This is a genomic window from Mucilaginibacter sp. P2_A5 (genome assembly GCF_056404995.1).
Genome location: NZ_JBFUCY010000014.1, coordinates 115344 through 173014, shown reverse-complemented (window position 1 = coordinate 173014; position 57671 = coordinate 115344). Strand labels below are relative to the sequence as shown.

General features: G+C 44.5%; 46 protein-coding genes (1 of these 46 only partly in view). 18 read left to right on the top strand and 28 right to left on the bottom strand.

Annotated features, from left to right (window positions below):
* A protein-coding gene (locus tag AC1DXF_RS14245; RefSeq protein WP_090470236.1) for a peroxiredoxin crosses the window boundary here: on the bottom strand, positions 1–325 show its 5' portion. The gene continues 221 nt to the left of window position 1, outside the view; 325 of the gene's 546 nt are visible here — the first part of the coding sequence; it begins with the start codon at positions 323–325; its stop codon lies beyond the left edge, outside the window.
* A gap of 641 nt (positions 326–966) precedes the next feature.
* On the opposite strand from AC1DXF_RS14245, the gene AC1DXF_RS14240 reads away from it, so the two are divergent.
* From AC1DXF_RS14240 to AC1DXF_RS14230, 3 genes are all read left to right on the top strand, one after another.
* The gene (locus AC1DXF_RS14240; RefSeq protein WP_477449406.1) at positions 967–2859 is read left to right on the top strand and encodes a hypothetical protein; all 1893 of its coding nucleotides are present in this window, start codon (positions 967–969) and stop codon (positions 2857–2859) included.
* Positions 2860–3330: 471 nt separating this feature from the next.
* Positions 3331–5262: a WG repeat-containing protein gene (locus AC1DXF_RS14235; protein WP_477449405.1), complete on the top strand. Its 1932-nt coding sequence runs from the start codon at positions 3331–3333 to the stop codon at positions 5260–5262.
* Positions 5259–5900, top strand: a complete 642-nt coding sequence (locus AC1DXF_RS14230) for a DUF2306 domain-containing protein (RefSeq protein WP_477449404.1) — start codon at positions 5259–5261, stop codon at positions 5898–5900. Before AC1DXF_RS14235 ends, AC1DXF_RS14230 begins: the two co-directional genes overlap by 4 nt.
* A gap of 210 nt (positions 5901–6110) precedes the next feature.
* Here the strand turns inward: AC1DXF_RS14230 and AC1DXF_RS14225 are convergent, their stop codons facing one another.
* The 6 genes from AC1DXF_RS14225 to AC1DXF_RS14200 all read right to left on the bottom strand — a co-directional run bounded on the left by AC1DXF_RS14225 (position 6111) and on the right by AC1DXF_RS14200 (position 11739).
* On the bottom strand, positions 6111–7736 hold the full coding sequence (locus tag AC1DXF_RS14225) for an NADP-dependent glyceraldehyde-3-phosphate dehydrogenase (RefSeq protein WP_477449403.1): 1626 nt from the start codon (positions 7734–7736) through the stop codon (positions 6111–6113).
* A 95-nt stretch (positions 7737–7831) separates the two neighbouring features.
* A complete protein-coding gene (locus tag AC1DXF_RS14220) occupies positions 7832–8110 on the bottom strand; it encodes an Atu4866 domain-containing protein (protein WP_477449402.1) in 279 nt (92 codons plus the stop codon).
* Positions 8077–8916, bottom strand: a complete 840-nt coding sequence (locus AC1DXF_RS14215) for an SDR family oxidoreductase (protein WP_477449401.1) — start codon at positions 8914–8916, stop codon at positions 8077–8079. Before AC1DXF_RS14215 ends, AC1DXF_RS14220 begins: the two co-directional genes overlap by 34 nt.
* Positions 8917–9016: 100 nt before the next feature.
* Complete coding sequence (locus AC1DXF_RS14210; protein WP_477449400.1) at positions 9017–9850, bottom strand: SDR family NAD(P)-dependent oxidoreductase; 834 nt, start codon at positions 9848–9850, stop codon at positions 9017–9019.
* A gap of 82 nt (positions 9851–9932) precedes the next feature.
* Positions 9933–10832 (bottom strand): helix-turn-helix domain-containing protein, encoded by a 900-nt coding sequence (locus AC1DXF_RS14205; protein ID WP_477449399.1) that lies wholly within the window; start codon positions 10830–10832, stop codon positions 9933–9935.
* A 157-nt stretch (positions 10833–10989) separates the two neighbouring features.
* Complete coding sequence (locus AC1DXF_RS14200; protein ID WP_477449398.1) at positions 10990–11739, bottom strand: carboxypeptidase-like regulatory domain-containing protein; 750 nt, start codon at positions 11737–11739, stop codon at positions 10990–10992.
* Between the two features lie 422 nt (positions 11740–12161).
* Here AC1DXF_RS14200 and AC1DXF_RS14195 point away from each other — a divergent pair, with 422 nt between their 5' ends.
* From AC1DXF_RS14195 to AC1DXF_RS14170, 6 genes are all read left to right on the top strand, one after another.
* Positions 12162–12803: a hypothetical protein gene (locus AC1DXF_RS14195; protein ID WP_477449397.1), complete on the top strand. Its 642-nt coding sequence runs from the start codon at positions 12162–12164 to the stop codon at positions 12801–12803.
* Positions 12800–13957, top strand: a complete 1158-nt coding sequence (locus AC1DXF_RS14190) for an AAA family ATPase (RefSeq protein ID WP_477449396.1) — start codon at positions 12800–12802, stop codon at positions 13955–13957. Before AC1DXF_RS14195 ends, AC1DXF_RS14190 begins: the two co-directional genes overlap by 4 nt.
* The gene (locus tag AC1DXF_RS14185; RefSeq protein ID WP_477449395.1) at positions 13954–14661 is read left to right on the top strand and encodes a hypothetical protein; all 708 of its coding nucleotides are present in this window, start codon (positions 13954–13956) and stop codon (positions 14659–14661) included. The genes AC1DXF_RS14190 and AC1DXF_RS14185 overlap by 4 nt, the downstream gene beginning before the upstream one ends.
* A gap of 25 nt (positions 14662–14686) precedes the next feature.
* The gene (locus AC1DXF_RS14180; protein WP_477449394.1) at positions 14687–17038 is read left to right on the top strand and encodes a hypothetical protein; all 2352 of its coding nucleotides are present in this window, start codon (positions 14687–14689) and stop codon (positions 17036–17038) included.
* A gap of 2 nt (positions 17039–17040) precedes the next feature.
* The gene (locus AC1DXF_RS14175; protein WP_477449393.1) at positions 17041–19758 is read left to right on the top strand and encodes a hypothetical protein; all 2718 of its coding nucleotides are present in this window, start codon (positions 17041–17043) and stop codon (positions 19756–19758) included.
* Positions 19759–20064: 306 nt separating this feature from the next.
* Positions 20065–20592: a DUF2911 domain-containing protein gene (locus AC1DXF_RS14170; protein ID WP_477449392.1), complete on the top strand. Its 528-nt coding sequence runs from the start codon at positions 20065–20067 to the stop codon at positions 20590–20592.
* Between the two features lie 203 nt (positions 20593–20795).
* On the opposite strand, the gene AC1DXF_RS14165 is transcribed toward AC1DXF_RS14170, so the two are convergent.
* The 4 genes from AC1DXF_RS14165 to rsmA form a co-directional block, all read right to left on the bottom strand.
* Positions 20796–21386 (bottom strand): hypothetical protein, encoded by a 591-nt coding sequence (locus tag AC1DXF_RS14165; RefSeq protein ID WP_477449391.1) that lies wholly within the window; start codon positions 21384–21386, stop codon positions 20796–20798.
* A gap of 377 nt (positions 21387–21763) precedes the next feature.
* Complete coding sequence (locus AC1DXF_RS14160; RefSeq protein WP_477449390.1) at positions 21764–22138, bottom strand: hypothetical protein; 375 nt, start codon at positions 22136–22138, stop codon at positions 21764–21766.
* A 69-nt stretch (positions 22139–22207) separates the two neighbouring features.
* Positions 22208–22894 carry a hypothetical protein gene (locus tag AC1DXF_RS14155; RefSeq protein ID WP_477449389.1) on the bottom strand — a complete coding sequence of 229 codons (687 nt, stop codon included), beginning with the start codon at positions 22892–22894 and terminating at the stop codon, positions 22208–22210.
* Between the two features lie 45 nt (positions 22895–22939).
* Positions 22940–23719 (bottom strand): 16S rRNA (adenine(1518)-N(6)/adenine(1519)-N(6))-dimethyltransferase RsmA, encoded by a 780-nt coding sequence (gene rsmA, locus AC1DXF_RS14150; protein WP_477449388.1) that lies wholly within the window; start codon positions 23717–23719, stop codon positions 22940–22942.
* A gap of 484 nt (positions 23720–24203) precedes the next feature.
* Here rsmA and pdxA point away from each other — a divergent pair, with 484 nt between their 5' ends.
* From pdxA to prfH, 5 genes are all read left to right on the top strand, one after another.
* Positions 24204–25259 (top strand): 4-hydroxythreonine-4-phosphate dehydrogenase PdxA, encoded by a 1056-nt coding sequence (gene pdxA, locus AC1DXF_RS14145; protein WP_477449387.1) that lies wholly within the window; start codon positions 24204–24206, stop codon positions 25257–25259.
* 83 nt (positions 25260–25342) lie between these two features.
* Entirely contained in the window at positions 25343–26527 is a 1185-nt protein-coding gene (locus AC1DXF_RS14140) for a DUF5009 domain-containing protein (protein WP_477449386.1), read from the top strand.
* 466 nt (positions 26528–26993) lie between these two features.
* Entirely contained in the window at positions 26994–27722 is a 729-nt protein-coding gene (locus AC1DXF_RS14135; RefSeq protein WP_477449385.1) for a hypothetical protein, read from the top strand.
* An 11-nt stretch (positions 27723–27733) separates the two neighbouring features.
* Entirely contained in the window at positions 27734–29134 is a 1401-nt protein-coding gene (locus AC1DXF_RS14130) for an RtcB family protein (RefSeq protein ID WP_477449384.1), read from the top strand.
* A gap of 4 nt (positions 29135–29138) precedes the next feature.
* The gene (prfH, locus tag AC1DXF_RS14125; protein ID WP_477449383.1) at positions 29139–29696 is read left to right on the top strand and encodes a peptide chain release factor H; all 558 of its coding nucleotides are present in this window, start codon (positions 29139–29141) and stop codon (positions 29694–29696) included.
* Positions 29697–29934: 238 nt separating this feature from the next.
* Here the strand turns inward: prfH and AC1DXF_RS14120 are convergent, their stop codons facing one another.
* From AC1DXF_RS14120 to AC1DXF_RS14085, 8 genes are all read right to left on the bottom strand, one after another.
* Positions 29935–31476 carry a carboxylesterase/lipase family protein gene (locus tag AC1DXF_RS14120; RefSeq protein WP_477449382.1) on the bottom strand — a complete coding sequence of 514 codons (1542 nt, stop codon included), beginning with the start codon at positions 31474–31476 and terminating at the stop codon, positions 29935–29937.
* A gap of 512 nt (positions 31477–31988) precedes the next feature.
* Positions 31989–34325 carry a glycoside hydrolase family 3 protein gene (locus tag AC1DXF_RS14115; protein ID WP_477449381.1) on the bottom strand — a complete coding sequence of 779 codons (2337 nt, stop codon included), beginning with the start codon at positions 34323–34325 and terminating at the stop codon, positions 31989–31991.
* Between the two features lie 147 nt (positions 34326–34472).
* Complete coding sequence (locus AC1DXF_RS14110) at positions 34473–36857, bottom strand: beta-glucosidase (protein ID WP_477449380.1); 2385 nt, start codon at positions 36855–36857, stop codon at positions 34473–34475.
* A 354-nt stretch (positions 36858–37211) separates the two neighbouring features.
* The gene (locus tag AC1DXF_RS14105; protein WP_477449379.1) at positions 37212–37952 is read right to left on the bottom strand and encodes a tyrosine-protein phosphatase; all 741 of its coding nucleotides are present in this window, start codon (positions 37950–37952) and stop codon (positions 37212–37214) included.
* Between the two features lie 2 nt (positions 37953–37954).
* Positions 37955–39007 carry a dTDP-glucose 4,6-dehydratase gene (gene rfbB, locus AC1DXF_RS14100; RefSeq protein ID WP_477449378.1) on the bottom strand — a complete coding sequence of 351 codons (1053 nt, stop codon included), beginning with the start codon at positions 39005–39007 and terminating at the stop codon, positions 37955–37957.
* A 15-nt stretch (positions 39008–39022) separates the two neighbouring features.
* The gene (gene galE / locus AC1DXF_RS14095) at positions 39023–40045 is read right to left on the bottom strand and encodes a UDP-glucose 4-epimerase GalE (protein ID WP_477449377.1); all 1023 of its coding nucleotides are present in this window, start codon (positions 40043–40045) and stop codon (positions 39023–39025) included.
* Between the two features lie 135 nt (positions 40046–40180).
* Positions 40181–41164 (bottom strand): UDP-glucuronic acid decarboxylase family protein, encoded by a 984-nt coding sequence (locus tag AC1DXF_RS14090; RefSeq protein WP_477449376.1) that lies wholly within the window; start codon positions 41162–41164, stop codon positions 40181–40183.
* Positions 41164–42477 carry a UDP-glucose dehydrogenase family protein gene (locus AC1DXF_RS14085; protein ID WP_477449375.1) on the bottom strand — a complete coding sequence of 438 codons (1314 nt, stop codon included), beginning with the start codon at positions 42475–42477 and terminating at the stop codon, positions 41164–41166. The genes AC1DXF_RS14090 and AC1DXF_RS14085 overlap by 1 nt, the downstream gene beginning before the upstream one ends.
* 145 nt (positions 42478–42622) lie before the next feature.
* Here AC1DXF_RS14085 and AC1DXF_RS14080 point away from each other — a divergent pair, with 145 nt between their 5' ends.
* Positions 42623–43933 (top strand): 3-deoxy-D-manno-octulosonic acid transferase, encoded by a 1311-nt coding sequence (locus AC1DXF_RS14080; protein WP_477449374.1) that lies wholly within the window; start codon positions 42623–42625, stop codon positions 43931–43933.
* 346 nt (positions 43934–44279) lie between these two features.
* On the opposite strand, the gene AC1DXF_RS14075 is transcribed toward AC1DXF_RS14080, so the two are convergent.
* A complete protein-coding gene (locus tag AC1DXF_RS14075) occupies positions 44280–46181 on the bottom strand; it encodes a beta-N-acetylhexosaminidase (protein ID WP_477449373.1) in 1902 nt (633 codons plus the stop codon).
* Positions 46182–46636: 455 nt separating this feature from the next.
* Here AC1DXF_RS14075 and AC1DXF_RS14070 point away from each other — a divergent pair, with 455 nt between their 5' ends.
* Entirely contained in the window at positions 46637–47467 is an 831-nt protein-coding gene (locus AC1DXF_RS14070) for a mechanosensitive ion channel family protein (RefSeq protein WP_477449372.1), read from the top strand.
* Positions 47468–47760: 293 nt separating this feature from the next.
* On the opposite strand, the gene AC1DXF_RS14065 is transcribed toward AC1DXF_RS14070, so the two are convergent.
* Entirely contained in the window at positions 47761–49713 is a 1953-nt protein-coding gene (locus tag AC1DXF_RS14065) for a vWA domain-containing protein (protein ID WP_477449371.1), read from the bottom strand.
* An 80-nt stretch (positions 49714–49793) separates the two neighbouring features.
* On the opposite strand from AC1DXF_RS14065, the gene AC1DXF_RS14060 reads away from it, so the two are divergent.
* A complete protein-coding gene (locus tag AC1DXF_RS14060; RefSeq protein ID WP_477449370.1) occupies positions 49794–50366 on the top strand; it encodes an RNA polymerase sigma factor in 573 nt (190 codons plus the stop codon).
* Entirely contained in the window at positions 50356–51699 is a 1344-nt protein-coding gene (locus tag AC1DXF_RS14055) for a carboxypeptidase-like regulatory domain-containing protein (RefSeq protein ID WP_477449369.1), read from the top strand. The genes AC1DXF_RS14060 and AC1DXF_RS14055 overlap by 11 nt, the downstream gene beginning before the upstream one ends.
* A gap of 51 nt (positions 51700–51750) precedes the next feature.
* Here AC1DXF_RS14055 and AC1DXF_RS14050 read toward each other — a convergent pair whose 3' ends face one another.
* From AC1DXF_RS14050 to aspS, 7 genes are all read right to left on the bottom strand, one after another.
* Positions 51751–52065 carry a low molecular weight protein tyrosine phosphatase family protein gene (locus AC1DXF_RS14050; RefSeq protein WP_477449368.1) on the bottom strand — a complete coding sequence of 105 codons (315 nt, stop codon included), beginning with the start codon at positions 52063–52065 and terminating at the stop codon, positions 51751–51753.
* 33 nt (positions 52066–52098) lie between these two features.
* A complete protein-coding gene (locus tag AC1DXF_RS14045) occupies positions 52099–52605 on the bottom strand; it encodes a nuclear transport factor 2 family protein (RefSeq protein ID WP_477449367.1) in 507 nt (168 codons plus the stop codon).
* A 102-nt stretch (positions 52606–52707) separates the two neighbouring features.
* On the bottom strand, positions 52708–54003 hold the full coding sequence (locus AC1DXF_RS14040) for an amidohydrolase (protein WP_477449366.1): 1296 nt from the start codon (positions 54001–54003) through the stop codon (positions 52708–52710).
* Positions 54004–54127: 124 nt separating this feature from the next.
* Complete coding sequence (locus tag AC1DXF_RS14035; protein ID WP_477449365.1) at positions 54128–54589, bottom strand: FKBP-type peptidyl-prolyl cis-trans isomerase; 462 nt, start codon at positions 54587–54589, stop codon at positions 54128–54130.
* A gap of 98 nt (positions 54590–54687) precedes the next feature.
* On the bottom strand, positions 54688–55167 hold the full coding sequence (locus AC1DXF_RS14030; RefSeq protein WP_477449364.1) for an FKBP-type peptidyl-prolyl cis-trans isomerase: 480 nt from the start codon (positions 55165–55167) through the stop codon (positions 54688–54690).
* A 184-nt stretch (positions 55168–55351) separates the two neighbouring features.
* Complete coding sequence (locus tag AC1DXF_RS14025; protein WP_477449363.1) at positions 55352–55828, bottom strand: FKBP-type peptidyl-prolyl cis-trans isomerase; 477 nt, start codon at positions 55826–55828, stop codon at positions 55352–55354.
* Positions 55829–55890: 62 nt separating this feature from the next.
* Positions 55891–57636: an aspartate--tRNA ligase gene (aspS, locus tag AC1DXF_RS14020; protein ID WP_477449362.1), complete on the bottom strand. Its 1746-nt coding sequence runs from the start codon at positions 57634–57636 to the stop codon at positions 55891–55893.
* Between the last annotated feature and the right edge of the window lie 35 nt (positions 57637–57671).

The following is a 57671-nucleotide window of genomic DNA, read 5'->3' as shown; positions in this document are numbered from 1 at the left end:
TTGAAGTGTCGGCAAGCATCGGGAATTTCAAATCGCGCAAATCGTCATGATCGCGTCTCCAGGCAGCGTGTACAAATTCCGAATCGGTAGAAGCGCCAATTAAACGGGTTTCGCGGTCGCGGAACTCGCCATAGTTTTTGTTGAACTCAGCAATTTCAGTTGGGCACACAAAAGTGAAATCTTTTGGCCACCAGAACATTACTGTCCAAACGTTATCATCATTCACCAGGTACTCAGATGTAAGTGTTTCAAACTCTTTACCTTTTTCAAGGCTAACTACGGCCGTTTTAGAAAACTGGGGGAATTTTTGTCCTATCGTTAACATAAGTGTCTTTTTATTATTATTTATGCAAATATACTGATTTAAAAGTCAGCCTTCCATTCTAAAAATCTATACTATATAGATTTTATTGATAGTTTGATTTTTATGGAATACATTTTGTCTATACATGTCAATTTTGCATTTGCTAGGACTTTCAACATCAGCTGTTACCGTCTGCGCTGTCAATTTTTTCAGGGCGTTGCCTGCGGCCGGGCTTTTTGCTTATACTGCACGAGCATTAGCCACAGGCCGGTATCCGCGTCAATCCCTAACGCTTTTGTCTGAACCCGGATTAAACAGATTTATCTGATTCTTTGGATTTTTTTTCTCGTCTCGTCCTGAAAAAAGTCTCGTCCTGGAAAAGGTTTACACTTTTCTTTAACCCTATTAGTTGTTTACATTTTGATTTCCGCCCCGGCGAGGCCTCTGATGATCCTTGGGTTAAACTATCCGGCGTTTAGGCCACCCCAGCGGGGTGAAAGCTTTGTAGAAATAAAGAATTAGTTGTTTTGTGCTCCAGAGGAGCACTACCCCGCGTTTCGTTTTCCTATCCCTTAAAGACGGAAAATTTTTCATCTAACAAACTGACCACAATATACTTATACGATACTTCTAACGTTGATAAGAAAACCTGTCTCAATATCATGAAAATTAAACCTTTTCTCATTCTCGCAGCTTCTGCTATAATTCTGGCGGCGTGCTGTATCCTTTTTATCCGCAGTAAAAATCTCTCATCGTCCAAAAGCGACGAAATAGTGCAATATTTGACATCTTTTAAAAAAAGCTTTTCTAATGAGAGCGGGACTCAGCCGCTATTGGATTTTTTTAAGGATGGACGCGAAACCAAGGGCGTTTATGAAACATTGGGGGTGTTAACCGGGGCGCCGCAGGAAGATAACGCGTTACAAGAAGGGGGTTTTAAGGTTGATTTTAACGCGGATAAGGCTACCGTACGGTTTATCAATGCTGCGTTATCTGTGGCAACTGTGCCTGTTACGTTTAGCAAGGATGGTTTAGCTAAAAAATATTCGCAGGTTTACTTCACTGTTCAAAAAACAGGCCTGCATCAATATAAAATTTTAAAACTTGATGGCCGGGATTTTATAATAGCACATCAAAACTATTCCAATTATGTAGAAGAAAACCGGTACCCGGATAAGGAGGTGTATACCCCGGCAACCTTAAGCGCGTTTAAGGACGTTGCAGGTCTGCGCGCAAAATACGATAGTGTTATATGGTTTAGCCACCTAAACGGCAAAAATTGGTTTTATGTAATCAACGGAAAATGGGACTTTTACAAAGCGTTCAGGGAAGATAAGGACACTGCCAAAACTTACAAAATGGGCCTTGTGAACCCGCAGTTTAAAGAAATAATTCCCGTGGGTTTTGATGTGGTACATAATATAGGCGGAACCGTGCCCAACCTCGTTGAGGTAGAAAAAGATCACAAACGGGGGCTTTATGATCTATCGGGGAAGGTAATAGCACCGGTTGAATATGACCAGATCATGGCCGTTAAAAACGGCAGATACCTGGCTGCTTTAAAAAAGGACGACCACTTTTACTGGCTCAGAAAAGATTATACCATTTCCGATAAAGCCGACCTTCGGATAACAGATCTGTTAACCCAACTTAAACAGGCACCCCCTTTTACAGTAACCAAAAACCCGGGCAATGATGTAACCGAGTTTAATTCGCGGCGCATGCATGGGAGTATTTATATACCGCCATCATACCTTGTCGACCTGGGGTTAATACCTACCATAAAGGTGTTTGAAAACCCATTGAGGCGAAATGTTTTTGCATTTGGCGCAAGCCGCAGCTACAGGGTTGAAAGGGACGGTAAAGCTGCTGCGAAAGTTAACGGTGGCGGCAATTGGCTGCTGAGTTTATTTTACACCATAAAAAACCATTACATTGATGGCCGTTCGGGCTTATACACAGCCAAAAACCTGGTAATCATTGATAAAAAGCGGAATAAAGCTTACGGTTCGTCTGTAATTAATGCAGTGTCTGATAATGAGGGAGAGCCCGGAAGCTCGGCCGATTGTATGAAATATAAAGTAAAGGCATTGAATGATTCGTTATTTGAGGTAATGATGCCATCAAGGGTGCTTGTAAAATTACTTAATGGCACCACGCTTTACCAGATGCCATTTTACCATTACCTGGGCTTAAAAAAGAGTCGCTTGTTTGAACAAAACACCGGCAGGCAATTTGGCTTTACCAAAATAAGAAAGATGGCCGATAGTGACCTGAACGGATGTTACGTATACCTGGTAAAAGCCGATAAGGATAACTGGAAAAATGAGCAAGGCAGTATAAACCAATATGTTTTGCAGTATATGAAAAACGAGATCTATGCATCGTATAACTACGATTTTAAAGATGCCACATGGGCGGAGATATTTGGCGAAACCTTACCCGATTATAAAGCAAAAAATACAAACGTCGATGACTCGTTAACCGGCATCGATAAGTACAACATCAACTTTATAAACAGTAAATTAAAAGCAAACACACTGGCAGCCAAATAAGCGCCGGGAAATAAGGTTAAAATTTGGTTCTATGACGTTTTGTGTGGGTAACGCAGATGGGATGCTGATTAGCTTCTAAGGATATATTTTGTTGACACATCAAGGGCTTGTTCAACACGAATTAGAGGCGTAGCCTCGGCCAATCTTGTAACCACGGGTTTTAACCCGTGGAAAAAAACGAAGAAAACGATAGAGAGGAAGGTTCGATTCATATGAGCAATGCGTAAATATCGATTGAACAAATTAAAAATACTTGGATTTAGATCAAAATATGGGCCGTGCCGATAGCACTCTTTTCGTGTTTTGACCAATCATCCACGGGTTGAAACCCGCGGCTACAATATGTGTCGGGCCGATGGCCCTTAAAGAGAGTTATGTAGAAGCTAATTGAAATCGATCAACCCATACAAAGTGTCATAGAGCCTAAAATTTCTACTCATTGCTTTTCAAATAATTTAATATCTTGGTATCATGAAAACCAAACCTATCCTCATTATAACGGCCATTGTTTTGGTGGTTGCAGCAAGTTGTTTTGCATTCTTTAAATACAGGAGTCAAAATAAACCAGGCAAAAGCGAGATTGTACACTTTTTAAACGCTTTTAACAAACATATCCAGGCGGGCGATATTGATTCGGCCAAAACCTATTTTGAAGACCAGCAAAAGAGCAAAGCTGTTAAGGTATTGCTAAGCGTACTTACCAATAAAACCAATACCGGCGGCAAGGATAAGCCACTGTTTAAAACGAGCATGAATACCGAGGATGCAGTTGTAAACATCATTAACCAGGAGTTTGCAACGGCATTAGTTGTTACCCGGTTTAATCACGATGGCGTACTTGAAGATCGGTCGACCATTTTATTTACCATTCATAAACTGCAAGGGGGGCAATATAAAATTACCCAGGTGGATGCCAAGGGGTTTGTGAAAGACTATGTAGCTTTTCAAAACAAAATCTATATTAAAATTACCCCTGAGAAGGAAATCTACAGCGCTATTACCCTTGCCGCGTTTAAAGCAGCAGATCAGCTTAAAACACGTTATGATAGCGTTGTATGGTTCGATCATGTAAATCAAAAAACATTCTATTACGTAGTAAAGGGCAAATTTCCGGTTGATTTCTATAACCCTAATCCATATAAAACAAAACACGATGAGTTTAAAATGGGACTTGTAAATCCGGACCTTAAAGAGATAATCCCGGTTGAATATGATTTGATACACAATGTTGGAGGGACTGTAGATGGTTTAATTGAAGTTGAAAAAGGTGGTAAAAAAGGTCTTTATAACACTGGTGGTAAATTGATTGCTGATGCTGATTACGACGATATTTATCCGTTAAAAGCCGGTGAGAATTTAGCAGTATTGAAAAACGGCGGAGACTTTTTTTATCTGAAGGGGGATACTACGATATCTGATAAAATAACGGATTTTAAGATTGCCGACGCGATAACTCAAATTAAAACTTTTGGCGAATCCTATGTTTTATCAGAAAAGAGCTCAAAAAATATCATGGAATATAATTCGCGGGATTGGTCAACCTCGATTATTATATCGCCGTCGTATCTTGCCAACCTGCAGCTATTGCCCCGATTTATAGATTTTCCTAACCCGTTACGAAAATTATCAGGAACCGATTCAGAGGAAATGCAGGATGGCAGCGGGTCGATAGCCGTTTCATTTGATGGTGCAGGTAAAGAAGAAAGTGCTGATAATTGGTTCGAAAGCGTTTATTATACTATTGCCAATGATTACTTAGGCGGCCGCGGAGGGCTTTACCAAAGTAAAAATGTGCTTGTAGTTGATAAAAAGCGCAACCAGATATTAGGCTTTAATGCGGATTTAAGCTTAGGAGAAGAGGAAGATTTTGGAAACCTGACGGGTGATTGCCGCGAGAATTCAATCAAGGCGCTCAATGATTCGTTATTTGAGTTTAAAACCACATCGGATATTGGCGTTGTTTTACATGGCCAGGCTGAAGATATTGACGAGGGGCCTTTATACCATTACCTGCAAGTAAAGGATGGCAAATTTGTAGCATTGGAATCAAAAAGGGTATTCCCTACACAATATGTAAAGCTTGATGATTCATACTTGCAGGCTTGTTACACTTTAGGCATAGGGCCATATCCTAACAGAAAAACTAAAACGGTAGACCATTTGACTAAGGAAATGCTTCAATATATGAAAAATGAGATTTATGCTTCGTATAAATACAGGTTTAAAGCAAAAGAATGGAATGATGTTTTTGACTATCGCTTTAACTCATCTGATACCACAAAAAACGCGAATGTCGACGATTCATTAACCACTATTGATAAATATAATATTGCCTTTATTAACAACAAGCTAAACGAAAAACCATTAAATATTAAAAAGATCAATGCTTTAACTGCCAGATGAGTATTACCGCGAGGCTGTTAAGATACTTTGCTTTTATATGGATAGCCATTTTAAGCCTGGGTACCTTTTATGAGAGTTTTGCGCATAATCATGCTTTCTTTTTAGGGTTTAAACAGGCAGCCATTAAAACGGGCTGGTATATGCCGGCATTTTATTGCCATATTTTTGCCAGTAGCATTATATTGCTGGTTGGCTTTTTCCAGTTTTCCAAAACGGTATACAGCAACCGCAGGCTACACAAGGCGTTGGGGAAAATATATATCTGTGGAGTATTGTTTATAGCCGCGCCCGGGGCTTACGTCATGACGCTGTTTGTTGGCCGGGGTACTGGCGTTTTTATATCGTTCCTGGTGCAAAATACGCTTTGGGTATTATCAACTGTATTGGCATTTACATTTATCAAAAAAGGGAATATTGACGATCATGTTAAAATGATGCGCCGCAGCTACGGCCTGGCATTTGGGGCGGTAACCTTGCGCTTTTATATCCTGCTTTTCCACGTTTTTGGCAACGGGGTAAATTTTGATAATAATTATATCATTATCGCTTTTTTAAGCTGGGTGCCAAATTTAGTGTTGGTGGAGGTGATAAACTGGCGGAATAGAAAATATAACTTGGGTATATCTAAAGGGGAATGACATTCAAAAAAAGATTGTCATCCTGAGTTGTAAAATTTCGCGAAATTCTGAAGGTGGAATGACATACTAAAATAAAAGACTGTCATCCTGAGGTACGAAGGATCTATTCGCGAACTTTTCTATCGGTGAACTTTGCAATCGTTTTTGCATGGTGTAGAATAGATCCTTCGTACCTCAGGATGACAGGGAAATTGAATACGTCAAGGGCCTTTAAAGTATAAACTTCGTGCTCAAAAAATTGCTGTCATTATCATTCACAATATCGTTAAGCAACTGCTTATTGATTTCATTCATTTTAGTAGCAACGAGCGAGCGGATGGAGAATGCCCTTAATGCATCATGTACCGAAAGGGTACCCTCGGCACTATCTTTACGACCGGTGAAGGGGAACACGTCCGGCCCGCGCTGGCACTGGCAGTTAATATTTACCCGGCTTACCAGGTTCACAAACGGATCGATCAGCGATGAGATCTCCCTGGCGTCATTACTAAATAGACTCACCTGCATACCATGCGGCGAGTCTATCTGGTACTCAATAGGCTCTTCTATCGACTCAAAGGGAACAACCGGAATCACCGGACCAAACTGCTCTTCGCGGTATAGCTTCATTTTTTCATTAACCGGGTACACAATGGCCGGGTAAAAGAAGGATGCCACCGTTTCGCCGCCGTTTTCGTTAATTACTTTTGCGCCGTTGGCAATTGCATCTTCAACAATATCTGTAAGGTAGGCCGGCTTATGCGGTTCGGGCAAGGGGGTAAGCTTTACATCTTTGTCCCAGGGTAAGCCGAACGGGAGTTTAGCAACGGCCTCGCTCAATAATTTCAAAAATTCGTCGGCTACATCTTTTTGAACAAATATCATTTTTATGGCCGTACACCGCTGGCCATTGAACGATAGCGCACCCAAAATACACTCGTTAACAGCTAATTGCAAATCGGCATTTTTGGTTACGATAGCAGCATTTTTAGCATCCAAACTCAATACCGCGCGCAAGCGGTTTATTTTGGGGTGACGTTTTTTCAAGTCATTGGCTACCTTGCTTGATCCGATAAAGGCCAGCACATTTACTTTGCCGGAGGCCATCAACCCGGGCGTTACCACAGAACCGCGGCCATAAATGGTATTCACTACACCTTTAGGGAACGATTCCTGGAAAGCGCGTAATAATGGGTAATGTAAAAGCGTACCGTGCTTAGGTGGTTTAAAAAGTATAGTATTGCCCATAATAAGGGCGGGGATTAATGTGGTGAAAGTTTCATTCAAAGGATAATTGAACGGCCCCATACACAGCACTACCCCCAACGGAGAACGGCGGATTTGAGCGACCAGGCCCTCGGCCATTTCAAAACGTGACGATTGGCGGTCGATATCTTTCAGCGCATCGATGGTTGCATTGATGTATTCGATGGTACGGTCAAACTCTTTGGCCGAATCGCCATAGGATTTGCCTATCTCCCACATCAGCAGTTTTACTACCAGGCTGCGCTGCTCGCTCATCTTGTAAATAAAGCGCTCCATGCATTTAATGCGGTCGGCAATGCTCATGGTAGGCCACTCGCCACGGCCATTATCATAAGCTGCAATGGCTGCATCTAACGATTCAAATGCTTCCTTTTCGGTGCAAACCGGGTACGTTCCAATTAGCTTGCGGGCAAAATTCCCATCGGCATCAAAAAAGCCAATTGGCGAGTATACTTCGTTTACTTCGCCATCCCATGGTTTCATTTCGCCATCGCTCAGGTATTCACGCTGGTGTACTTCTTCGGTCTGAAATCCAAAGCCAATCTGGCTTTCGGGCACAAATATCGAAGTTATCTGATCTTTAAAACTCATATTTTATAGGTATTAGATTTTATAAAGGTAAAAAAAGCCTGCTTTTATAAGCAAGCTTTTTTATGGCCGATAAGCAGAATTGCGAAATTTGCAATTCAGGCACTCTCTTTATATAATACCATACCCGCGTGATAAAAAACGCCGTCTTTAAAATCACCTTCGGCTACAAAGCCGGTATCGTCCAGGTATTCAACGTGGTTACCTAACCTGTTATAGTAACCGGTGTAAGCGCTTTTTATATCGCCGCGCGCTTCATTGTAACGGCCGTTTGGTAAAAATTCATGGCGTATATAACCGTCTTTGGTTACCCAAACGCCTATGTGCTCATTATTTTTTGTGGTTAAAAACCAGTTGAGGTTGTTAATTCTTTCCATGTTTCCAAATCGTTTTGTACCGATGCTATTTTTTGGTGGGCCAGCTGATAGGCATCTGCACCTAAAAATAAATTCAGTGGGGCATCGGGTTGGTTTGCAATTTTAATCATCGCGGCAGCCGCTTTTTCAGGGTCGCCTGCTTGTTGCTGATCCATCTGGTTTTGATGCAGATTTTGCGAGTCGCGCACATTCTGATAAGCATCAATCGGGTTTTTAGGCGTGATTAATGATCCCTCGGAAAGGAAGTTGGTGCGGAAATAGCCCGGCTCAACAATTGTAACTTTTATACCAAACGGTTTTACCTCGGCATCCAGGGCTTCAGAAAAACCATTAACCGCAAATTTGGTGGCGCAGTAAATCCCAAAACCCGGATAACCACCAACAAAGCCGCCTATCGAAGAAATATTGATAATGTGTCCTGATTGTTGCGCACGCAGATAGGGCAATGCTTTGCGAATGATGTTTAGCGATCCAAATACATTTACATCAAAGTTGTCGCGGGTCTCCTGGTCGGTTGTTTCTTCCAGGCCGCCCAGCATGCCGTAACCGGCGTTGTTAACTACCACGTCTATTTTACCAAAAGTGCTGATGGTTTTCTCGATAGCTTGCTGTACGCTTTCTTCGCTTTTGATGTTAACGGCGAGTGGTAAAAACGCATCGCTGGTTACGCCTACTGCACTTTCCAGGTCGCTGATGTTTCTTGATGTGGCGGCTACTTTATAGCCTTGGCTTAATAGTTTTTTTACAAGGGTGAGTCCCAGGCCTTTCGAGGCGCCGGTTACAAACCATATATTTTGATTGCTCATGATTATACTTTTTTATGGCGAATTCATTGATTTTAAAATGATTTCACCGGGTGATTATTTGTGTTGATTATCGTGTGGTCTTTTTAGGAGCTATAAATACTTAAAAATCAGTGGCGCAGGTAGTGTTCTCCCATTCGTGAATCTCTTTGTACAGTCCGTCCAGTTTAGTTAGGGCGCGGTTATAGGCATCGCCACCTAATAGCAGGCGCAACGGCGGATTCTCTTCATAAACCACGTTGATGATACTTGCTGCGGCCTTTTCAGGATCGCCGGCCTGCTGGCCGTTCATGCTGAGGTATTTGCAATGCGAATGCCTCACATCTTCATATTCGGCAATAGGGTTTTGGGTAACTGTTAACGAATCGGCGGTAAGGAAACTGGTGCGGAACGCGCCCGGGGCTACTACGGTAACTTTGATACCCAGCGCTTTAACATCCAAAGCCAATACTTCCGACAGGCCAATTACAGCCGATTTGGCCGCCGCGTATACCGCCCATCCGGCACCGCCTGTAATACCTGCTATCGAAGCGATATTTATAACATGCCCCGAACGCTGTTTACGCAGGTAAGGCATCACAAACCTGATTACATTAAGGGTAGCAAATACATTTACATCAAAGGCTGCGCGGGTTTCGGTATCTGTAAGCTCCTCAATAGCACCGCCAATGCCGTAGCCGGCATTGTTGATAACCACATCCATCCGGCCAAATGTTTCATAGGTGTGCTGCAGGGCCAGGGATACGCTGCTCTCGTTAACCAGGTCGACCTGGAGGGGTAAAAAATCAGCACTGTTTGAACCAACGGCAGCTACAAGCTCCTGCTGGTTCCTGGAAGTGGCGGCAACAAGCTGGCCAGCATCCAGTAATTGTTTTACTAAACTGAGCCCGAAACCTTTGGAGGCGCCAGTGATAAACCATACTTTTTTGTTGTCCATAGTGTGTTTGTTTTTGATAAAACAAAGGTAATATGACAGCAAAAGGGAGTAATTACGCTATTCAAACCAATTATTACGAAATTCAAACATTTCTGAACCGGGAGGGCGTAACCTGGGTTTGTTTTTTAAAAAAGTTATTAAAATGCGTCGGCTCTTCAAAACCCAGGCAGTAGCCTATTTCCGAGATATTCCAATCAGTGTGGCGCAGGAGGGATTTGGCTTCGCTCAGCAGACGGTCGGCGATATGGTCGGTGGTGGTTTTGCCGGTGGTTTCGCGGATGGCGCGGTTAAGGTGGTTTACGTGTACCGATAACCGCTGCGCAAAATCGTTGGCCGACCGCAGTGCAAAGCGCTGCGAAGGCGTTTCTATCGGGAACTGCCTCTCCAGCAGCTCGGTAAATACCGATGTTATGCGCGATTTGGCATCGGCATGTTTATACACATTTTCGGACGGCTGGGTTTTAAGGGCGTAGTAGCACAATTCGGTAACGTAATTGCGGATCAGCTCATATTTGAAAGCATAATCGGTACTAATTTCGTCCGTCATTTTCTTAAATAAGCCCGTAACGTATTCGTCCTGAGCCCGGTCAAGCTGATATACCGGTTTGGCGTTAAGCCCGAACATGGGCAGTTCGCTCAAGCCATTGCGAAACCGCTCCACAAAAAACTCTTCGGTAAAAATGCAGAAAAAACCCGTGCGGTCGTCGCTCATGTGCTCAAACGTATAGGGCACAAGCGGACTAAAAAACATCAGCGAGGTGCCCGACAGCGTAATGCTCTTATCCGCATAATGGATAATATTTTCACCCCGCATCAGGCTTATTTTATAAAAGCTCCGGCGGCTGTAGGTAACCGGTTTGGCATTGGGGCCAATACAATCCTCAATTTTAAAAACATTAAAATGACCTATGTTTTGCTGCAGGTTATTGGGCAGCCAGTCAAATTTGTTTTTGTAAAAATCTTCAAGTGTTTCGGTAGTCATAATCAAAATTACAAAATTCAAACCACATGTCAAGTGGTGATTTTACTGTTCCGGCTTGGCAGCGACATTTTTCTTGTATTTTTTTACAATTTTCAGGTAATTTATAGTCACTTTTTGAACAATAATTTTCAAAAAAAATTAACTTTTATACAAAAAATTAAAACTCCACTTCTTTTACGTCGTCGCGGTGTGGTTTCCGAAATTTTGCAGCGCTTTTTTTGATGTAGGTAAAAATATCATAGTCGCTCATTTTGCGTACCTGGGCGGCGGCGGGCCGGTACTGGTTAATGAAGTGGTATAACGAATCGGCCTGCAGGCCCGTGAGCTGGGCCACCCGCTCGTCGCTAAAACGGCTATCCACATATTTGCCCTCTTCATCGCGGATGAGCGCCTGCTTAAACCTATAGGCATTGCTGTGTTTGTAAGTTAGCAGGGCGATCAGCTGGCTGGGCACAATGGAAACGCCAACCATAGGTATGGGGCCGACAGACGCGCCCGGCCTGATGATATCCGAAAACTTTGGCGGGTGGCTGTTAAAATCTTTGGCAAACTGAATGCGGGTGCTGATGGAATCTTTCACCCTATCGCGCCGGGCACTGATGTTTACCTGCTGCAGCTGAATAGTGGCCTGCTCCAATTGTACAATAATGTCAGTGGTTTTTGACGGGTCAACCGGTAATGCATACCGCTTGTAACCTTGCATCTTTACCCTTAAGGTATCCCCTGCCCTGGCTACGCTGATGCTAAAAATGCCCGCCATATCACTTATAGCGGCCGAACTGCCGGTGCTTATCAGCGCGCCGCTAATGCGCAGGCCGGTTGCCTTATCGGTTACTATGCCGTTTATTTTTTGCGCGTAACCCGCAAGGCTGGTGCAAATAAAAAATATGATAAGCAGGTGCCGCATAGGTGGTAGTGGTAAGTTCTAAGTCGTGAGCCCTAAGTCTTGAGTCGGAAGTTTTGAGTCAAAAGCCAGGCTTTTTGGGGCTTAAGGCTCGCCACCTGGGACTTCCAGCTTAAGGCTTTCGACTCAAGACTCAGAACTTCCGGCTTAGGACTATTAATGAGCGCCTTACAAATATAACCGGGCGGCAGCTTTCCTGTATTGCTTTTAACATCTTTTAACCAATTGGGGTACCGTCTTGCGCGGGTGTTTAAAAAATCAAACCAATCGTCTTTGGGTAACACCTTGTCAATGGCCCTGATGTTTTATGAATGTTAGGCCACTTCACCGGAAAAAATTACCGCTTAACCGTGTTATGCACACGTATATTTATTAAAGCGTGTTCCCGCTTTGTTTAATTCAATAAAATACGTTAATTTAAACACTTGAACCTGAACGAATTTTTAACCCGGCTGATGAATGATGGCGTAGTGTTACTACCACGCCAGATGACTGTTTTCCAGGAAGATGATGAACGCGCCGCGCTTGTATTACTAAATCAACTGCACGATACCGATAAACTGGAAATGCCTTATGCCGCGCCTGCATTTGAGCCCGGCGCTGCTTTATGGGCGGCTAAATTTCTTTTTTACGCTGCCCAATTGGTGCTGCTGCGCGATTTGGACGAAACCGTGATGGCCCAATACCTGCAACCATTTCCCGACGAACAATCTGCCGGTGCCGTTTACTCGGCCGACCTGGTACTGAGGCACCTGGGCAGCCTGTTTAAGCTGAGCAGCGGCATTGCACCCGATGATCCACTGGTTGTCTACTTAAAACAAACCGCAGCGGCCTGGCCATTCTCATCCGTTGGATTAAGCATCGAACCATCGGTTGATACCGGGGTGATAGTTGACCATCCATCGCTCAAATATACTTACCTGGACAGGATCATTGCACATCGCGATATTACACGTTTAAAAGGCATTGCCGAACAAAACACGTTGAAAGAAATTATGGGCATGCACCAGGCCCGGCTTTGGCCGGGTTTTGAATTGCTTGCCCTGCCCCATGATATTATTTTATGAACACAGCTATTACAACTAATCAATTCCCGATAGTAGATAAACTACTGGCGGTTTTAAACCATCTGAAGCAAACTTTTGTTGATAAGGACGAGATTATCGACCTGATGGGCATTTGCCTGGTTGGTCGCGAAAACCTTTTTTTATTAGGCCCGCCGGGTACCGCCAAAAGCGCCACCGTGCGCGAGCTATCCAAACTGCTTGATGGCAAAACCTTTGAATACCTGCTTACCCGTTTTACCGAGCCGAACGAGCTTTTTGGCCCGTTTGATATTCGTAAGCTGCGCGACGGCGAATTGGTTACCAATACCGAAGGCATGCTGCCCGAGGCTTCGCTGATTTTTTTGGACGAGCTGCTGAATGCCAACAGTGCTATCCTGAATAGCTTGCTGATGGTATTAAACGAAAAGATTTTTCGCCGTGGCCGCGAAACCCGGCAGCTGCCCGCGCTGATGGTAATTGGCGCCAGTAACCACCTGCCCGAGGACGAGGCCCTGCAAGCTCTTTTTGACCGGTTTTTGATCCGCGTGCGTTGTGATAACGTTGATCCGCAGCATTTGAATGCCCTGCTGAATGCCGGCTGGACACTGGAACAAAAAAAGGTGACCGAAAAGCCAGCCATCACCGCCGATGAGGTAAGGCAGCTACAGGATTTTACGGCCCTGGTTGACCTTGTTGAAATAAGGCCGCAGTACATCGAGCTCATCCAGAAGCTGCGCAATGCCGGGCTGCAGGTGTCCGACAGGCGGGCCGTAAAGCTACAGCGCCTGATTGCCGCCAGCGCTATCATCTGCAAAAGGCAAAAGGCCATACCATCTGATCTTTGGGTGTTGAGGCATATCTGGGATACCGAGGAACAGCGCGAGATCATCAGCAATATTGTGAACGAGGTGGTAAACATGGACGAGGATACACATGCACAGCACCCCCGCGCCTCGCTTAACGCCTTGCCCAATGCCGATGAATTGTATAGCGAAGTTCAAAAGCTAACGGAGCAATGGCAGGAGCCCGAAATTTCGATGGCCGACAAGTCGCTTATAAAAGACAGGCTCTCGCACATTAACAGCCGCTGCGAGTGGATAGGTAACGAAGAGCAGCGCAAATACGTGCAGCAGCCCATTGACGAGTTGTGGAAACAGATAATGCATACCGCATGAAAGAGTTGATACTGGTAATAGAAAACCGGTACCGGCATGCCTTGGGCACGATCCGGGGTATTCCGGGGCTTAAAGCGGCTATGGATGGCGATAACATCTGGCTCAGGGGAATTATGCCGGGTAATAAGCCGGATATTCAGCTTAACTCACTTCCTGTACTGCGATCTTACGAACTGGATACCGAAAACAGGCTGTTCCCGGCCGGCGGTTTAACCCCTACCGGGATCCTGAAAACGCTCGACTGGCAGCCCATCAAAATATTTATGCCGGTAACTATGCCGGTATCTGCCTTGCCCGGCCAGCTAAACAATAAAATGGAGCTGCGCCTGGAGCGATCGGGCGTATCGCACGAAGCCTTCGCCTTGCTAACCGACCTGGAGGATTGGAAAACATATGCAGATACAGCCCCGTTTACCCGGTTAAGGCAGCTGAGTTTCGCGGTATCATCATCGGGCAAAACATTAATTACCGGCCAGCCTTTGCCGGCCATCAAGGGGCAAACGTACTGGCGCAGCGGGCAAATGCTGCTACCGGCCGGTTATGATTTTAATCCGCCGGCAATTGCATCGCTCATAGCTACCCGGTTAACTGATGATAAGCAGGCGCTGGTATTATTTAACCACGACGGCAACTACCAGCAAGTGCCCTTAACAGATTTTGTACCTGCCAAACGTAGCGCGGTACGCTTAACGCGGGTGGGTTGATATGGATAATTTGACGTTGGATACAATGAAGTATTTTGCGGCCTCTCCTTATTATTTTTGGAAGTGGGCTGAAGGGGGAAAGGTAATTGAATTTAGTAATGGCCGTACGGTTTGCTACCGGGAAGACCTTGTTTTTATTTTAGAGTCGTTAAACTTATCCAGACCAATACCATTTGGCACTTTTATACTATTGTTTTGTGCTTGTAAGGACAACTTTGAAGCGATATATCCAATCGAGGAACTTATTCAGCAGATTTGCCAGCAAGCGCCATCCGACTATGATAAAATCAGGCTTGAAAACCTGGTTAGTTCTACACTATCTTTTTTGCGTGTAGTTAATTCACTGCCTTATCAATACCGGATGGGGTTAAAAAGAATCCCACTATATCAGGCTATTTTTGAGGATAACCATACCGGAGATATGGGAGAATTAAAAGCCCTGTTGCAAAAGTTTAAAAGCGGCGAGCTGGATGATATATTGTTTGCAACGGACACAAACCCAGATGCTGAAACCCTTGTAGGCGACCTTGAACCATTAAGGCAGGCACTTAAAGAATTCCCCACCAAAGAAGCTTTAGAACTCAAACTGCGCACCGGGCTAACCGCGTTACCCGGCAAGGCCGAAATAGAACTGCCTGCGCCGGTACCCGGTAACTTGTTTGATATTTTGGAGGCTGATGCAAAAACCGCGGGCATCAGTATGCTGGCCCGGCATATTATTGGCGCGCTTAGCATCCCTATGCATTTAAGCGGCAGCAGCGATCAATCTGTGGGCGGGGTTTCTGATATCAGCAATCGCGGGCATTATGATAAATTACTCCTGAGCGAACTTGCCCAGGACGATTTGCTGCTTACAGCCCGCCTGGCCAATAACGAGGCCTTGTTTCTGCAACGCGAAGAGCTGCCCGTAAACAATAGCCAGGAATGGCACATTCTGCTGGATACCACTTTAAAAATGTGGGGGCTGCCCCGTATATTCGGTTTGGCGGCCGGACTGGCTTTTAGCGAAGGCCGCAAAAAAAAGGAGGCCATGAATGCCTGGGCATTAGGCGGCAAACAAGCCACAGCAATAGATCTGCATAGCAAGGAAGGGATCATTCAAACATTAGAGCAGCTTGACCCGGCCCTGAATTGCGGCGCGCAGCTTGGTAAGTTTTTAAGTGATCAAAAAGGGCAAAAAGGCAAGTACATCATGATCACAGCGGCACATTATAAAGAGGATACTGCTTTCCTGGCCCATTTTTTACCGCTTAAAGATCAGCTGGATTACCTGGTTGTAGTAGGCCGCGATGGGCATATCGAGCTGTTTGAAACCCAGGGCGGCAGGCATAAGCTGCTTAACCAGGCTACTATCGACCTGGATAGCCTGCTGTTTGCCCGGCCCAAACGATTCTATAACAACACCAACAAATCGGCCTGGCCGGCCATGTTGCAGCACCGCGATTTCCCGCTGTATTTCCCGGCATCCAAAATAAAACTGAAGCCCGACGTGGTTAGGTTTAACCAGCAGCGGGCGGTAATTATTACCCAGGATAAACGCGTACTGCTTTGGCAAGCCAAAGACCGCGGCGCCATTGAGCTGGTTAACCATATAGAAACCGGCGAATATTTTTGGGGCGATGGCGGTGCCGAAACCCTGTTCTTACTGGTTAAAATACCGGCGAATGACTTTGTGCTTATCTACCAACTGGATATTATTCATTATACCTACAGCATGGTGCAATCTGTTCCGTTAAAAGCTAATGATGTGCGGTTTCTCGATAATCTATTCTACATTAAAACGAACGACGATATACCTACTATAAATCCGAAAACCGGGCAACGGGTTTTTATTAGTGATAACGAAAACAGGAGCATGATGGCATTTAGCCACATTAAAGTTACGCCACATATCAACCTCCTTAACCAGGCCAAAAAATTCATCAATAATGGTTATAGCGCAATCTGCTCGGCAACCAATGTTTATGTAAGCACCAATGGCAGGTTGTTTGTTGATCATCGCGATTTAAGGCTCGACCCTACAGGAAACCATTTGAGCTTTAAGGATAACGCCGGCCAGGCCGAATGGAGAAAGCCCTACAAGCAGGAAGCGGTACTGATTGAGCATTTGCCTAAAATAAAATTCAGTAAATTTATATGGGCAAACGGCAGCGAGGCCGTGGTTGATTCCAGGGGGCTGCTGCATTTAAAAAGTGCCGATGCATCCCTGCCCGAGGTAACTATTATATTAATTGTAGATAAAACTACCGCCTGCTGGGCATCTGATGGTATGGTTACCGGTTCTTCTTATTTTACCGATGCCCAACCAAATACCTATATAGCGGCGGGGGATTTTTATGACAACTATATTCAACCTTTTATTGATAAACTGGCCTAACCATGCAGCTGCAATTCAAATATAGCCAACATACCAACCTCCCTGTTCACGCGGCATTTGTGCCGGGTGAAAGGGCTGCAGATTGGTTTGCCCACATGGATACCTGGCAAACCGACCTGCAAACATTAAGCTGTTACCTGCTGCCGCACAGTATAGCCAACAACCAGGCGAGCGGTTTATTTGTGGTATTTAACGGGGCCGCACCTGCCGCCCAAATGATCAGGTATCCGTACGGTAAACTGGCCGACAAACTGTTTATACCAACAAACGCTGTTTTGTACCCGGTTACAGGAACCGACGAATTAAAAAAACTGCTGCTTTGGGATGTACAGGTTTTTCACCCACATATAGGCCTGGTGGGTTTTGAAGCAAAGGACAAAATTGAACTTGCAGATTTTATAGGCCTGCCCCAGCCGCATCATCAAAACTGGGACCTCGCCCATCCTGGTTTAAACCCATTGCCCGGCTTGCAGATGATTGGGCTGGAGCCTGATGAAAACGCCGACATGCTGGATACCCTGAAAGAGGATGTTGGCAGCGTACCGCTTAGCCAGATCCCTGATGTAACGGAAGAAGGCGAATCGCCGGCATCAAAAAATATAAAAAAAACAACCAATGCCATAGCCATGGTTGGCCTGTTTTTTTTGCTGGCCCTGGCGTTTATTGGTAAAGTTATTTTCACGGTGCTTGCCGCTATTTTTCCTATTTCGGCCAGCCCCTACCGCCGGCCGAAAAAAGGCCTTTTACAGGAATTGGAAGACTGGGTAAACCGCAAAATTACCGATTTGCAAAAACAGCGCGACAGCGAGCTGAACCGCCTCATGAATTTGTTTGATAAAGATGCCGACGAAGCCTTGAAATATGCAATTCCGTTAAACAGCCCTTACCTTGATCGTGGCGTTGCCCCGCCATCGGGAAAACTTAGCCGCCGAACGCTTGATTTTAACCTGCGCGGCCTGGGCGGCGGCGGCAGGGTTGATGGCTGGGATTTAGGCGAATACCGGCAGTTGTTGTATAAAAAGTACGAGCAATCGGCCAATGAGGCCATAGCCGCCGGCAATTTCAAAAAAGCAGCCTATATTTATGCGCACCTGCTGGGCAACTTTTATTTAGCCGCCAATGTGCTGCAGCAAGGCAAGCTTTACCGCGAGGCGGCAGCCATTTATAAAGACCATTTAAATAACAAGGCAATGGCCGCCGAATGCCTTGAAAAAGGCGGCCTGCTAACTGAAGCTATACCGCTTTATATTGAACTGGATAACCCCGAAAAAGTGGGCGATTTGTACAGCCGGCTTGGCCAGCGCGATAAAGCTTTAAAGTATTATGACGAGAAGGTAAACCGCCTTACCACTGCCAAAGATTACCGGCAGGCCGCCAAAATAACGCTTGATAAAATACAGCAAAAAGACGACGCGCTTAATTTATTGATGACCGGCTGGCAGGATACCAACAACCCGGAAGCCTGCCTGGCGGAGTATTTTAATTTGGTGCATGACCCCGAAAACAATACCCTGCCGCAGGAAGTAAGGCGCGTATATGCCAATCATGTTCCCCGCTTAAAAAAATCGGCCTTTTTGAATGTGCTGGCGGATACCAGTAAAAAATATAACAACCGGGAATTGGAAGCTACCACCCTGAATATAGCCTACGAAATTATAAGCGTACAAATAACCCAGGGCGAAATGAGCGGGCTAAAGCTGATGAACAAATTTGTGCCCGGCGACAGGTTGCTTACCGCGGATGCTAACCGGTTTATTGGCAGCCAGGTGCAATTGCCCAAGGTTAATAATAAGGCCACGTATCTTAATATCCGTAATGATAACAAATGCTTAGACCTTGCGGTATACCACGACCAGATAATTGCGATTGGCGAAAAAAACGGCGATCTGGGCCTGATGCGGGCTAACTGGGAGGGTAAAGTAAGGTACGAGTATCTTTTTAAAATAAAACCTCGTGCGCAGCCATGCTGGTTGTTGGCCGATGCCGGCCTATCAGATGTGGTAATGGTTGTCGGCAACGGGGTTCCCGTGCACATCAATAAGCAATTAAGCGATTCTTATTTTGAGCGATCATTAAAACTGCAAAGTTTAAACTGGCTGGATGAGCGGGCGCTGGCCTGCTGTTTTAATGGCAAGGGTATAACCATGTTACATTATGACACAGGCTTGTTACTTAGCCACTTTTCATCGGATGGCGAGAAAAAAAGCACCAACATGTGTGAGTTGAATGGCCAACAGATAGGTTCAGGCGACTCCGGATTCACCCCGTCGGCTATGTTTTTTCGCAAAGATCATTTTTATTTTTGTGCTAATGCGGATTTGATTAGGATTAGTGTGAGCGGCGAAGCAGAGCTGTTACATGTGGAAAGCAACATCATCAAATTTGATGTGAGCGGTCATCATACAGCCTTGAAGATAGCCCTGTTAACCAATGACGGCTGTGCAATAGTTACCCCAACTGTTAAAGGGTTAAACATGAGCACGGCGTTTTTTGCACAAGACACCGCCGCGCATGACCTCAAATTATTAACCGACAATAAACTGGTAATAGCCGGCGGCAAACAAGCCCAGGTTTACGACATTAGCGATGATGCACCCCGGCTAATAACTACGCTGGCTACCGAAAATGCAATAGAACGTATCATAGCCATACCTAAACGACATCATTGTGCATTTTTGGAGGCGGATAACAGGATCTCGGTTTATAATATTGAGGAGTAACGGATAGGGAGAGCAGCTATTTAGCTTATATCCGGTATTTTGTATTGTTAACGTATCGCGATCAAAAAATCTATTGCCGGCCAACCTTCAAGTTCAATCACGATAGTCGGGGACATTGGAACAGCGGTACACAACGAAACAGCCGGGCGGCAGCTTCCCTGTATTGCCCCCGCATCATACAGGTTGCAAAAAAATCAAACAAATCCACCTCACGTTTACTTATTTAATACAAGCTTTGTTTGATGATTTTTATTTCGTCAATAACTTGTAACTTGCTTCATATTAACCAATAAAACATTACCCACTATGAAAAGTATCACATTCAAAAAATCGTCTATGCTCGTGTTATTCAGCATCGTGATGTCGTTTGCAGCTATCGCCCAGGAAAAAGCAAGCCCGGCCGCTACCGCCACCGGCACTATAAATGGCGCTACGGTAACCATAGTTTACAGCAGCCCCGCGGTTAAAGGCCGCACCATATGGGGCGGGCTGGTACCTTACGATAAAGTATGGCGGGCAGGCGCCAACCAGGCAACCATTTTTACTACCGATAAGCCCTTAACCATACAAGGCAAAGCCATCCCCGCCGGCAAATACAGCCTTTACGCAGTACCGGGCGAAAAGGAATGGAAAATCATTTTCAATTCGCAAACCGGGCAATGGGGCATTAACCGCGATGGTACCACCACCCAGGACCCTGCAAAAGATGTAGCGGTGGTAACCGTTAAGCCCGAAAAATCTGTCGGCACCAGCGAACGGCTAACCTACACCATATCCGGAAAAGGGTTTCAGCTAAACTGGGAAAATTTAACCGTGCCTGTAGCGTTTGATTAGAAGCTAAAAGCAGAAGGCAGAAGGCAAAAAGCAGAAGGCAGAAAACATCAAACAAAAAGCATCAAACAGGTATAATCTTAAAGCCGAATGCAGAAAGCATCAAACTAATGCATGGGCTTCAAAAACATGTATAACAGGTTACAAAAAAGCCGCCCCAACTTTATTGACGGGGCGGCTTTTTAAATTCAGTTGTTAAAAATTACTTACTTGTCTTTTATAAACTTGCCAAGGGCTTTGCCAGCTGTGGCGTATGATTCAGACAGCCTTGAGCCGGTGTCATAGTCATAACCGCCGAAGGTGCGGCCGGGCGCCCTTTCAACCGATATGGTGGCAATTACTTTGCTCCTGTTAGCCGTTTCAACAATTACAGCGTCGCCGCTGATCTTGGCGTTTTCGCGGCTGATGTAAATATTGTAGCCGGGCTCGGTAAAATAAGTATTAAATATAATGGTGTATTTGGCGGTTTTGCTTTGGCTCATCATGGAATATTTTTCAAATAACTCCATAAATTTAGGCTCAAAGTTAGCTTGCCTGTCGCCCACCCATGATTTTACCCAAGTATCGCCCCTGCCATCTTCTTTTTTATTATAATCTGCTTTTTTGCGTTCCAGGTACTCGGCTTCGTCTTTGTATTTGCCAACGGCCATGTTGTTGTAAGTAAATTCGACATTGACGGTTGTTTCGCTTTTTAGCGGCGTAAAGTCGCCATCTTTCAACTTAACTTTCTGGGCCATAGAGGTTGCCGAGAACGATAGCAGCGCAATAAACGCCGCCCCTGTAATTAAAATTTTCATTTTGTGATTAGTTTTGATTTGGAAATAAAGCTATATAAATATTTTGATTAAACAATAGGGATTTTTGTGAGGGGTTGATTGGGTTGGATTGAGTTGATAGGTTTAACAGACGTTAAAAAAACCGTCGCTGCCGCAAGGCTCCAGCCTTGTGGCCCGCTGATAGGTAAACGCCATGCTAAGTAATGAATATGCCAATCCCGGGTGTTTGTTTATATCCGGGATTTTGTATTTTTAAACGGAGTAAAGAGCAATACAATAGCATTAAGGTTAACAACACACATTGTTGATTGTCCTAAAGGCATGGTGTATACTTAGCATACGGGCACACAAGCCACGAGGCTTGCGGGCAGCGGTGGGTTTTCAATCGCGTCGTGTTGTTAAGAAAAATAAGATGATAATAACGATAGTACAATTAATCCGCCATAGGCACACAAACCGTAGAGTGTCCATCTGCGCAATTCTTTAGATTTTCTGTAATATCCATCCGCATAAAAATTCCCCGAAAACAGGAGCATTAATAATCCGGGAAATAGTAACGCAAAAAATTTTGCGGCCGGTCCGAGCGGGGCATTTGACTTAGCTGTGTCAATTTCCTGTTTTTGATTGATCACTTCCTCAGCTATTAACAACTGCTCATCCGAAAGATTTCTCTTTTTAAATTCAATATCCGCTGCTTCAAGAGCTAATCGTTGGTAATGTCCGGGTTCGCTATTGATGATTTGCAGTAGTTCTGCATCCGTCCTTTTTGACATTACCTGTTCGAATTGGTTGCTCATCGTGTCGATTTAGGTTGGCTTAAATGATTTACTTTAAAATAATATTTACAATCCAAATCTAACAACTTTAGCCCTAACGGTTTTAAACTTTTTCAGTTTACTATAGGGCACAAACCAATCACGGTTTGGTTCCTGCGAACGTATGGCGTGCGGCAATATCGGGGGAGTTGAAAAAACGACACCCTTGGCTGTAAAAACATACATGCTGAACAAGGTGCGCCTCTGCAGGGTATCAACCGATGTTTTTAAATCATTAAAAGTGCTTTCATCCTCTTCGGGTATAGCTGATTTATCGGCTATGATACGCTGTTTAAGAATGTGTTTGTAATTTTCATACAACCAGGTGAGGCCGGCAGGGATCAATTCCTTTTCAATTGGGTATGCTTTACCGGTGTGTATATCAAGCGTATGCCACCGCCGGTAACTATCGGGATATGCACCCGTCGTCTCAAAAAAAAGTTTGATGGATATTATATCGGCCCCCAGGTATGCCACCTCATAATCTGACCAGGTTATTCCGCAGCCGCAATTTTTATAATTGGCAACGACAGTGTCCAGGTCATCGCCATCAAACAAGTTTTGATAGCTCAATGCTTTTTTTAAAGCAGGATAGCTGCTGTTTACAACAGGGAGCCGCAGCGTGTCGGTTTGGGATTGATATTTAAGCCGTACTATTTTTGTTGATATGATGGCCGGATGCCTTTGCTGTGCATAAACACGCGGAACCAGCATGTTTATACCAAGCAAAATTAACCATATGGCGTAGCGCAATTTCACCTATCTTGCTGCCATTACCTCATTCGTCAATCTTACGAAATCCTCCACGCTCAGGCGTTCGGCGCGTAGGTCGAGTGTTGGGTTGTCGGTCATTTTTTCTTTGTTAATGAGGGACGATATGGCGTTGCGCAAGGTTTTGCGGCGCTGGTTGAAACCGGCTTTTACAATTTGCCAAAATAGTTTTTCGTCGCAGTCGAGGTTTTCGGCCTGGTTGCGGGTAAGGCGGATAACTGCCGAGAGTACTTTGGGCGGCGGGTTAAATACACCGGCCTTTACGGTAAACAAATACTCTACTTTATAATAAGCCTGTAAAAACACGCTCAGGATGCCATACTCCTTGCTGCCCGGTTTGGCAGCGCAGCGTTCGGCAACTTCTTTTTGGAACATGCCAACTACCTCGATAACCTGGCTGCGGTTATCAAGCACTTTAAACAAAATTTGCGATGAGATATTATAGGGGAAATTACCGATGATGGCGAAGGGCTTATCAGTAACGGTTTTAAAATCCATCTCCAAAAAATCGGCATTCATGAGGCGGGTACCCAGCTGGGGATATTTCTTTTTAAGGTATTGCACCGATTCATCGTCGATATCAATCACCGAGGTTTCATAGTCGGTTTTCAGCAATAAAAAATCGGTGAGTACGCCCATGCCGGGGCCAACTTCCAGCACGTGGGTAAACCGGTCTTCGGGTTTCAGGCTATCCACAATTTTGGATGCAATATTTTTATCGGTTAAAAAGTGTTGCCCTAAATGTTTTTTTGCCCTTACCAATGTCATTATCTGTCAAATATTTGAGCAAATTACGTGATATTTGCGCATTGATTGGGAACAAATGTTTTATTTGCAGGGGGGAATAGTAGCAAGTTTTAGTATCAAGTATCAAGACAGGGGTAAAAAGGAAGTGGTGAGTGGTGAATGGTGAGTGGTTAGATGAATCAAAAATCCTGAAAAATCGCTTAATCCAATGAATCCCGGTTCAGATAAATGCGTTAGGGATTGAAGTGGATACCGGCCTGTGGCTAAGGCCTGTGCAGTATGAACGTAAAGCCCGGCCCGCAGGGAACGCCGGGGAAGAAGAATCAAGAGTTAAGAGTCAAGAATCAAGACGGGAGCGTTTTAGATTAGTAGATTAAAAATAAGAATAGAAATAGGCCTGAGCATAATTTTCGGGTAAACCAATATAAATTCAATCACGGATTAATCAGTGAAATCACCCCAAAAATCGGTGAAATCATAAAAAATCGGTGAAATCATAATAATCATGAGCGATAAAATAAAAGTAGGCATTAGCATAGGCGACATTAACGGAATAGGCCTGGAGATAATTATTAAAACCCTGGCCGATAGTAAAATTTATGATTATTGTACGCCTATTGTTTATGGCCATACCAAGGTGGCATCGTTTCACCGCAGGGCTACTAACGTTGCCGAGCTTAATTTTCAGGTAATTAACGACCCATCGCAAACGCAGCATAAAAAGCCCAACATGATCAATTGCTGGGAAGAAGACGTAAAAATTGAGCCCGGTATGGTTACCGAAGCCGGTGGCAAATACGCGTTTTTATCATTGGAGCGTGCTACTTACGATTTAAAGGAAGGTTACATTGATGCGCTGGTTACCGCGCCTATTAACAAGGATAACATCCAGAGTGATAAATTCAACTTCCCCGGCCATACCGAGTATTTGCAGGAGCGCGATGGCGCAGCCGAATCGTTAATGTTTTTGGTGAGCGATACTTTGCGGGTTGGCGTGGTTACCGGCCATATCCCGGTATCAAAAATATCTGAAAGTATTACAGTTGATAAAATTGTGGCCAAGCTTAAGCTGATGAACCACAGTTTACAAAACGATTTCTGGATACGTAAACCCAAAATTGCCGTACTGGGGCTAAACCCGCATGCCAGCGACAACGGTTTAATTGGCCACGAAGAAAAGGACACCATTATACCTGCTCTTGAACTTGCCCGCGATAACGATGTGCTGGCTTTTGGCCCGTACCCTGCCGATGGCTTTTTTGCCAACGGTACTTACCTGCAGTTTGATGCGGTGCTGGCCATGTACCACGACCAGGGGCTGATCCCCTTTAAACAAATTGCTTTTGAATCGGGCGTTAATTTTACCGCGGGATTGAAGTTTGTGCGCACATCGCCCGATCATGGTACGGCTTATGACATTGCCGGTAAAAACCTGGCGTCGGAAGTTTCGTTCCGCGAAGCTTTATTTACTGCTATTCACATAGTTAAGCACCGCCGCGAAACGCTGGAGCTGAACGAAAACCCGCTGGCATTTAGCAAGTTGAGTCGCGACAGGGACTAAAAAAACCCTTTAGTAACCATAATGTTTCAATTTAATTACCGTTTAGTTAAAACATTTGCTTTACTAATGCATTTACTTCCTTGATGAATACTTTTTCGGACCGGATACGATCCATAGATGCTTTTCGTGCCTTTACCATGCTGCTCATGATTTTTGTGAATGATCTTGACGGTATTCCGGGTACGCCGCAATGGCTCAAACACGTTGCCGAAAATGCCGATGGCCTGGGCCTTGCCGATACCATTTTTCCGGCGTTTTTATTCATCGTAGGTTTGTCTATCCCCTTCGCATTTCAAAACAGGTTAAAAAGCGGCAATTATAAATTGCTGGCGCGCATAGCCAGCCGGTCGCTGGCACTGGTGTTTATTGGTTTTTTTCACGCCAATATGGAAACCTATAATGACGCCGCCACCGCGCTGCCCAAGCCCGTATGGGAAAGCCTGGTTACGTTCAGTTTTTTCTTTATATTTTTAGATTACGGCAAAGAAACCAGCAACCTGAAGCGTTACCTGTGCCAGGGTTTTGGCGTAGCGCTGTTGATTGCCATGTCGGCCCTGTACCGCACCTCCGATCCGGGGCATACCTGGCTGCATTTTACATGGTGGGGTATCCTGGGTTTAATAGGCTGGAGTTACCTGGTGTGCGCGCTTATTTACTACTACTCGGGCGGGCATTTATGGATACAGGCTACAGCCTGGATATTTTTCATGATGTTTAACATGGATGTTCATTTTGGTTTCCTGAATTTTTTAGAGCCTATACAGCAATACGTTTGGATAGCCGGCAACGGCGCTATGCAGGCTTTTACCATGGCAGGGGTGTTTGTATCGGTACTGTACATGCGCCTGAAGGCCAACAACGAGCTTAAAATGTTATGGGCGGCACTAATACTCATCGCCATCATATTGTTTAACCTGGGCTTTATTGTGCGCTACTTTAGCGGCGGCATCAACAAAACAAGGGACACTCCTTCATGGGTTTTAATTTGTACCGGCATCAGCCTGATAGCCTATGCCATATTTATTTTTGTGGTTGATTTTAAACACAAATACAACTGGTTTAAAATTATTGAACCTGCGGGTACCAATACTTTTACCTGCTATATTGTACCTTTTATATTTTACCCCTTATACGAAATGAGCAACATTGGCTACCCCGAGTACCTAAGCCAGGGAACCGGAGGGCTTATCAAGTGCATTGTTTTTGCCTTTGTAATGGTATGGCTTACCGGGCTGCTGGATAAGATAAATGTAAGGCTGAAGATTTAGTGTTAAGTCAATAGTACTAAGTCGTAAGTCTAAAGTTGAGTTTTTTCTTTTTGACTTAGAACTTAAGACTTTGGGCTAAATACAATCCGTTAATTTATCATTGACGAGATATGATCTGCCCCCCGCCCGCTCATCGCGGTTGATTTAATTTCCTTCTTCTTTTAAAAAAATAATTGCACCTTTGCAGTAATTCCTTAATTGTTAACCCATAATAATCAGGAATCATGACGCAGAGTATCTCATCCATATCCCATTAGTGCGCTACCCGAAACAGGTGGACAGCAACCCTTTTTTACTGATTTAATTTTTTAGGAGCCGTTTTTTTAACGCCTCAAGGTTTTGCGTGTCGCCGGATTTTTTATGTTTCGTGGTTTGCCTGCACTTTCAAAATGGGTATATCCGCTACGGCGGATGAACTTTTGAAAATCATTAACAGATTGGCAAAAAAACTAAACGAACAAGTCCGATGGACATGCATGATTGGCCGTACATTAAAAAGTCGGCCCGGAGAAAGAAACGGCTCGTAAAAAAAGATTTCGATAAAAAGTTAATGCAGCTAAACAGGTGCATGCAGGCGTTGAGTGATCAGATCGGGAATCTGAAACCAGTTATATTGGAACACCCCTATCAGCGCGGCTGGATGCGCTCCTTTATTTTGCGCACGGATGTCGCCCGGAGCGATAAGGCCGAATTTTACCAGGCGCTTTTGGATAAGATCAACACTTATTGCTGGCATTACGACAGATCATTTAAGAGAAGAAAAATCCGCAAAGGGACATATCAGTATTATGATGTTAAGCTCCACCAACTGAGGGAGCTATCTCCCGAAGATTTCCATGGCGACAAATTGAAGCTATCTGACCACGAAAAGGACTGCTTTTATTTCAAAGAAACTTGGAATAACAAGTATAACCGCTGGGAGAACAAATACGTATTTGCCGAAGCCTGGCGATATGTTTTGACGATAAAGCCACACATAGTTTACGCCAAATGGCAAATTGACGAAGTGCTTGAACAAGAAATCAGCGAGATACAAAGCCATATTAAAAGCTACTACCTGCAACCGCGGATATGGAAACTGAAGGGCGGCAAGTATAAATATTGGAAAGGCGATTTCGAAGAGCAAGAAAAATACAAGAACGAATTAAAAAACAAACCCGTGTATACCTTAAAAGAGGAATACCTTGGCTATTAAACAGCTCCCTTATGGGCAATTTAAAAACAAAAGAATTAGATAAAATAGGCTATACCGGCGATGCATTAAAAAGCCTCGCCATCAATGCCGTAGCCAGGCACTATAAACACAGTAATAAAGCCGATGTAATGGCATTATTAACAGCTGTGCGGGATAACCCGGCTGCCTATACCGGCGATGATCAGTTACAAAAAATAGCAGAAGCATTTATTAAGGGTGAAGCAGAACCGGCATTAAAAACATTTAAGCTGATGGACGAGCCAGCCCCGATTAAAATTTATGGGGCAGATGAAATTGAGGATATCGCCAAAAAGCAAATGAACCTGGCACTGTCATTACCTATCAGTATCCGTGGGGCATTAATGCCCGATGCGCACAGTGGTTATGGCTTGCCTATTGGCGGCGTATTAGCTACCCGCAACGCGGTGATCCCCTACGGAGTAGGTATGGATATTGGCTGCCGCATGGCTTTAACTATTATTGATGCAGATGAAAAATTTATCAAACGGTATGAACATCAAATTAAACAGGCTATGGGCAAATGGATACATTTTGGCATGGAGGGCAGCCTGGCTGTACCCCAGGATGATGAGGTATTGGATAGCCCCCTGTTTAATAAAACGCCGCTGCTTAAAAAACTGCATGGTAAAGCTATGCAGCAATTAGGCACATCGGGCGGGGGCAACCATTTTGTGGAGTTGGGTGTGATAGAACTGGCCGAGAATAACGCCACGGGCTTACCGGCTAAAACCTATATGGCTTTGCTCTCCCATTCGGGTAGCCGCGGGCTGGGGGCAAATATAGCGCGCCATTATACCCAGGTGGCCATGAATACCTGCAAGCTCCCGCGTGAAGCTCAGCCCCTGGCCTGGCTTGATCTGGATACCGAAGCCGGGCAGGAATACTGGTTAAGCATGAACCTTGCCGGCGATTATGCCAAGGCTTGTCATGATAGGATACATAGCAACCTGTTAAAAGCCCTGGGGTTAAAAGCGCTCTGCAAGGTAGAAAACCACCATAATTTTGCATGGAAAGATCAACTGGCAGATGGCACCCAGGCAATTATCCACCGCAAGGGGGCAACGCCCGCACATGTTGGCGAGTTGGGCATCATCCCCGGCAGTATGGCTACTCCTGCTTATCTGATAATGGGTAAGGGCAATGCTGATGCCCTATACTCGGCATCACATGGTGCGGGCAGGGCCATGAGCAGGCAGGATGCTAAGGGCAGCACCACCAAATCGGCCATGAAAAAAATGCTGGCGGGGGCTAATGTAACACTCATTGACGGCAGCGTAGAAGAGAACCCGGCTGCCTATAAGGATATTGAATTGGTAATGAAAGCGCAAACCGAACTGGTTGCCATACAGGGCAAATTTTGGCCGCGCATAGTGCGCATGAATAAAGAATAGTAAAATGAAAAAATTAATAATACAAATAACAGCAGGCAAAGGCCCGCTGGAATGTTGCCTGGTTGTAGCCAAAGTGCAGGATTTGATGCTGAAACAGGCCTCCGGTGCCGGGCTCAATCTGTCGGTGATAGAAAACAAAAAAGCGGAGTTAAATGACACGTTGTTATCATCAACACTCCTGTTACAGGGCGATAATTTAGATGGATTTATAAACGAGTGGAACGGCACCATACAATGGACGGCGCAAAGCCCTTACCGCAAATTTCACAAACGTAAAAACTGGTTTGTCGGGGTTGGCATTTTTAGTGTCGGCGAGCAGGTGAAGTTTAATCCTGGTGATGTAAAGTTTGAAACTATGCGGGCATCGGGCCCCGGCGGTCAAAATGTAAACAAGGTAGAAACAGCAGTACGCGGGACACATACTCCTACGGGATTGCAGGTATTAGCTATGGACAGCCGCTCGCAATTACAAAATAAAAAACTTTGTATTGAGCGCCTGGAGGCAAAGCTAACGGCCATACAAGCCGAAAAACAAATAGCCCTGCGGAGAGCCAATGGATAGCGCACCATTCCTTAGAGCGAGGCAATGCGGCGAAAGTAATCAGGGCGGCATTGTAGATGTATCCGACTGCTAAACGCTAAACCCGGATCGCATCGCCCAGACTTCCGAAGTTTCAAAAACTTCGGAAGTCTTCTTTCCCCTAACTTACTTTCCCATTAACCCAACCACAAAATAAACCTCAATAGCCTCGCACAGATTTACGAAGTTTTGAAAACTTCGTAAATCTTCTTTTCGCGAATTACTTCCCTCCCATCAAACCAACCATAAAATCCAACGCGGTTTTATCGGGCAGTGGCTTGGCTGCCGGCGTTTCGCTCAATATCATGATCTGGTTATCCGTGGTATTATAGGCAAGCCATACAGGTAAACCCTTTCCATTGGGATTGCCGGTTTTGGCAAAGTTTGTCCAATAGGCCGACATTGTTGCGGCAAGTTGCTGGTCGACAGGCTCCCATGGGCGGTTCAGGAATTTGAGGTTGTTATAGGCGTATGCCACCTCGCCGGTATGGAATGCGCCGTATTTTACAAAATCGGGCGTGGCAGGCAAGCGGCGGGTAAATCGGTAAACATATACTGTAGCTTGCTTTTTATCGCTTTGCACATTTGCCCAGGTATAATTTTGGATACCAAAAATTTGATCCCGGCTGATGTTGATCTGCGATCTCGCGGCTTCAGCGTCTGTATTTCCGGGGTAATGTTGTAAAAAAGCGGCGGCTTTATCGCCGTACTGTTCGGTTATTTGCTGCTTATATTCTTCGGCGGTTTTTAGTTTGCCTACAAAGGCATCATCTTCGTTCCAGCCGGTAAGTAAGGGCACTGCGTTTTCTTTGTTATCTGCAAAAGTTTGCGCGACGGTTTGGGGCAATACATATCCATCTATAATTGGGCGCGCCTGCCATTTATTAAGCAAGCCGGCAGCCGGGATATTCCGCATATCGGCAATGGAATTTGCTTTCAAGTCTTGTGCCAGTTTTACGCCACTCTGTTCGGCTTGCTGCAGGGTTGAATTACCACGTGGGTTTAAAAAACTGGCGCCGCTCTCTGCAATAGCTTTCTGAAACAAGCCTTTCCCTAACGGAGACGCAACCAAACAGTTTACGCTCATGGAGCCGGCCGACTGCCCGGCTATGGTAACATTGCCGGGGTCGCCGCCAAAACTTCTAATGTTTTGTTTTACCCATTTTAGCGCCGCCACCTGGTCCATCAACCCATAATTTCCAGATGCGTTGTGGCCCGACTCCTTACTCAGCTCCGGGTGGGCAAAAAAACCAAAGATGCCAACGCGGTAATTGATCACCACAAAAACAACTCCGTTTTTGGCTGTTGCCTCACCGTCATAAATAGGACAGGCCGCACCGCCTGATCCGAAACCGCCTCCATAAATGTATACCAGCACCGGCTTTTTATCTGCGGATGATTTGGCATTAGTCCATACGTTCAGGTACAGGCAGTCTTCGCTGATGGGTTGGTAAGGGATTAAAAACTCGCGGGTATAAACACCAAACTCATCGGGCTTTGGCTGCATTGGGCTGGCCGAAAATGTAGTGCATTGTTTAACACCTTCCCAAGGCGCTACGGGCTGTGGCGCCTTCCAGCGCAAATCGCCAACCGGTGGGGCGGCAAAGGGGATACCTTTGAATATATGAACGCTACCGTCGCTGCTAACGGTACCGGATACCATTCCGGCGTTGGTTTTAACTGTATTAAAACCAACGCTTTGTGCGTAGCATATGGAGGAAGGTATCAATATCGACAAAAGCAATGCTAAATTCATTTTCATATAGATTTTATTTATATCACATTTCAAATGTCAAAAATCCGTCATTGCGAGGTACGAAGCAATCCCCTACATGCTAAGTCCCACATAGTTCGGGATTGCTTCGTACCTTATAATGACGTGTTTTTAAGTTGCTGATTGTTAGTATTATTAATTATGTCATTGCGAGGAACGAAGCAATCGCGAACTTTGTATGGCGGACTTGCACAGTTCGCGATTGCCACGCTGCGCTCGCAATGACATAGTTGTTGTGTGGCGCTAAAGCCAATACGTCATCCCCGTTTTTTTCAGGATCATCCTGATGGTTACTTATAATGACGTCCATGTAAGTTATTGATAATCAATAGCTGTTTTTTAAACGTCATAACGGTTTTTTTCAGGGATACCCCTGATGGGTACTCGCAATGACGGTAGTTTCAAGCATTCGTTTAACTATGTCCATTACACGTCATCACGATTTTTTCAAGCTTTACCTAATGAATACTCGCAATGATCGACGGAAGTGCAAAGCCCAACTACGGCTTTACACTCACTTTATATTTTGCAGTGCGGGCATCGCTAATAACACCTTTCCAGTTCAAACCGTATCCAAAATCATATACATGGCCCTGATCGTCGGTATAGCATTTCATATCATGGGGTACATCTTCAAACTGCTGCTCCACGGTTTTCATGTCTATTGGCATCTGCAATGGTAATAATGCCGATGGCTCGGCTTTGCCGGTCAATATATCTAATGTGGCCTGGCCCTGCACACCAAAATCTACCACGATAGCATTGGCATTTTTTTCAAATTCCGAAAACACCATTGGGTTGGCCATGTTTACCGATACAATAACAGGCTTGCCTTTCATTTTGGCATAAGTATCATTCACCATAGCCAGGTCGGTAATGTTAATAGCTGTTGCTGATTTATCCTTGTAGGTCCGGTTGGTAAATTTTTCTAACGGATCGCCACCGGCTATACTTGTGGCGCGCGCATCAACCGCTTTGTACTCGCCATATTGCAGGCTGATAGGCACATACCCCGTGCCGCCATTTTTGGCATCCTGGCTATTGTAGCCACCGCCGCTATTGGGGCTGTTGATGAATACGAGGGCGTAATCGGCCTCTTCGGGATTTTCGGTTACCTTGAAATATTTTTTCACAGTTTCCATATTAACCGGGTATTCCAGCTTTTCGGGAGTTTCCATTCCCAGGAAATTACGCCCGGCCGGCGTGAATTTTTTAGGTACATAAACGGTTTTGCCGGTTTGTAATGGTAAAACGTTGCCTTTATTTTTCAGCATCACTATCGATTTAAGCTGCGCCTGGTACCCTGCATTCATAAACTCAGGACTGCCCACTACTGTTTTAGTAGTTTCGGGATCTAAATAAGGATTTTCAAACAAGCCTGTCCTGAAAATATTGCGCAATAAACGTACAGCCGATTGCTCAAACCTGTCGCGCATGAAGGCTTCGCCGTGATTTTTAACCCCCATCTGGTACGCAGCTATTACGGGCGCAACCTCGTTGTTGCCGCCAAACTGATCAACGCCGGCCATTAATATTTTGTAGTGGCGCTGCGCCACCGATAAACCTTCCACGCCCCATGATTTGCCCGAAAGGAAAACATCAACCGCTGTTTCATCGCCGGTAACCAGCCAATCGGTACAAACAACCCCGTCGAACTTGTATTTTTTACGCAGCAGGTCATTGATGATATAGGAGTTGTAGTTGTTAGCTACGTTCTCTTTGTTTTTAGTATCCTGGTTAAAAGATATGGTGTAGTATGGCATAACAGAGGCAGCCATCCCGGTTTTGCCGTTCAGCTTAAAAGCGCCTTCGGTAAACGGGATTAAATGTTGCTTAAAATTATTGCCGGGATAAACCGCGTATTTACCATAACCGTAGTGCGCGTCGCGGCCACCTTCGCCCGCGCCACCGCCGGGCCAGTGTTTTACCATGGCATTTACGCTGCCGTAGCCCCATCCGCCATTAATTTCCTTATCACCAACGGATGTTTGAAAGCCATCTATGTAACCACGGGCCATATCGGCAGATAATTGCGGGTCTTCGCCAAACGTACCGCTTACCCTGCCCCAACGGGGCTCGGTAGCAATATCAACCTGTGGCGATAACGCGGTGGCAATACCTAAAGCCCTGTACTCCAAAGCGGCTATATGTCCGAAATTTTCTACTATTTTTGGATCAAACGTGGCCGCAAAACCTAACGAGCCGGGCCACATAGAAATAGCACCGCCTGCACCTGCATTATACTCGGCAGTGGCAACCGTACCATGGCGCGGATCGGAACTGTTGTTGTTAGGGATCCCCAAACCTAAGCCCTCCACAAAAGCCTGGGCATTATTATTCCATTGCGCTGCAATTTCGGGGCTTTGTACCGATGTAATGAGCACATGGCGTACATTATCTTTTTCTAAAAATTGCTTTTGCTGATCGGACAGATCATATGGTTTGGCACCGCTTTCGGCAAATACTTTGCCGCCATAAGTTCCCTTAAATGGCCCTGCCGGTGCCGATGGTATGGGTTGGTGCCTGCTATATAACATCAGCCCGGCAATTTGTTCTACGCTCATTTGCGATGCCAGGTTTTTAGCCCTTTCATCAACAGGCAAGCGCCAATCTTCATATTTATCCAGTTTGCCGTTTTTGTTCAGGTCTTTAAAAGCGAGGCCATCAACCGTCAATATTTTTACGCCCGATGTGGTTGCGTAACCCAATTGCTGCCCACCGGCATTGCTTACAAAAACAATATCGCCCGACTTTTTCTCGGTCCATTTGGTTTGGGCCATAGCGGCGGTTGCAGGCAGTAGCGAGAGCAACGCGATAAACTTGAATTGATTTGCCATGAAGATTGTATTGTTTGGTTAGTATTAAAATTGCCTTGTACCTGTAAAAGCCTTTGCAACCGTAGTTACAAAGGCTTGAGAGTTTAGTTTAGTTGATATATGTGTTTGTGTTTTCTTGATTCTTGACTCTAACTTCTTGATTCTGCTTTACTTCAGTTTCATCTCGTTAATAGCAACTTGTGGTGTCAAAGCTTTTACTACTTTTTCAACGGTAATATCTTTGGCCAGTTTAAAAGATGCTTTCTCTTCTATTTGCCTTGATGATGAACCAATCCTTACTTCATATTTACCGGCATCGGCTATCCAGGCTTCCCTGCTGGTGTAAAATGAAGCCAGGTCGGCAGCTTTGATGGTAAAGCTTAATGTTTGCGATTCTCCAGCTGCCAATAAACGGGTTTTGGCAAATGCTTTCAATTCCTGCTCTGGTTTATCCAGGTCTTTTTTAGGGGCGCTCAGGTATAATTGAACAACTTCCTTACCTGCTATATCGCCGGTGTTTTTAACCGTTACAGTGGCGGTAATACTGCGCACAAAGCTGGGGGCGCTTAGTTTCAGATCGCTGAATTTAAAGTTGGTGTATGACAGGCCGTAACCAAATTCATAAGCCGGTTTCACTTTAGCAGCATCGTAATAGCGGTAGCCTACATAAATTCCATCTTCATAAGTAACGGTTTCCGGTTTAGGCATTGGCGTGCCCGGGAAATTATTGGCCGATGGCACATCTTTATAATCCATTGGGAAAGTGGTAGCCAGCTTGCCAGATGGGTTAACCATGCCGCCTAAAACATCGGCAATAGCGTTGCCTGCCTCAAGGCCTGGCTGCCATGCCAGTAAAATACCATCTATCTCGTCGCGCCAGCTGGCAACATCAATAACGCCGCCGATATTTAATACGACAACAACTTTTTTGCCTTTCGCATGGAAAGCCGCTGCCACTCCTTTTATTAAACCTTTTTCGGCATCATTTAAGTAATAATCGCCTTCCAGTTTCCTGTCGGCGCCTTCGCCGGCATTTCTGCCTATGGTAATAAGGGCTACATCAGCACCGGCGGCTTCATCTGCTACAATTCCGTTTACATCCATTTCGGGGATGGGCGCGGGGTGGTCAAAGAAGTTTTTAGGCTTGGGCTGTTTCAGCTTCATATCTGCCAGGTAAGCGGTATAGTTTTTTGACAATGTTTCCTGTAGCTTGAAACCCGCGTTGGCCAGGCCCTGCATTAATGATATGGTATACGCCTTATTAACATCGCCGCTACCTGTACCACCCGCTATGATATCATAACTGGTGTTGCCAAATACGGCTATCCTTTTTGCCGGGAAAAATGGCAATGCATGGTCGTCGTTTTTAAGCAAAATCATGCCCTGGGCAGCTGCCTCACGTGCTACTTTAGCATGAGCCGGCAGATCAGGTGCATCTGAATATTTGTATTTGGTGAAGGATGGCGACTTAACTATTACGTTCAGCATCCGTTCCACATTGGCATTCAGTTGTTTGATGCTCAATGTCCCGTCCTTAACCGCAGCCACAATAGCCTCCGACTGGCTTGGGCTTCCGGGCATAATGAGGTCATTACCGGCTTTCATTTGCGCCACGGGATCTTTTCCACCAAACCAATCGGTCATTACAAAGCCTTTCAGGCCCCATTCGTCTTTTAAAACGGTGGTTAGCAGATCGCGCCTTTCAGAAGTATAAGTTCCGTTTAATTTATTGTAAGATGACATTACCGTCCATGGTTGTGATTTTTTTACGGCGATGCCAAAACCTTTTAAATAAATTTCGCGCATGGCCCTTTCGCTTACAACGGTGTTGATGGAATTACGGTTGGTTTCCTGGTTGTTAGCCACATAATGTTTTATAGAGGTACCTACACCATTTGACTGAACGCCATTTACAATGGCCGCAGTCATGTTGCCGGCAACAAGCGGATCTTCGGAGTAATATTCAAAATTACGGCCACCAAGGGGGTTACGATGAATGTTTAAACCTGGCGCCAATAAAATATCCACACCATATTCGCGTACCTCGTTACCAAAGGCTACGCCTACTTTATTTACCAATTGGGTATCCCAGGTGCTGGCCAATAAGGTTGCTACCGGGAAAGCGGTAGCGTAATACGTTTTTGATTTATCGCCATCGCGGATAGGCTCGATACGTAAACCTGCAGGGCCATCAGAAACCGTCATAGATGGAATTCCCAAACGCGGGATACCATGGGTACGGCCGGCGGCACCCGGAACTTTTTCGGGAATGTTATAAGCATCAGGATCTGATGGGGGCAGTTTAAACCCGCCAATATCTATTGCCTCGGGCTTTTTGCCTTTTACAGGCGGGGGCATGCCGGGCATTTTAAAACCCATACCCACCACCAGCTTTGATTTTTCTTCCAATGTCATCGCAGCTACTATCTGCTTTACATTATTTGCCCGCAATTGCAGCGGTTGTTTTTGGGCCTGGGCCTGTACAGTTGAATTAAAACTGCCGGCTGCCCACATAATTACAATAGCAATGCCAGATCTGGAGCTTATTTTCATGATTAAGGGTTAAAAAGAAGTGCTTAATAATTGGTTATAACTGGTTTATTAACAGCAAACAATAGCATTGTGTCAATATTACACAATAGTATATATTATGTTTTGAAATAGCAAGTAGGAACTCAAAGATTTTTTGAATAAAAAGCAGTCGGGTATAAATTCGCCGGGATTACAGCTTTCGAATAAAAACAGGCAGTAAGTATTGCTATACAGATTTAGGTTGTTTTGGATTGGAAGGCCCGGAAAGCAAAAAAGACACCCGTTAGAGCGTCTTTTTCATTAGTTGTTATTCCTTTTTAAAATTTGGATCATCGATGATCCAGGCTTTATTCTTTATTCGCCAAATTTTTACCGTTAAAAAAGAAGCTTATTTTTCAACGGGGTATCAAACATAAGTTTCTCCAGGTAAGTAGTGCGCAAGGCGTCTTTGAAGGCCATTGCGTGTCTTTCATGGTGCATATCGCTTGATATAAAATCTATCATTTCATTATCAACCAACAATTCTGCCTGTTTTTTTACCTCGCGGCCATAATAACCCGTTAACGATATCGTGTTTAGTTGCATGCTACAGCCCCAGCCCTTGATATTTTTGTATTGCTCCAGGTCCATATACGGATATCTTTCGGGATGGGCCAAAATGGGTTTATATCCCAAATCGTTCAATTTTTGTAAAACTGGGATAACATTGGGAGGCTTGTTGATAAATGAAAATTCAAACAACACATAATTATCACCCATGGTCATTAGCTTGCCTTCATTTACACGCGCTTCAAAGGTTTCATCAAAATAATGTTCGGCAGCGGCTTCAACCGGGATATCTATATTTTCTTTCACCAGCTCGGCTTTCAGTAATTCAAGCGATGCCGCGATGGTTTCGGGGGTGTTGCGATAAAAATCGATCATTACGTGTGGGGTGGCAATAATCTTTTTTATTCCCAGGTCCATCATTTTCCGTATCAGGATTATGGAGTCCTCCGGTGTTTGCGCACCATCGTCAATCCCCGGCAAAACGTGCGAATGCATATCAACCATGATTGATTCATAGTTGAAGGTTATTTGCTTCTTTTCTTTTTTACTTTTAAAAAACCCAAACATAGTTAACGGTTATTGTACTGCCCCTTATAATATTGCTGATAATTTCCGGAAGTTACGTTATCAAGCCATTCTTCATTAGCCAGGTACCAATCTACGGTTTTTTCCAGTCCTTCTTCAAAAGTAATACTTGGCACCCAGCCAAGCTCTGTTTTCAATTTGGTAGCGTCGATGGCATAACGCAGATCATGCCCTGCCCTGTCTGTAACATAGGTGATCAATTTGGCCGATTCACCTTCGGCCCTGCCCAGTTTTTTATCCAGTATGGTACACAACAAATTAATCAGGTCGATGTTTTTCCATTCGTTATGGCCGCCAATATTGTAGGTTTGGCCGGCTTTGGCATTGTGGAATATTACATCAATGGCCCTTGCATGGTCTTCTACCCACAGCCAATCGCGAATATTTTCGCCTTTGCCGTATACAGGTACAGGCTTACTTTGTTTAATATTGTTGATGGCAAGAGGTATCAGCTTCTCGGGGAAATGAAACGAGCCATAGTTGTTTGAGCAATTGGATATTACGGCGTTTAAACCATAGGTATCCTGGTAAGCCCTTACAAAATGGTCCGAACTGGCCTTGGATGCCGAATATGGCGAATGCGGGTCATAAGCGGTTTCTTCGGTAAACATGCCGTCTTCGCCTAAAGTACCGTACACTTCATCGGTTGAAACGTGGTAAAAACGGGTTTGATCATAACGGCCTTTCCAGCTTTCGCGGGCGGTATTCAATAAATTAACCGTACCAACCACGTTGGTCATCACAAATTCCAGCGGGTTGGTAATCGAGCGGTCTACATGCGATTCGGCCGCGAGGTGGATCACCGCATCTGGCTTTTCGGTTTCAAAAAGGTTATTTATGAATTCAAGATCGACTATGTCGCCTTTTACAAAGCTATAATTAGGCTCGTTTTCGATATCCCTCAAATTTTCCAGGTTACCGGCATAGGTCAGCTTATCTAAATTGATAATATTATAACCGGGGTAGGTTTTTACAAAGCGGCGCACTACATGCGACCCTATAAAGCCGGCTCCGCCCGTAATAATAATCTTTTGCATTAGCTGAATTTTAATTTATAACGGATTTTGTGCTATATATTTTTCCCATTCCCAGGCCGATGACATCATAGTTTCTAAGCCCAGTTCTGTTTTCCAACCCAGCTTATTGGTTGATTTGGTTACATCGCCCCAAACCTTTTCCACATCGCCGGCGCGGCGCGGGCCAATCTGGTAATTTACCTTTACGCCGGTTGCCTTTTCAAACGCGCGGATTACCTGTAACACCGTACTGCCCTGGCCTGTGCCCAGGTTAAATACATCATAACCATGGTAGTTTTCACTTTCGGCTAATTTTAAAGCGGCAACGTGTGCTTTAGCCAAATCAACCACGTGAATATAATCGCGTACGCAGCTGCCATCCGGGGTGTCATAATCATTGCCGAATACTGTTATTTTTTCGCGTTTACCAATAGCGGTCTGGGTAATAAAGGGCACAAGGTTTTGTGGTACGCCTATAGGCAATTCGCCAATAAGGGCGGTTTCGTGTGCGCCAACCGGGTTAAAATATCTTAACGACACTACTTTATAGCTGCTGGTACCAGAAGCTATCATATCCTTCAAAATCTCTTCGGCAATTTGTTTGGTATTGCCATAAGGCGACTGGGCGGGCTGCACGGGGGCTTCTTCTGTTACCGGCAACTGCGCCGGCTGGCCATAAACGGTACAGCTTGACGAGAACACGAAATTTAGAGGCTTGCCATAATAGGCATCCAGTAAATTGATAAGCGAATAAAAATTATTGCGATAATATTTCAATGGTTTCTCAACCGACTCGCCTACTGCTTTGAATGCAGCAAAGTGAATAATACCGGCAACATCAGGTTCGGCAATGGCCAGGGCTTTTACGCCGGCTTCGTCGCAAAGGTCAAGTTTGTGAAAAACAGGTTTGTAGCCGATGATTTTGGCCAGCTGATCTAAAATTTTGGGGTCTGAGTTTGATAGGTCGTCAACAATAACAGGTTCGTAACCTGCATTTACCAGTTCGACAACGGTATGGGAGCCAATAAATCCGAGGCCACCGGTCACTAATATCTTCATTTTTAAGTAGGGTATTTAGTAAGCCATAAAGGTAAACAAATGGATGAATTTACATACCTCCTTTTACTAAACAACCACCTTTTACTTTACTAAAAGGTGGTTGTTCAAGGTTTATTTATAGAAAGAACAATTCTATTATTTGTTATAGTACGTAAAATCCTTATGGTTTATTTCCGTTTCGGGCAGCGATTTAAAGTAATCCAACGTGATCTTTAAACCTTCGCTCCGGGATACTTTTGGCTCCCAGCCTAAAATGGCCCTGGCCTTGGTAATATCAGGGCGGCGCTGTTTAGGATCATCCGTAGGCAAGGGCAGGCTTATCAATTGCTGATCGGTACCTGTTAGTTTGATAATCTCTTCGCCAAATTGTTTTATGGTGATCTCGTCGGGGTTACCAATGTTCATCGGCTGCGCGTAATCACTGTGTAGCAGGCGGTAGATGCCTTCAACCAGGTCATCAACATAGCAAAATGAGCGGGTTTGCGAGCCATCGCCAAACATGGTTAATGATTCGCCCCTTAATGCCTGGCCAATAAAGGCGGGTAATACCCGGCCGTCGTTCAGCCTCATCCTTGGCCCATAGGTATTAAAAATGCGTACAATACGGGTTTCTAAACCATGGAAGGTATGGTAAGCCATGGTAATAGCTTCCTGGAAACGCTTCGCCTCGTCATATACCCCTCTTGGGCCAACCGGGTTTACATTGCCCCAATATTCTTCGGGCTGCGGGTTTACGTTCGGATCGCCATAAACTTCAGAAGTGGAGGCTATCAGCATCCTGGCGTTTTTTGACCTTGCCAACCCCAGCAGGTTATGCGTCCCTAACGAGCCTACTTTTAAAGTCTGGATAGGGATCTTGAGGTAATCTATCGGGCTTGCCGGCGAGGCAAAGTGCAAAATGTAGTGCAATTCGCCCGGAACAAACACAAATTTGGATACATCATGATTGTAAAACTCAAAGTTTTCAAGCTTGAACAGATGCTGTATATTGCGTAAGTCGCCGGTGATCAGGTTATCCATGCCTATTACATGGTAACCTTCTTTAATAAACCTATCGCAAAGGTGCGAGCCTAAAAAGCCAGCTGCCCCGGTAATTAATATTCTTTTACGTTCTGTCATTAACTAACTACTTTACGTCCAATGCTGCTATAATAAAAACCATTATCTTTCATCCTGTCAAGGTCGTAAAGATTACGTCCGTCAAATATAACAGGTGCTTTTAACTTTTCTTTCATAAAATCAAAATCCGGGGTACGGAAAACCGGCCACTCGGTAACAATCAACAGTGCATCTGCATTTTCAAGGGCCGAATACCTGTCTTTTGAATATTCAATTTTATCGCCAAGTAGTTTTTTAACGTTTGGCATCCCTTCGGGGTCATACGCGGTTACAGTTGCACCAGCAGCAACCAGGTCATCAATAATATACAAAGCCGGAGCTTCGCGGATATCATCGGTCTCGGGTTTAAAAGCTAATCCCCATAGGGCAAAATGTTTGCCTTTCAGCCCATCTGCGCCATAGTATTCGCGCAGCTTAACTACCAGGCGTTTCTTTTGGGTTTCGTTAACTTCCATTACCGAGTTCAGGATCTTGAACTCGTATTTATTTTCTTCGGCTGCTTTTGAAAGTGCCTGCACATCCTTAGGGAAACAGCTACCGCCATAACCAACACCGGGGAACAGGAAGCGCTTGCCTATACGCGCATCGGCGCCTACGCCTTTGCGTACCATATCCACATCGGCGCCTACCAGTTCGCACATGTTGGCAATTTCGTTCATGAACGTTATTTTGGTGGCCAGGAACGAATTGGCAGCGTATTTTGTAAGTTCGGATGACCGCTCATCCATATAAAGGATGGGGTTACCCTGGCGTACATACGGGGCATATAAATCACCCATGATCTGGCGGGCTTTCTCGTCCATAGTACCAATAACTACCCTGTCTGGTTTCATGAAATCTTCAACGGCTACACCTTCGCGTAAAAACTCGGGGTTTGATACTACCGCAAAAGGCACATCGGTATTGGCTTTCATTACAGCGGTTACCTTATCGGCGGTACCCACCGGCACGGTTGATTTAGTTACGATAACTTTATACTCGGTAATAAGTTTGGCAATATCTTTTGCAGCGCCAAGCACATAGCTCAGGTCGGCAGATCCATCCGCGCCCGGAGGGGTTGGTAAAGCCAAAAAGATAACTTTTGCGGGGGCAATAGCCTCGGCAAGGTTGGTGGTAAAGGTTAGCCTTTCCTGCTTTATGTTCCTGTTAAATAGCTGATCGAGACCGGGTTCATAAATCGGCATTTCGCCCGCCCGCATCTTGTTTACTTTTTCTTCTACAATATCAACACATATAACTTCATTTCCGGTTTCGGCCAGGCAGGTTCCGGTTACCAATCCAACATAGCCAGTTCCGATTACAGCAATTTTCATAGTTTATTTTGTTTTTAAGTGTTTAGCATTTTGTTCCCGGGATAATGTTAAAGCAGGCTTTATCAGCACAGGATTGTATAATTATTACAGTATTAGTTTTTGTTGTTAATTTTAACCCTTGCTAAGATACAATTCATACGCTAAAATGATATTATTATATACGATTGGGTTACGGTTCTATGTTATAGCCATTTACATAGCTTCACTGTTTAATCAAAAAGCAAGCCAATGGATAAACGGCCGGAAAAAACAAAAACTTATACGGATAGATAGCAGTATTTGGTTTCATTTTGCATCATTAGGCGAATTTGAGCAAGGCCGGCCTATATTAGAAGCGATAAGGGCCGCATATCCGGGTAAAAAGATAGTGATTTCTTTTTTTTCGCCGTCTGGGTACGAGATCAGGAAAAACACACCACTTGCTGATTTTGTGTACTATTTACCATTGGATACGCCCAAAAATGCCAAACAATTTATTGATGCCATACAGCCTGAAATGGCCGTTTTTACCAAATATGAGTATTGGTACCATTTTTTTAAAGAAACGCATAAAAAGCATATCCCCTTGTACATTGTATCTGGAATATTCAGGCCTAAACAGGTGTTCTTTAAATGGTACGGCGGCCTGCACCGTAAAATATTAAGTTTTGTAAGCCACTTTTTTTTACAGGATGAGGCATCGAAACTGCTATTGCAATCCATCAGCATAACTAATGCCACCGTTAGTGGTGATACCCGCTTTGACAGGGTATGGGCCAACGCGCAACATCCCAAAGAGATAACGGGCGTTGCAGAATTTGTAAATGGTCAAAAAGTCTTTATTGCCGGCAGCACCTGGCCGCAAGACGAAGCATTACTTGCAACGCTGCCCGTATTGTACCCCGGCTGGAAATTCATTTTCGCCCCCCACGAAATTGGCGAAGCCAAGATAAATAACCTGGTTAATTTATTACCCGCAGGATCGGCGATTAAATACTCGGAATTAATTCAAAATTCAAAGCTCAAAATTCAAAATTCGACACCGGACACTGACAACTCACCACTCACCACTCACCACTCACCACTCACTACTCACCATTCACCACTCACCACTCACCACTCACCGTTCACCACCCTGGTTATTGACAACATCGGCATGCTCTCGTCCCTGTACGCTTATAGCAACATTGCATATATAGGCGGTGGTTTTGGCGTAGGGATACATAACACGCTGGAAGCTGCTGCATTTGGTTTACCGGTGATTTTTGGCCCTAACTATCAAAAATTTAATGAGGCAAAAGAGCTTATCGCTTTAAAGGCCGGGTTTAGCATCAGTGATGTTAGCCAACTCAAAGGCATTGTTGATACGCTTATTAATGATGAGGCTTTTTACAACGTTACAGCTAAAAAAGCGGGCGATTACGTAAAGGAACATATCGGGGCAACCGAAATAATATTGAAGCATATTATTCCATAGCTTTCAGCCAAAAAAACAACCGATCGTTGTTATAGGGAATAAAAAAGGCCCAGAGAAATCGTGTTTAACCTTTCCTCTTTATGCAATAGCTTCTAATGCGTCAATAGGTAGTCCCTACGGGACAAAAAAACTTTTCAGATGACTGCTACAAACAGGTAGCCTCTACGAGGCACATTATCATCTTTATAAGCAGAGTTTTGCCTCGTAGAGGCTACCTGTTTGTAGCAATTTATTTAAAAATCTCTTTTGCCTCGTAGGGGCTACCAATTTGCTGCAAATGGTATCTTGTACCTGTAGGAGCTACCTTCTTTCTAAATCAAATTTTCAAACACGATTGCGTTTAAAATTACTTTGCCTTTTTAGCTAAATCAGCCAACGGCATGGTTGTCATACGGCCAATTACTTTTTTACCGCGATAGGTTATCACCCTTAATTGCGTGGCATCTTTGGGCGCATCAACAGGGGCCGTGTACTTAGGATAAAAATTATCGGGGAACGAGTTGTCAAAGCTGTAATAAATATCCAACCCGGGGGCCTCGCTGGTAAGGGTTATTTTAAGTGTGTTGTCGGGGTTTTTGGTAGCGCTGAATGAAGGATCATACACACTTGGTGCATATTTGGTTTCGGCTTCGTCAAAGCGTTCAAAATGTTTTTCAACTTTGCCAAAAAAGTAAGGCCAGCTTTTTTTCTCCTTCGGTGACCATACCAATTCGGCAATGGCCATACCACGCGGCCAGGTCATATATTCGGCCTGGCGTATATTGTATACCTGCTCTGTCCACAGGTTGGCCTGGGCGCCTTTTATCAGTTTAGCATCTACGCTATCGGGCACCGGCTCATATTCATAAGTTTTGTTCAGGCGTAGTTTAGCGTAAACTTTGGTTTCGTTTACATCGCTTTGCATGTAATCAAGGTAGGCAAACGTGGTTGGACTCATCACTACATCGTGGCCCATTTTGGCTGCTTCAATACCGCCTTTAACACCCCGCCAGCTCATTACGGCAGCGTTGGGCCCAAGTCCGCCTTCCAGTATCTCGTCCCAACCCATGAATTTTTTTCCTTTTGATTCTACAATTTTTTCAAGGCGTTTTTCAAAATAGCTTTGCACCTCCTGCTGGGTTTTCAGATTTTCTTTTACCATCAGCGCCTTAATAGCTTCGCTTTGTTCCCAAAAGTTTTTAGCGCATTCATCGCCACCTACATGAATATAACCAAAGGGGAAAAGCTGGGCAATTTCGGTCATCACCTTATCTAAAAAAACGTATACGTTCTCATTGGCCGGGCAAAGGGTATTATCTACAATGGCGGTATTATGCGGCCCGTTCCAGTTCATAAACGGCTCGCCTGAATTTACCACATATTTATCGGCGCCAGGTGTACATGAAAGTTCAGGATAAGCTACAACCGCAGCAAGGCTATGGCCCGGAACATCAACCTCGGGCAAAATATTTACAAAACGGTCCTTGGCGTATTGTACAAGTTCCTTTATATCATCCTGGGTATAAAAGCCGCCATAGGTGCGTGGCTCATCGGGGGCCGGCGGGGTAAATGTGCCAAACTGCCCAACTTTTTTTACATTATAAGCGCCCACGGTAGTTAGTTTTGGCAGGCTTTTAATTTCTACACGCCAGCCTTCATCGTCGGTTAAATGCAGGTGCAGCAGGTTAAGCTTGTATTTTACCATGTTATCAATATACTGCTTCACCTCGGCTTTGGTAAAAAAGTGGCGGGCAACATCAAACATCAGGCCCCGCCATTCAAACCTGGGGTAATCGGTTATATCAACCGCCGGGGCTGTCCATTTAACACCTTTTACAAACTCCTTACTTTCTATTTCCTTTGGCAGCAATTGTATAAAGGTTTGTACGCCGTAAAATAAACCGGCTGGCGCGTTTGCTCTTATCACCACTTTTTTTGCAGTTACCGATAGGTTATAACCTTCGGCGCCAATCAGCGGATCATTTTTTTTATTTATAACAAATTTTATGGATGCCGTTGGTGCAATATTTTTTACCGCGATAGCAGTACCTGCCGCGGTGCCAAGCTTCTTTTTCAGGTATGCTATAACAGGGGCCAGTTCGGCCTGGTTGCCGGTTTCCAACACAACAATCTTAGGCAACACAAATTTGCCCGTTTTTTGAGTAACCTTAACAGGTTCGGGGATGATAGACAAGGCATTATTAGGCGCCTGGCCAAACGATAGAAAATGCAACCCACAGCAACCGAGTAACAGGAATAGTTTTTTCATAAAGAAAATTGGTTTTGAAAGCGTTTATAATTGAAAACGTTACGCAAATTATACTTTTTAAAGAATATTAAAAAGTATTGCAGGTAAAAATTGTGTTTCACACCATTATAACTCAACATCAAAAAAATGGTGGAATGTATAGCCCCCAACGTCTAACTTATCGGCAATAAAAATTAAAAAGCACGCCATAGTGCGGTATTTTATTCCAATGCTACAGTTGCGTTAATGCGGCAATTACTTGCCCAATTTAAATCATAAAAAAACTATTTTATAACTAATTAAAAAAACGCCCGGACAAATTCAATTGTGTTTTATATTAATATTAAGTGCCTGTTAATCTTTAACCTGGTCTGTATTTTTTGTTTTTATTATGTACCTTAACGAGGTAAATTAACCTCACACGCAGCAGTATAAAATCACTAAAAAAAAATTAATCAACCCAAACAATCCTTATTATGCAAAATGTTTCTTTTTACTCCACAGCCATTGTTGCATGGCTAACCACCTTTGGCATTAATTTATTGAGCGCCGCGCTTGTACTTGTTATCGGCCTTTATATTATCAGTTGGATAGGCCGGTTGCTTACCGTATCAATGGCCAAAGGAAAAGTTGATGTATCGCTTCAATCATTTCTACGCAGTTTAATGACCGCAGGCCTGAGAGTTTTGCTATTGATAACGGTTGCCGGTATGCTGGGCATTCAGACCACATCGTTTGTGGCCATCATTGGTGCCTTAGGCCTGGCAGTAGGCCTGGCATTACAGGGCTCGCTGGCCAACTTTGCCGGCGGGGTGCTTATCCTGATTTTTAAACCATTTAAAATAGGCGACATTATTGATTCGCAGGGCCAAAACGGCGCTGTTATCGAAATCCAGATTTTTAATACCATATTGCTTACCCCCGATAACAAAACTGTTATACTGGCAAACGGGGCAGTATCAAACAACACGATTGTTAATTACAGCAGGCATGGCAGCATAAGGGTAGATATTTCGCTGGAAATTGAACCACAAAATGATATGGACTTTGTGCGCAAAATAGCCACGGAAGCATGCCTGAGCCACCCGCTTGTTTTAGCAGAACCTGCGCCGGTTATAAATGTATCCAAAATAAATGAAGGCAAAATCGGGCTTGGCGTTTGCCCTTTTACCAAAGCACAGGATTATTGGTCGGTGCTTTTTGGCGCCCAGGAGCTTATCAAAAAGGCTTTTGATGAACATAAAATAGGCATTCATGCACCTCATTTATTTATTACACAGGTTCCCGGCGCTACAACAACAGCGTAATTAAGTTATACAGAACACACAAGCTATTATATCAGGCGCTGTATTAATAACAAAGCCCGGCAAAAAAATGCCGGGCTTTTGATTGAGATGGTATAGGTACTAATTTTTCTATTACTTATCGGCGTTACCCCAATGTTGTTAAGTTAGAGAATTATGAGCGATTTAAATATCGAACACCGAACGCCCAATATCGAATCATGAAGGAAAAACTTCGGTGTTGGACATTCAAAATTCATTATTCGATATTAATTGAACTTCTGTTTTTGCTTTACTTAAACTTAATGATATGAGCCCTACTCATCGCCTTTTGCTGCAAGCTCTGTTTTACTTAACAGCTTCGCGCTTTCGGCCAGCTTAATAAATTCGGCGCGGTAGCCTTCGGTGTCATCGCCTTTGGCGGAGCGGGCCATTTTAATAGCCTGCCCATAACCGGAGTTCTGTTTAAACTTCGAATCGCGCAGCAGCATGCCAATTTCGGCAACGGCGGCGGCAAACCTAAAATCGGTGGATGTTGATTTCAGGCTGATTGGCTCGTCTTTAACCGTAACCTGGCTCAATTTGCTTTTTAACGATGTTGGCTCCTTATACCTGAATTTGATGGTCATCATTTCATCAGATGCATTTGAATAGGCAACAGGTTTGGGTTTCTGATACTTTAATGGATCCACGCTGGCCGAATAATCATCTTTTATGCCGACAGGTACTATCTCATAAAAAGCGGTAACCGTATGCCCCGAACCCATATCGCCGGCATCTTTTTTATCATCATTAAAATCTTCTTTGGCCAGTACACGGTTTTCATAACCAACCAGGCGGTATGCCTGCACCTTGGCGGGGTTAAACTCCACCTGTAGTTTTACATCTTTGGCAATGGTAAATAAGGTGCCGCCAAATTCGCTTACCAGGGTTTTGCGGGCTTCGGTAATGTTATCAATATAGGCGTAGTTACCGTTGCCTTTATCGGCGAGGGTTTCCATCTTACTATCTTTATAATTACCCATACCAAAGCCTAAAACAGATAACGAGATGCCGCTTTCCCTTTCCCGTTCAATCAGTTTTTGCATATCATCGTCGCTTGATGCCCCTACGTTAAAATCTCCATCTGTAGCTAAAATCACCCTGTTGTTGCCGTTTTTCATGAAGTTTTGTTTAGCAATCTGGTAAGCCAGCTTAATGCCTTGTCCGCCAGCCGTTGATCCGCCTGCGCTTAAATTATCAATAGCGTTGTTAATGGTTTCCTTTTTATCGCCACCGGTTGCAGGCAGTACTACACCCGCCGCACCTGCATAAACAACCAGGGAAACTTTATCTTGCGGCCGCAATTGGTTAACCAGCATTTTCAGTGACGATTGTACCAAGGGCAATTTGTTGGGCTCATTCATTGATCCCGATACATCTATTAAAAATACCAGGTTTGATGCAGGCAATTTTTCGTTAGCTATTGTTCTTGCTTTAAGGCCTATGCGCAGCAGGCGGTGTTTGCTATTCCATGGGGCTGCAGATAATTCGGTATGGATGGCAACCGGTCCGCCATCAGTTGGCCCAGGCAGGTTATAGCTAAAATAGTTAATCATTTCCTCAATCCGCACCGCATCTGCCGGTGGCAACTGGCCATTATTGATAAAGCGCCTTACATTACTGTACGAAGCCGCATCCACATCAACAGAAAATGTGGAGAGCGGCTCGGCCGAAACTGTTTTAAAGCCATTTTCTTCGATGCCTTTGTAGCTTTCGTCGGTAACTACGGCAGGCTGGTAACTTTTCAAAACATCAGCATTAGCCGAATAACCGTAAACCGCAGATACTTTGCCTGTTGCTACAAGGCCGGATACTTTGCCACTTAAGTCTTTTGCGTTGTATGATTTTGCAGATATCGTAGTCACACTTCCTGTAAGTACCATCCGTTTTTGAACCCCATAACCCGTTACCACAACCTCGTTTAACTGGTTTGATGTTGCATGAAGGTAAATTTTCAACACTTTGCGTTTACCGGCTTTCACATCCTGAGTGGTATAGCCAATAAAACTGAAGGCAAGTACGGCGTTGTCATCGGGTACTATAATGGAGTAGTTGCCTTTGGCGTCGGTTTGTGTTCCAAAACCGGAGCCCTTAAGTAAAACCGATACCCCGGGTATAGCCGAACTATCTGCACTATCATATACGGTTCCGCTAATGCGGTGGCTGCTGTTCGGCTTAAACCCAGTTAAACCGGTAAACAATAAAATAATTAAAACTAACTTTCTCATGCTTCGTTGCTTTTTTATGAAGATGCAGGCGGCTGATAATTTCCATAAACCGTTAAAAAAATTTATTTTGCACCTTTTTAATGACCAATTTTATTAAACCAGGCAAAACAGGCACATCAACGGATGACGAACTGCTTAACATTTACCGTAAAAACGGCGATGTTGCGGTTTTAGGGCAACTATATGAACGGTATATGGGCCTGGTTTACGGTATATGTTTAAAATACCTGAAAGATGAAGATGGCGCTAAAGATGCTGTAATGGGCATTTTTGAGGAACTGGTAGAAAAAGTTAAGAAACACGACATCAGCGTATTCAGGAACTGGCTTTATGTATTGGGGCGCAATTATTGCTTAATGCAGTTAAGGGCGGGCAAAAAGCTGGATGTAATTAATTTAGATGATGTTATGGAATTTACCCCATTACTGCATCATGATGATAATAACCGCGAAGAAGCCTACAAAGCTTTGGAAGTATGTATTGATAAACTGGCCGGTGCCCAAAAACAAAGCATCGATTTATTTTATTTACAAGAAAAGTGTTATAAAGAAATTGCCGAAGTAACAGGTTTTAGCCTGAACGAGGTAAAAAGTTATATACAAAACGGCAAACGCAATTTAAAAATTTGCCTGGAGAAGAGCAGTGAACACTAAAAAGGCCGACATATTGCAAGTAAGAAAGTACCTTAACGGGGAACTTGATGCCAAAGCTATGCACCGGCTGGAGCATGATGCCCTTGATGATCCTTTTTTAATGGACGCCCTGGAAGGTTTTGAATCGGCCCCCAAAGACCAGCAGGCCAATTTTGCCGACCTTACCGCAAGACTTCAGCAACGTACCGAACAAAAGAAGGGCCGGGTAATATCATGGCAGGTTTGGTCAATAGCGGCATCGGTTCTTATTGTGCTTACAATTGGTGGCTTGTGGATAAAGAGGAACTCGCCGGAACAAGCCAAGCAACTGGCTGAATTGACAAAAGATAAAACACAGGTAGCGATAAAGGATACTGTAGCAACGCCGCCGCCCCATACCACGCAGGAAACCCTACTGGCAAATAATTTGGCAAAACAGCCAGTTTTGACCAGTGCCGAGAGACCGTTCACTACCCGGAAATTCACAGCCGGCAAATCGGTTTATCAACAGGAAATTTCTGCAGGCGATAATAAAAGTGCGGCCCCGGTTGACGATGTGTTGAAAAAAACGCAGCCGGTGACGCAATATGATGTGGCAGAGCCTAAACAGGAAAGCTCATCGGTAAGCGAAATGGTTGTGATGAATTATAACGACAACAAAGCGAAAGCGGATAGTCTTGCGCTGCTTGCCAAAAAGGCCCGTGATAAAGCATCCACCCCCATTGAATCTAAATTAACCGGAAAAGTTGCCGGGTTAGAGGTAGTTACATCCAAAGATGCCAAAACCCAGTTTGGATATAGCAGTATTAATGGCCTTATAATAGGCAAAGGCGATAACATGCCGGTTGTTGGTGCAGCTATACGCATCCAGGGCACCAACAAAAGCACAGTAACAGATGTAAATGGCTACTTTTCTATGCCGGTTACCAAAAACAACGAAACGCTTGATATTGCATCTATAGGCTACCAGCCAAGGCAGGTGAGTGTAAAACGTGGCGATAGCCTTAAAGTGGTACTTAACCCGGATAATGACGCCCTTGCCGAAGTCACAGTCGCCGGCAACGACAAAGTATCAAAAACAGTTGCCGCGCATCCGCAAGGCGAAATGGCAGGCTTAAAACAATACCTGCAGGCAAACGCTATCGTGCCCGATGGTGATGCCACCGGAACAGTATCGGTGCAGTTCACCGTTAACACCGATGGTTCTTTAAGCGATTTCAAGATCAAAAAAAGCCTTTCGGCCCTTGCCGATCAAAAGGCTATCGACCTGATAAAAGCCGGCCCAACCTGGGTAGGCAACAGCAACGGAAAACCCGAGCAGGTTACCGTTAAGGTAAAATTCGTTAAGAAATAGAATCAAGAGTTAAGAATCAAGAGTCAAGACAGAAAAAATCCGTGCTGGACGCTATAGGTATTCACTTAAAACATTCCTTAATATTGCAATCAGTTCGGGATCGTTGAATTGATAATTATCTTCAATATCGAGTACTATTATTTGCTTGCCGCTCAGTTCCAGGCGTTGGCTCAGCAGCTGTTTATGCCTGCGCTCCATTACAAATATAAGGTTGGCCCTGTCAATCATTTTTTGGGTTACACGGATGCGGGCCTTGTCGCTGGTACCTGCCGAGTGGGCGGTATGTTCGGGATGATTTTTAAACAACAACTCGGCTGTTGGGCTGCGCCATTGGTTTTTACTGCAGATGAAAAGGAGGTTGGCCAATGGTAATTTAGTTTCCGGTTTAGGTATACACTATTACAATCCATTTTTAGGCACCCAGGCCTGGCTTTTAATGAGCCATTTTCCGCTTACATAACGAAACACGAAGGAAAATGCTCCTTCTTCGTTAAACGGGTCGCCGTTAACGGTGCCGGTGTATTCAACGGGCACAATCAGGTAAGCCACCTCTTCGGTCTGCTGAAAAATTTTGATCTTTTTTATGTTTACCGTAAAGTCGCGAATTTTAAAATCCTTAACTGCCTTTTGAACCGAGTTTACCCACTGTACACCGGCCAGTTGCCCATTCCACGAATAAGGGCTTTGCTCGTCGGTAACAACGGCGTTGGGGGCGTACATATCTGTAACTTTATCAATATCAAACGTGTAAGATGCTTTTAATACCGTATTGATGGTTTGCAAAACCTCGGGGTTAACTTTCTTTACGGTATCTTCGGCGGCCATATCCGCAGCAATGGTTTTTTGGCCTGTTATTAAAATTAATAACAAGCTTGTGTACACCATTGTTAATATGCTTTTCCTCATGTTATGCTGTTAAAATCCTGACCATACACTTTTGGGCTTATAAAGTTAAGCATCAATTCACCTATTTAAAAGATAAATATCTGATTAAAAAGCATATCATAACTATTTTCCTTTAGCATTCATATAATCAAGTGTTAAATTACACAGTGCTTTCACCCCCAGCGTAAAGCCACTTTCGTCGATATAAAAATCGGGCGTATGGTGCGATGGTGCTTTAAGCGGATCGGCGCCTTTGGGCATCCCTCCTAAAAAGAAAAACAATCCCGGTACTTTTTCCTGGTAAAAGCTAAAATCTTCGGCACCTGTTACAGGAGGCTTTAACATTACATTTTCGGCACCAGCCGTTTTTTGCAGGCTGCGCAGCATTTGGCTGGTAAGGGCCGGATCGTTATACGTAACAGGGTAATGGTGACTGTACGGAATTTTCACTTCAGCGGTAGCACCTTGTGCTTCGGCCGTTTTTGTTGCTATTTGCTTAACGCGATCAACCAGCATCTTTTCGTCGGCTGCAGTTAATGAACGCAATGTACCCAGCATTTCAACACTCTCGGGAATAATGTTCGACCGGTTACCGCCTTTTATGGCGCCAATGGTTACCACTGCCGGATTTTCTGTTACGTTGATATTGCGGCTCACTATGGTTTGCAGGTTATTAATGATCTGGGCAGATACCACGATCGGATCAACGCTCGACCATGGGTAAGCGCCATGTGCCGACCGACCTTTCACGATGATTTGCATATCATTAACACCTGCCATGGTACCGCCAGGGCGATAGGTTATTTTACCAACCTCGGTTTGCGCATTGATGTGCAAGCCAAATATTACATCGACTTTCGGGTTTTCAAGCACGCCTTGCTTCACCATTTCTTCGGCGCCGCCTTTTTGGCCGGGTTCTACCCCTTCTTCGGCCGGCTGAAAAATAAATTTTACGGTTCCGTGCAACTGGCTTTTCATGCCCGATAGTACCTGGGCAACGCCCATCAAAATAGCCATATGCGAATCGTGCCCGCAGGCATGCATGGCACCAACTTCCTGTCCATTATATATGGTTTTTACTTTTGATGCAAAGGGTACGGGCGTGCGTTCAACAACCGGCAAGCCATCCATATCTGCCCGTAAGGCAACTACCGGGCCGGGCTTACCGCCTTTTAAAATGCCCACAACCCCTGTTGTGGCTACGCCTGTTTGCACCTCAATTCCAAGTGATTGCAAATGTTTGGCAATAATTGCCGAGGTGCGCACTTCGTGGTTGCCCAATTCGGGGTGTTCATGAAAATCGCGGCGCCAGGCAATTACCTGGTCTTTAAGGGCATCGGCTTTAATATTTACCTGGGTTTGTTGGGCAAATACTTGTGTGGTAAACAGCAAAACAAAGGGGGCGATGCATATTTTCATGGGCGGCAAGTTTTTGAACCGTTAATATAAGAACAAAACGCCGGATATTGCTGATTTGAGAATTTAAGATTTGAAAACAATGTCCATTCAGGTTAAAACTATGGCAATCCGGGTTATAAACCGGTTATTTTACCGCAGTAAGGTCAATATCAAAAACTAGCACCGAATTTGCCGGAATGGGGCCTAACGATGCGCCGCCATAGCCCAAAGCTGATGGCACAAACAATATAATATTACCGCCTGGTTTGATGTGCGGGATGCCTATTTGCCATCCCTTTACCAACTTGTTTAAGGGCGACGAATAACCATTTGCCGAATCAAACGGTGGGCCGTTAAGCAGTTTGCCCTGGTAGTTAACCGTAATGGTTGAGTTAACGGTAGCCGCAGCCCCTGTACCTGGCTTAACAACCTGGTAATACAGGCCCGACGAATCTTTCACAGCTTTCACAACCGGATTGTTGGAAAGGTAAACCCTGATAAGCGAATCATCAATCCTGGCCTGCTTCACTGCATCAACATTGGGAGTTGTTTTACAGGATGCAAAGGCGATAACAGAAACAAATAGTACTATCAATAGATTCTTCATATCATTTTTAAAATCGGGGCGTTTAAAACTACTCAATTATCGCAATAAAAAAAGCCCGGCGATTTATCAAGCCAGGCTATTATATTTATTTAATCCGTTTAAGCGCCCGTGGGTGTGAGGTCCACATTAAATATCAACACCGAGTTTGCCGGAATTTTATCTGTAGTAGTAGTACCATACCCGTATTGCGATGGTATCAGCATGATAAGTTTCGATCCTATACGCACATGCGGTATTACTATCCGCCAGCCATAAATCAAGCTTCCTAAAGTGGCGTTAAGGCTGGTGCTCGAATCAAATACGGTTCCGTTAAGCAACTTACCAGTGTAGCTTCCGGTGATTTTTGTATTAAGCGTTGGGTACGCCCCTCCGCCTTCGCTAATAACCTGGTAGTAACAACCTAAGGTATCTTTCACATTGGTGATCTCGGGGTGGGCAGTAAGATATGCCTTAATCGCTGCGTCGTCATCCGAAGCCTGTTGTATAGCGGCACTAATTGTTGGGTCGCTTACTTTTGTACACGACGACAGCGAACAGATGGCTAAAGGGAATAGAATTAAGAATAAAAGTTTTTTCATTTTCATACAGATCAGTTAACATTAATAGGGTTGAAAACACTAAACGTTGCAAATTGTGAAAACTTATTTAGGCAGGTATTTTATTTTTGGCAAAAACACCAGCGTAAATATACAATCGAAACTGCATTAAAACAGCAAACAGAAGCGTGTTTTTCATTTATCGCGCGGTACCAAAAAGCCGCGGCTAATTGGTAACAGCGGTTAAATTGACCGAAAATATTAACACCGAGTTTGCAGGGATAACACCGGCCTGCACGTTACCATAGGCGAAGCGCGATGGGGTAATTATTAGCATTTGCCCGCCTGTTTTAAGGTAGGGTAAAGCAATTTGCCACGCCGGTATCAGGCCATTTAAGCGGTACACCAGGTTTGTACTTGAATCAAATGTGGTACCATTGGTTAACTTGCCGGTATAAGCCGCTGTTATTGTACTTGTTAAAGCCGGAGTAGCGCCGGTGCCTTGCGTAATTATCTGGTAATAAACGCCGGTTGTATCCTTTACCGCATGAATTTCGGTATGTGCAGCCAGGTAAGCCTGAATGGTTGCCTCATCGGTAGCAGCCTGTTTAGCGCTATCAAAAGGCACCACATCGTTATTTGATTTCAGGCACGACGAAAACATAGCAACAGGTAATAACAGTAACAGTAGAATTTTTTTCATTTTTATTCAGATCAGTTTAGTGCCTATACGGCGTAACTACTATAAACGCTACAATAAAAAACTTATGCTGTTGTTTTAATCTTAAGCTCATTAAGCTGCGTATCGGCAATAGTTGATGGCGAATCGATCATCACATCGCGGCCCGAATTATTTTTAGGAAAAGCGATAACATCGCGGATAGAATCCAATCCGGCAAAAATAGATACCAGCCTGTCAAACCCAAGGGCTAAACCACCATGCGGAGGCGCGCCATATTCAAAGGCATCCATCAAAAAGCCAAATTGTTTTTGCGCTTCTTCCGGCGAAAAGCCAAGGTGCTTAAACATCAATGATTGCATGGCGCGGTCATGGATCCTTATAGATCCGCCGCCAACCTCGGTGCCGTTAATAACCAGGTCATAGGCGTTGGCCCGCACGGCTCCCGGATCAGTATCCAGCAAGGCAATATCTTCTGGTTTTGGCGAGGTGAACGGGTGGTGCATGGCATGGTAACGCTTGCTTTCTTCGTCCCACTCCAGCAGCGGAAAATCAAGCACCCAAAGCGGCGCAAATTTATTTTTATCGCGCAGGCCTAAACGGCTGCCCATTTCAAGGCGCAATTCGTTCAGTTGCTTGCGTACTTTATCGGCATTGCCAGCCAATACCAGCATTAAATCGCCGTGTTCGGCTTCAAATGCCGCTGCCCAGTTGGTCAGCTCATCTTCGCTGTAAAATTTATCAACCGATGATTTTAAAGTACCATCTTCGTTATAGCGGCAATATATCATGCCCTTAACGTCAATTTGCGGGCGTTTTAACCATTCGGTAATTTCATCCAATTGCTTGCGGGTATAGCTTGCACAGCCTTTGGCGTTGATGCCCACAACCAATTCGGCGTTGTCAAAAACACCAAAGCCTTTACCTTTTACAACATCATTCAGTTCCACAAATTCCATCCCAAACCTTACATCCGGTTTATCAGAACCATACAGGCGCATGGCATCGGCGTATTGCATCCTTGGGAAATCGCCCAGGTCGATACCTTTTATGGTAGTAAACAGGTGGCGGGTAAGGCCTTCAAATATATTCAGGATATCTTCCTGGGTAATGAATGATAGCTCGCAGTCAATCTGTGTAAATTCAGGCTGGCGATCGGCACGTAAATCCTCATCCCTGAAACATTTCACGATCTGGAAATAACGGTCGAACCCGCTCACCATCAGCAATTGCTTAAAAGTTTGGGGCGATTGCGGCAGGGCGTAAAATTCTCCGGGGTTCATGCGGCTTGGTACCACAAAATCGCGTGCTCCTTCCGGGGTCGATTTGATGAGCACCGGGGTTTCTACTTCAAGAAAATCAATGTCGCTTAAATAGCGGCGTATTTCCTGTGCCATTTTGTGGCGCAGGATAAGGTTGTTACGAACAGGCGCACGGCGTAAATCAAGGTAGCGGTATTTGGCGCGCAGCTCTTCGCCGCCATCGGTGTCATCTTCTATCAGGAACGGCGGAATTTTAGCCGAGTTCAATATCTCTATACCGGCAACAGCAATTTCAATTTCGCCGGTTGGTATTTTTGTGTTTTTGTTTGATCGTTCCAACACCTTGCCTGTAACCTGTATCACAAACTCGCGACCAAGCTCGCGGCTTTTCTCGCGCAGCAGGGCATCGGTATCAGTATTAAAAACAAGTTGGGTTAAACCATAACGGTCGCGCACATCAATAAATGTGGTGCCGCCCAAATCGCGCGATTTTTGTACCCAGCCACACAATGTAACTGTTTGGCCTAAGTTGCTGATATTTAATTCGCCGCAGGTATGAGTTCTTAGCATAACAATATTTATAAAAGTTTGCAAAAGTACGTTTT

Coding starts and splice junctions, on each gene's coding strand:
- AC1DXF_RS14240 (WP_477449406.1), top strand. CDS start 967: ATGAAAATTAAACCTTTTCTCATTCTCGCAGCTTCTGCTATAATTCTG.
- AC1DXF_RS14235 (WP_477449405.1), top strand. CDS start 3,331: ATGAAAACCAAACCTATCCTCATTATAACGGCCATTGTTTTGGTGGTT.
- AC1DXF_RS14230 (WP_477449404.1), top strand. CDS start 5,259: ATGAGTATTACCGCGAGGCTGTTAAGATACTTTGCTTTTATATGGATA.
- AC1DXF_RS14225 (WP_477449403.1), bottom strand. CDS start 7,736: ATGAGTTTTAAAGATCAGATAACTTCGATATTTGTGCCCGAAAGCCAG.
- AC1DXF_RS14220 (WP_477449402.1), bottom strand. CDS start 8,110: ATGGAAAGAATTAACAACCTCAACTGGTTTTTAACCACAAAAAATAAT.
- AC1DXF_RS14215 (WP_477449401.1), bottom strand. CDS start 8,916: ATGAGCAATCAAAATATATGGTTTGTAACCGGCGCCTCGAAAGGCCTG.
- AC1DXF_RS14210 (WP_477449400.1), bottom strand. CDS start 9,850: ATGGACAACAAAAAAGTATGGTTTATCACTGGCGCCTCCAAAGGTTTC.
- AC1DXF_RS14205 (WP_477449399.1), bottom strand. CDS start 10,832: ATGACTACCGAAACACTTGAAGATTTTTACAAAAACAAATTTGACTGG.
- AC1DXF_RS14200 (WP_477449398.1), bottom strand. CDS start 11,739: ATGCGGCACCTGCTTATCATATTTTTTATTTGCACCAGCCTTGCGGGT.
- AC1DXF_RS14190 (WP_477449396.1), top strand. CDS start 12,800: ATGAACACAGCTATTACAACTAATCAATTCCCGATAGTAGATAAACTA.
- AC1DXF_RS14185 (WP_477449395.1), top strand. CDS start 13,954: ATGAAAGAGTTGATACTGGTAATAGAAAACCGGTACCGGCATGCCTTG.
- AC1DXF_RS14180 (WP_477449394.1), top strand. CDS start 14,687: ATGAAGTATTTTGCGGCCTCTCCTTATTATTTTTGGAAGTGGGCTGAA.
- AC1DXF_RS14175 (WP_477449393.1), top strand. CDS start 17,041: ATGCAGCTGCAATTCAAATATAGCCAACATACCAACCTCCCTGTTCAC.
- AC1DXF_RS14170 (WP_477449392.1), top strand. CDS start 20,065: ATGAAAAGTATCACATTCAAAAAATCGTCTATGCTCGTGTTATTCAGC.
- AC1DXF_RS14165 (WP_477449391.1), bottom strand. CDS start 21,386: ATGAAAATTTTAATTACAGGGGCGGCGTTTATTGCGCTGCTATCGTTC.
- AC1DXF_RS14160 (WP_477449390.1), bottom strand. CDS start 22,138: ATGTCAAAAAGGACGGATGCAGAACTACTGCAAATCATCAATAGCGAA.
- AC1DXF_RS14155 (WP_477449389.1), bottom strand. CDS start 22,894: ATGCTGGTTCCGCGTGTTTATGCACAGCAAAGGCATCCGGCCATCATA.
- rsmA (WP_477449388.1), bottom strand. CDS start 23,719: ATGACATTGGTAAGGGCAAAAAAACATTTAGGGCAACACTTTTTAACC.
- pdxA (WP_477449387.1), top strand. CDS start 24,204: ATGAGCGATAAAATAAAAGTAGGCATTAGCATAGGCGACATTAACGGA.
- AC1DXF_RS14140 (WP_477449386.1), top strand. CDS start 25,343: ATGAATACTTTTTCGGACCGGATACGATCCATAGATGCTTTTCGTGCC.
- AC1DXF_RS14135 (WP_477449385.1), top strand. CDS start 26,994: ATGGACATGCATGATTGGCCGTACATTAAAAAGTCGGCCCGGAGAAAG.
- AC1DXF_RS14130 (WP_477449384.1), top strand. CDS start 27,734: ATGGGCAATTTAAAAACAAAAGAATTAGATAAAATAGGCTATACCGGC.
- prfH (WP_477449383.1), top strand. CDS start 29,139: ATGAAAAAATTAATAATACAAATAACAGCAGGCAAAGGCCCGCTGGAA.
- AC1DXF_RS14120 (WP_477449382.1), bottom strand. CDS start 31,476: ATGAAAATGAATTTAGCATTGCTTTTGTCGATATTGATACCTTCCTCC.
- AC1DXF_RS14115 (WP_477449381.1), bottom strand. CDS start 34,325: ATGGCAAATCAATTCAAGTTTATCGCGTTGCTCTCGCTACTGCCTGCA.
- AC1DXF_RS14110 (WP_477449380.1), bottom strand. CDS start 36,857: ATGAAAATAAGCTCCAGATCTGGCATTGCTATTGTAATTATGTGGGCA.
- AC1DXF_RS14105 (WP_477449379.1), bottom strand. CDS start 37,952: ATGTTTGGGTTTTTTAAAAGTAAAAAAGAAAAGAAGCAAATAACCTTC.
- rfbB (WP_477449378.1), bottom strand. CDS start 39,007: ATGCAAAAGATTATTATTACGGGCGGAGCCGGCTTTATAGGGTCGCAT.
- galE (WP_477449377.1), bottom strand. CDS start 40,045: ATGAAGATATTAGTGACCGGTGGCCTCGGATTTATTGGCTCCCATACC.
- AC1DXF_RS14090 (WP_477449376.1), bottom strand. CDS start 41,164: ATGACAGAACGTAAAAGAATATTAATTACCGGGGCAGCTGGCTTTTTA.
- AC1DXF_RS14085 (WP_477449375.1), bottom strand. CDS start 42,477: ATGAAAATTGCTGTAATCGGAACTGGCTATGTTGGATTGGTAACCGGA.
- AC1DXF_RS14080 (WP_477449374.1), top strand. CDS start 42,623: ATGATATTATTATATACGATTGGGTTACGGTTCTATGTTATAGCCATT.
- AC1DXF_RS14075 (WP_477449373.1), bottom strand. CDS start 46,181: ATGAAAAAACTATTCCTGTTACTCGGTTGCTGTGGGTTGCATTTTCTA.
- AC1DXF_RS14070 (WP_477449372.1), top strand. CDS start 46,637: ATGCAAAATGTTTCTTTTTACTCCACAGCCATTGTTGCATGGCTAACC.
- AC1DXF_RS14065 (WP_477449371.1), bottom strand. CDS start 49,713: ATGAGAAAGTTAGTTTTAATTATTTTATTGTTTACCGGTTTAACTGGG.
- AC1DXF_RS14060 (WP_477449370.1), top strand. CDS start 49,794: ATGACCAATTTTATTAAACCAGGCAAAACAGGCACATCAACGGATGAC.
- AC1DXF_RS14045 (WP_477449367.1), bottom strand. CDS start 52,605: ATGAGGAAAAGCATATTAACAATGGTGTACACAAGCTTGTTATTAATT.
- AC1DXF_RS14040 (WP_477449366.1), bottom strand. CDS start 54,003: ATGAAAATATGCATCGCCCCCTTTGTTTTGCTGTTTACCACACAAGTA.
- AC1DXF_RS14035 (WP_477449365.1), bottom strand. CDS start 54,589: ATGAAGAATCTATTGATAGTACTATTTGTTTCTGTTATCGCCTTTGCA.
- AC1DXF_RS14030 (WP_477449364.1), bottom strand. CDS start 55,167: ATGAAAAAACTTTTATTCTTAATTCTATTCCCTTTAGCCATCTGTTCG.
- AC1DXF_RS14025 (WP_477449363.1), bottom strand. CDS start 55,828: ATGAAAAAAATTCTACTGTTACTGTTATTACCTGTTGCTATGTTTTCG.
- aspS (WP_477449362.1), bottom strand. CDS start 57,636: ATGCTAAGAACTCATACCTGCGGCGAATTAAATATCAGCAACTTAGGC.